Annotated in this window: 46 protein-coding genes (1 of these 46 running past the window's edge); 21 read left to right on the top strand and 25 right to left on the bottom strand. The window is 43.0% G+C overall.

Going from position 1 to position 57671, the window contains the following annotated elements; all coding sequences use genetic code 11:
• Nucleotides 1-153: 153 nt before the first annotated feature.
• From GQS54_RS02105 to gpmI, 4 genes are all read right to left on the bottom strand, one after another.
• On the bottom strand, nucleotides 154-1098 hold the full coding sequence (locus GQS54_RS02105; RefSeq protein ID WP_166422342.1) for a DUF808 domain-containing protein: 945 nt from the start codon (nucleotides 1096-1098) through the stop codon (nucleotides 154-156).
• Between the two features lie 36 nt (nucleotides 1099-1134).
• Entirely contained in the window at nucleotides 1135-1842 is a 708-nt protein-coding gene (locus GQS54_RS02100) for a divergent polysaccharide deacetylase family protein (protein WP_240919797.1), read from the bottom strand.
• A 76-nt stretch (nucleotides 1843-1918) separates the two neighbouring features.
• Nucleotides 1919-3010, bottom strand: coding sequence for a peptidoglycan DD-metalloendopeptidase family protein (locus GQS54_RS02095; protein WP_166422340.1), 1092 nt, complete (start codon nucleotides 3008-3010; stop codon nucleotides 1919-1921).
• A 62-nt stretch (nucleotides 3011-3072) separates the two neighbouring features.
• A complete protein-coding gene (gpmI, locus tag GQS54_RS02090; protein ID WP_166422339.1) occupies nucleotides 3073-4608 on the bottom strand; it encodes a 2,3-bisphosphoglycerate-independent phosphoglycerate mutase in 1536 nt (511 codons plus the stop codon).
• A 276-nt stretch (nucleotides 4609-4884) separates the two neighbouring features.
• Here gpmI and GQS54_RS02085 point away from each other — a divergent pair, with 276 nt between their 5' ends.
• Genes GQS54_RS02085 through gpsA form a run of 4 tightly spaced genes read left to right on the top strand, consistent with a single transcriptional unit; the run spans nucleotide 4885 to nucleotide 7129 of the window.
• Nucleotides 4885-5310 carry a rhodanese-like domain-containing protein gene (locus GQS54_RS02085; RefSeq protein WP_166422338.1) on the top strand — a complete coding sequence of 142 codons (426 nt, stop codon included), beginning with the start codon at nucleotides 4885-4887 and terminating at the stop codon, nucleotides 5308-5310.
• Nucleotides 5311-5329: 19 nt separating this feature from the next.
• Nucleotides 5330-5587, top strand: coding sequence for a glutaredoxin 3 (grxC, locus tag GQS54_RS02080; protein ID WP_166422337.1), 258 nt, complete (start codon nucleotides 5330-5332; stop codon nucleotides 5585-5587).
• A 22-nt stretch (nucleotides 5588-5609) separates the two neighbouring features.
• Nucleotides 5610-6119 carry a protein-export chaperone SecB gene (gene secB, locus GQS54_RS02075; protein WP_166422336.1) on the top strand — a complete coding sequence of 170 codons (510 nt, stop codon included), beginning with the start codon at nucleotides 5610-5612 and terminating at the stop codon, nucleotides 6117-6119.
• Nucleotides 6120-6130: 11 nt separating this feature from the next.
• Nucleotides 6131-7129 carry an NAD(P)H-dependent glycerol-3-phosphate dehydrogenase gene (gene gpsA, locus GQS54_RS02070; protein ID WP_166422335.1) on the top strand — a complete coding sequence of 333 codons (999 nt, stop codon included), beginning with the start codon at nucleotides 6131-6133 and terminating at the stop codon, nucleotides 7127-7129.
• Nucleotides 7130-7363: 234 nt separating this feature from the next.
• Here gpsA and GQS54_RS02065 read toward each other — a convergent pair whose 3' ends face one another.
• Both GQS54_RS02065 and GQS54_RS02060 read right to left on the bottom strand, forming a co-directional pair.
• Nucleotides 7364-7942: a hypothetical protein gene (locus GQS54_RS02065; RefSeq protein ID WP_166422334.1), complete on the bottom strand. Its 579-nt coding sequence runs from the start codon at nucleotides 7940-7942 to the stop codon at nucleotides 7364-7366.
• A gap of 306 nt (nucleotides 7943-8248) precedes the next feature.
• Nucleotides 8249-10828 carry a S8 family serine peptidase gene (locus GQS54_RS02060; protein WP_166422333.1) on the bottom strand — a complete coding sequence of 860 codons (2580 nt, stop codon included), beginning with the start codon at nucleotides 10826-10828 and terminating at the stop codon, nucleotides 8249-8251.
• 399 nt (nucleotides 10829-11227) lie between these two features.
• Here GQS54_RS02060 and GQS54_RS02055 point away from each other — a divergent pair, with 399 nt between their 5' ends.
• Nucleotides 11228-12436, top strand: a complete 1209-nt coding sequence (locus GQS54_RS02055) for an ammonium transporter (RefSeq protein ID WP_166422332.1) — start codon at nucleotides 11228-11230, stop codon at nucleotides 12434-12436.
• 53 nt (nucleotides 12437-12489) lie between these two features.
• Here the strand turns inward: GQS54_RS02055 and GQS54_RS02050 are convergent, their stop codons facing one another.
• A complete protein-coding gene (locus GQS54_RS02050; protein WP_166422331.1) occupies nucleotides 12490-13398 on the bottom strand; it encodes a LysR family transcriptional regulator in 909 nt (302 codons plus the stop codon).
• Nucleotides 13399-13528: 130 nt separating this feature from the next.
• Here GQS54_RS02050 and GQS54_RS02045 point away from each other — a divergent pair, with 130 nt between their 5' ends.
• From GQS54_RS02045 to GQS54_RS02005, 9 genes are all read left to right on the top strand, one after another.
• Nucleotides 13529-14749, top strand: a complete 1221-nt coding sequence (locus tag GQS54_RS02045) for an acyl-CoA dehydrogenase family protein (RefSeq protein WP_166422330.1) — start codon at nucleotides 13529-13531, stop codon at nucleotides 14747-14749.
• A 1-nt stretch (nucleotide 14750) separates the two neighbouring features.
• Nucleotides 14751-15848, top strand: a complete 1098-nt coding sequence (locus tag GQS54_RS02040) for a phosphotransferase family protein (protein ID WP_166422329.1) — start codon at nucleotides 14751-14753, stop codon at nucleotides 15846-15848.
• A gap of 1 nt (nucleotide 15849) precedes the next feature.
• Complete coding sequence (locus GQS54_RS02035) at nucleotides 15850-16554, top strand: histidine phosphatase family protein (protein WP_166422328.1); 705 nt, start codon at nucleotides 15850-15852, stop codon at nucleotides 16552-16554.
• A gap of 18 nt (nucleotides 16555-16572) precedes the next feature.
• Complete coding sequence (locus tag GQS54_RS02030; RefSeq protein ID WP_166422327.1) at nucleotides 16573-17322, top strand: SDR family oxidoreductase; 750 nt, start codon at nucleotides 16573-16575, stop codon at nucleotides 17320-17322.
• Between the two features lie 369 nt (nucleotides 17323-17691).
• Entirely contained in the window at nucleotides 17692-18546 is an 855-nt protein-coding gene (locus GQS54_RS02025) for a bile acid:sodium symporter family protein (RefSeq protein WP_166422326.1), read from the top strand.
• A gap of 236 nt (nucleotides 18547-18782) precedes the next feature.
• Nucleotides 18783-19967 (top strand): benzoate/H(+) symporter BenE family transporter, encoded by a 1185-nt coding sequence (locus GQS54_RS02020; protein ID WP_166422325.1) that lies wholly within the window; start codon nucleotides 18783-18785, stop codon nucleotides 19965-19967.
• A 22-nt stretch (nucleotides 19968-19989) separates the two neighbouring features.
• Nucleotides 19990-20631 carry a GntR family transcriptional regulator gene (locus GQS54_RS02015; protein WP_166422324.1) on the top strand — a complete coding sequence of 214 codons (642 nt, stop codon included), beginning with the start codon at nucleotides 19990-19992 and terminating at the stop codon, nucleotides 20629-20631.
• Between the two features lie 128 nt (nucleotides 20632-20759).
• Complete coding sequence (locus GQS54_RS02010; protein WP_166422323.1) at nucleotides 20760-22802, top strand: bifunctional diguanylate cyclase/phosphodiesterase; 2043 nt, start codon at nucleotides 20760-20762, stop codon at nucleotides 22800-22802.
• Nucleotides 22803-22902: 100 nt separating this feature from the next.
• Nucleotides 22903-23499, top strand: a complete 597-nt coding sequence (locus GQS54_RS02005; protein ID WP_166422322.1) for a thymidine kinase — start codon at nucleotides 22903-22905, stop codon at nucleotides 23497-23499.
• A 59-nt stretch (nucleotides 23500-23558) separates the two neighbouring features.
• Here GQS54_RS02005 and ilvN read toward each other — a convergent pair whose 3' ends face one another.
• From ilvN to GQS54_RS01955, 10 genes are all read right to left on the bottom strand, one after another.
• Nucleotides 23559-24056 (bottom strand): acetolactate synthase small subunit, encoded by a 498-nt coding sequence (ilvN, locus tag GQS54_RS02000; RefSeq protein WP_166422321.1) that lies wholly within the window; start codon nucleotides 24054-24056, stop codon nucleotides 23559-23561.
• Nucleotides 24056-25774, bottom strand: a complete 1719-nt coding sequence (locus GQS54_RS01995) for an acetolactate synthase 3 large subunit (RefSeq protein WP_166422320.1) — start codon at nucleotides 25772-25774, stop codon at nucleotides 24056-24058. The genes ilvN and GQS54_RS01995 overlap by 1 nt, the downstream gene beginning before the upstream one ends.
• A gap of 218 nt (nucleotides 25775-25992) precedes the next feature.
• Nucleotides 25993-26361, bottom strand: coding sequence for a DUF413 domain-containing protein (locus tag GQS54_RS01990; RefSeq protein ID WP_166422319.1), 369 nt, complete (start codon nucleotides 26359-26361; stop codon nucleotides 25993-25995).
• Nucleotides 26362-26565: 204 nt separating this feature from the next.
• Nucleotides 26566-27054 carry a DUF4442 domain-containing protein gene (locus GQS54_RS01985; RefSeq protein ID WP_166422318.1) on the bottom strand — a complete coding sequence of 163 codons (489 nt, stop codon included), beginning with the start codon at nucleotides 27052-27054 and terminating at the stop codon, nucleotides 26566-26568.
• Nucleotides 27055-27202: 148 nt separating this feature from the next.
• On the bottom strand, nucleotides 27203-27502 hold the full coding sequence (locus tag GQS54_RS01980) for a DUF1244 domain-containing protein (protein ID WP_166422317.1): 300 nt from the start codon (nucleotides 27500-27502) through the stop codon (nucleotides 27203-27205).
• 36 nt (nucleotides 27503-27538) lie between these two features.
• The gene (locus tag GQS54_RS01975; RefSeq protein ID WP_166422316.1) at nucleotides 27539-28126 is read right to left on the bottom strand and encodes a glutathione S-transferase; all 588 of its coding nucleotides are present in this window, start codon (nucleotides 28124-28126) and stop codon (nucleotides 27539-27541) included.
• Nucleotides 28127-28314: 188 nt separating this feature from the next.
• A complete protein-coding gene (locus GQS54_RS01970; protein ID WP_166422315.1) occupies nucleotides 28315-31449 on the bottom strand; it encodes an efflux RND transporter permease subunit in 3135 nt (1044 codons plus the stop codon).
• Entirely contained in the window at nucleotides 31449-32597 is a 1149-nt protein-coding gene (locus tag GQS54_RS01965; protein ID WP_166422314.1) for an efflux RND transporter periplasmic adaptor subunit, read from the bottom strand. The genes GQS54_RS01970 and GQS54_RS01965 overlap by 1 nt, the downstream gene beginning before the upstream one ends.
• A gap of 248 nt (nucleotides 32598-32845) precedes the next feature.
• Nucleotides 32846-34852 carry a RecQ family ATP-dependent DNA helicase gene (locus tag GQS54_RS01960; protein WP_166422313.1) on the bottom strand — a complete coding sequence of 669 codons (2007 nt, stop codon included), beginning with the start codon at nucleotides 34850-34852 and terminating at the stop codon, nucleotides 32846-32848.
• 192 nt (nucleotides 34853-35044) lie between these two features.
• Nucleotides 35045-36832, bottom strand: a complete 1788-nt coding sequence (locus GQS54_RS01955) for a PLP-dependent transferase (RefSeq protein ID WP_166422312.1) — start codon at nucleotides 36830-36832, stop codon at nucleotides 35045-35047.
• Between the two features lie 273 nt (nucleotides 36833-37105).
• Between GQS54_RS01955 and GQS54_RS01950 the strand changes: the two genes are divergently transcribed.
• Nucleotides 37106-38083, top strand: coding sequence for a GGDEF domain-containing protein (locus GQS54_RS01950; protein WP_166422311.1), 978 nt, complete (start codon nucleotides 37106-37108; stop codon nucleotides 38081-38083).
• Between the two features lie 110 nt (nucleotides 38084-38193).
• Complete coding sequence (locus tag GQS54_RS01945) at nucleotides 38194-38586, top strand: DUF2750 domain-containing protein (protein WP_166422310.1); 393 nt, start codon at nucleotides 38194-38196, stop codon at nucleotides 38584-38586.
• A gap of 23 nt (nucleotides 38587-38609) precedes the next feature.
• Here GQS54_RS01945 and GQS54_RS01940 read toward each other — a convergent pair whose 3' ends face one another.
• The gene (locus GQS54_RS01940; protein WP_166422309.1) at nucleotides 38610-39290 is read right to left on the bottom strand and encodes a UPF0149 family protein; all 681 of its coding nucleotides are present in this window, start codon (nucleotides 39288-39290) and stop codon (nucleotides 38610-38612) included.
• An 82-nt stretch (nucleotides 39291-39372) separates the two neighbouring features.
• Between GQS54_RS01940 and GQS54_RS01935 the strand changes: the two genes are divergently transcribed.
• On the top strand, nucleotides 39373-39999 hold the full coding sequence (locus tag GQS54_RS01935; protein WP_166422308.1) for a MarC family protein: 627 nt from the start codon (nucleotides 39373-39375) through the stop codon (nucleotides 39997-39999).
• Between the two features lie 209 nt (nucleotides 40000-40208).
• Here GQS54_RS01935 and GQS54_RS01930 read toward each other — a convergent pair whose 3' ends face one another.
• The 6 genes from GQS54_RS01930 to GQS54_RS01905 form a co-directional block, all read right to left on the bottom strand.
• Nucleotides 40209-41336, bottom strand: a complete 1128-nt coding sequence (locus GQS54_RS01930; protein WP_166422307.1) for a PatB family C-S lyase — start codon at nucleotides 41334-41336, stop codon at nucleotides 40209-40211.
• Nucleotides 41337-41356: 20 nt separating this feature from the next.
• Nucleotides 41357-41746: a response regulator gene (locus GQS54_RS01925; RefSeq protein WP_166422306.1), complete on the bottom strand. Its 390-nt coding sequence runs from the start codon at nucleotides 41744-41746 to the stop codon at nucleotides 41357-41359.
• A gap of 60 nt (nucleotides 41747-41806) precedes the next feature.
• A complete protein-coding gene (locus tag GQS54_RS01920; RefSeq protein WP_166422305.1) occupies nucleotides 41807-44167 on the bottom strand; it encodes a DNA polymerase II in 2361 nt (786 codons plus the stop codon).
• Between the two features lie 19 nt (nucleotides 44168-44186).
• Nucleotides 44187-46073 (bottom strand): tetratricopeptide repeat-containing diguanylate cyclase, encoded by a 1887-nt coding sequence (locus GQS54_RS01915; RefSeq protein WP_240919796.1) that lies wholly within the window; start codon nucleotides 46071-46073, stop codon nucleotides 44187-44189.
• Between the two features lie 190 nt (nucleotides 46074-46263).
• The gene (locus GQS54_RS01910; RefSeq protein ID WP_166422304.1) at nucleotides 46264-46734 is read right to left on the bottom strand and encodes a cupin domain-containing protein; all 471 of its coding nucleotides are present in this window, start codon (nucleotides 46732-46734) and stop codon (nucleotides 46264-46266) included.
• A 347-nt stretch (nucleotides 46735-47081) separates the two neighbouring features.
• Nucleotides 47082-47477 (bottom strand): DUF3718 domain-containing protein, encoded by a 396-nt coding sequence (locus tag GQS54_RS01905; RefSeq protein WP_166422303.1) that lies wholly within the window; start codon nucleotides 47475-47477, stop codon nucleotides 47082-47084.
• Between the two features lie 237 nt (nucleotides 47478-47714).
• Here GQS54_RS01905 and GQS54_RS23480 point away from each other — a divergent pair, with 237 nt between their 5' ends.
• A complete protein-coding gene (locus tag GQS54_RS23480; RefSeq protein ID WP_166422302.1) occupies nucleotides 47715-48689 on the top strand; it encodes a Gfo/Idh/MocA family oxidoreductase in 975 nt (324 codons plus the stop codon).
• Nucleotides 48690-48934: 245 nt separating this feature from the next.
• On the opposite strand, the gene ylqF is transcribed toward GQS54_RS23480, so the two are convergent.
• Nucleotides 48935-49939 (bottom strand): ribosome biogenesis GTPase YlqF, encoded by a 1005-nt coding sequence (gene ylqF, locus GQS54_RS01895; RefSeq protein WP_166422301.1) that lies wholly within the window; start codon nucleotides 49937-49939, stop codon nucleotides 48935-48937.
• Nucleotides 49940-50313: 374 nt separating this feature from the next.
• Between ylqF and GQS54_RS01890 the strand changes: the two genes are divergently transcribed.
• The 3 genes from GQS54_RS01890 to GQS54_RS01880 form a co-directional block, all read left to right on the top strand.
• A complete protein-coding gene (locus GQS54_RS01890) occupies nucleotides 50314-52572 on the top strand; it encodes a TonB-dependent receptor (RefSeq protein WP_166422300.1) in 2259 nt (752 codons plus the stop codon).
• 732 nt (nucleotides 52573-53304) lie between these two features.
• The gene (locus GQS54_RS01885; protein ID WP_166422299.1) at nucleotides 53305-56286 is read left to right on the top strand and encodes a TonB-dependent receptor; all 2982 of its coding nucleotides are present in this window, start codon (nucleotides 53305-53307) and stop codon (nucleotides 56284-56286) included.
• A 332-nt stretch (nucleotides 56287-56618) separates the two neighbouring features.
• Nucleotides 56619-57671 carry the 5' portion of a polysaccharide lyase family 7 protein gene (locus GQS54_RS01880; protein ID WP_166422298.1) on the top strand. Its footprint extends 45 nt past the window's final position, so only the first 1053 of its 1098 coding nucleotides appear in the window; the start codon lies at nucleotides 56619-56621; its stop codon lies beyond the right edge, outside the window.

Here is a 57671-nt window from a genome sequence, read left to right as displayed (position 1 = left end):
AGTTCGAGTGAGGTATTTAGGTGAGACGATGAAAATAGTGGTTAGTAAAAGTACTGCGCATCGCTCTGAATGAGCAAAACGCTAGAGGCATAATTGGATTGGGATATTTAAGGGGACGGAAGAATCCCCTTAAATTAGTCAACTAATGTCACTCTATTTACCACGAAGGGCGTTGAGTATTTTACTTGCCAGAGAAATAACTAATAATACCAGTCCTCCAGCGATAATTCCTACAACGCCGTCTGCCACGATAGGTAAAACAGAGTTAACGATGCTCCCTAAACCAGCCAATGATGTTAAGGCGTTAGCAACGAAATGATGAATAATAGGCACGCTATGCACGATGATACCGCCACCCACTAAAAACATTGCTATCGTGCCTATAATGGCAAGACTTTTCATAAGCAAGGGGGCAATGATAAGCAGACTGCGACCAATGAATCGCTGAATGGCGTTAAAGGAGCCAGAGACAGATTTGCGTAGCATATACAAACCCGCATCATCAAGTTTTACTATCCCAGCCACCAAGCCATAGACCCCTATCGTAATGGCGATGGCCAATAGCGATACCACCACAATCTGTGTGCTTAAGGGCTCAGCCTGTACCGTGCCTAGAACGATCACCACGATTTCTGCCGATAGAATAAAATCGGTTCTAATCGCACCTTTTATTTTGTTTTTTTCCAATGCCACTAAATCAATTTTAGGGTCAGCCAATGCACTTAACTTAGCTTGGTGCTCCGCCTCAAGTTCATCCTTGTTATGCAACCATTTGTGAGCGACCTTTTCGAAGCCTTCGAAACACAAATAAAGACCACCAATAACCAATAAAACGGTAATTAACCAAGGCAAAAACGCACTAATCAGCAATGCCGAAGGTACCAAAATAAGCTTATTCAAGAATGAGCCTTTGGCGACTGCCCACACCACGGGTAGTTCACGCTCAGCTTTTACGCCTGACACCTGTTCCGCATTTAAGGCGAGATCATCTCCCAAGACACCGGCGGTTTTCTTGGCCGCAACTTTCGATAATATAGCCACATCGTCCAGAATAGTGGCAATGTCATCAATTAGAGCAAGTAAATTAGCAGCAGCCATTGGCAAGTTCCTAAAAATTGATTAATACAAAATGAATTATTCGGTTATCACGCTTTTCTGTGCGTTATCACCTTGGAGTAACAACATAGCACTGAGGGAGATAAGCTGTACATTGTCGTCTGCTAATTTCGGCAGTCGTTGCTGCAAATATGCAATGGTCTGACGATGAGGATGCCCAATCGCCAACGAACGCCCATATTTACGTGCTTTTCTCAGTAAAAGATTAAATTGACGATCAATTTTTTCAACCGCTAAATCATTATCTAAAAACACGTGCCGACGCATGGTGGGCACGTGACGCTGCTTGGCAATAGTTTCGGCTTGTGTAAGAACAGTTGTACGACTGTCAATAAACACTAAACCGTGTTGATACAGGTAGTTCATGGTAGTACGCATAGGATGTTCAAGTTGCGTTAACCGGCTGCCCATATGATTGTTCATACCTAAGGCATTAGGCACGCTGGCAAAGGCCGCATTAAGGGTTTGTACTATGGTCTTGTCGTTCATACTGGCCAACAATACATTTGGCTCTTGTCTTAGCCCAGCCATGGATTCCATCGGCATATGCAGTAAAAATTCTCGCTGTTGCTCTTGGGCTAAAGCGGCATATTTTTGGCTCATACTTTTATGCGGCAAAATTGACACAGCAACATTTTTAGGTAGCGCGAAGGCGGCGGCATCTCGAAGACGATTATTGCCTACATCATCGATTATAATGGCGATTTGAGCACTCTTTACGGGCATTGCAGGCCCCCATGATAGCGCCACCGCAAGGCTAAAAATACTGAAAGAAAAACGCAGCATCAATTGTGATAAACCATTATAATTTTAGCCACTGTGTAGGATTGATCGGATCACCTTTATAGCGAATTTCGAAATACAAATTCGGCGATGATTGGCCACCACTTTGCCCCACTAGTGCAATGGGCTCTCCGGCGGACACAATATCGCCTGTTTGGTGCAATAAGGCTTGGTTATGACCGTAAAGGCTCATATAGCCCTCTCCGTGGTCGACAACGATGACTAAGCCAAACCCTCGCAACCAATCTGCGTACAAGATCTTACCGTGGTGAATCGCCACCACATTATTACCGGCGTTAGCGTCAACTATTATCCCTTTCCAACGCACCTGCCCTTGGCGCTTAGTACCGAACAATTTGCGTACTTGCCCTTGGGCAGGCTTGAGTAATTTACCTTTTAATTTAGCCAGCCCATCGAAGGTAGTCGGCTTTTGAGCGGCTAAACGCTCGGCTTCGGTAATGGCTTTACGTAAATTTTGTTCGTTTGCTTGCAGCTCTTCTATTTTAGCTGCATCGCTTTCGATAGCGAATTGCAGCTTACTCAAAGTTTGCTCTCGACTGCGCAGACCCTGAGTTAGCGTCGCTTGCTGAGCTTGCTGGCGGTCGAGTAAATTTTGCAGGCTATCCTGTTTTTCAACTAAGGTTAAATTAACCTGAACTAACTCGTCACCTAATTGGCGAAATTCATCGATAATCTCACGTCTGGCTTTATTGAGATATTCGTAATAGGTAATAGTGCGTTCAAATTTAGCGGCGTTTTCTTGATTAAGCAGCATTTTGGCATAATCGTAGTTGCCGGTCATAAACGCACTACGAATCTGTTTGGCTAAGGTTTCTTGTTGCTGGGCCAACTTGCGCTGAATTTCACCCTGACGTTTTTTGAGCGTTTTCTGATCTTGTTGGTTGGCTTTTAAAGCTTGCTCAGTTTTATTGAGTGCTTTTGCCGCTGAAGCGATTTTAAGCTCGCTTTGCTTTAATTCGGTTTGTAGTGTCTTGGCTTTAGCTAACTGTTTGGCAACCTGCTGCTGTTTTTGCTTAATCTGTTTTTGCAGAGCCTGTAACTCGTCTTTTGATTGACCATAGGCTTGAAACGGCAAAAAACAGGCAAACAAAAAGCACCATATCAATGGTGCTTTTTTGTTCTTAAACCACAAAAACAATGGCTGCAAAAGAGCTACTTAACCAAAGTTACAATAGGTGTTCCAGTCATTTCTGGTGGTTGCTCCATACCCATCAAGTGCAGCATAGTTGGCGCCACATCACTTAATGTACCACCTGAACGCGCAGTGGTTTTTTGGCCAACATGCCAAAATGGCACGAGTTCACTGGTATGTGCCGTGTGGGCCTGACCAGTACTTTCATCAGCCATTTTTTCTGCGTTACCATGGTCCGCTGTAATCAAACAATCGCCACCGACGTTTTTGATTGCTTCAACGACACGACCAATACAAGTATCAACGGCTTCACATGCTTTGACTGCTGCATCAAAATTGCCTGTGTGACCTACCATATCGCCATTTGGGTAGTTACAGATAATCGCATCAAATTTACCCGATTCAATTGCCGCGACTAATTTGTCAGTCAATTCCGTCGAATTCATTTCAGGCTGCAGATCATAAGTTGCGACTTTTGGTGAAGGGATCAAAATACGTTCTTCGCCTTCGTACAAATCTTCTTTACCACCGCTATAGAAAAACGTCACATGAGCAAACTTCTCAGTTTCTGAGATACGCAACTGCGTTTTACCGTGACTAGCCAGCCATTCGCCCATAACGTTGACCAAGGGTACCGGCGGATATGCCGCGGGGGCATCAATACTTTCGGCGTATCGAGTCAGCATAACAAACGCGCCTAAATCAATATGTTGGCCTTTGTCGAAATCACTAAAATCGGCTTCCACGAAAGGACGACTGATTTCACGAGCGCGATCCGCTCTAAAATTCATAAAAAACAAGATATCGCCAGCTTCAATTGGCACAGCCTCACCAATCACGGTAGGTTGCATAAATTCGTCGTTTTCTTCACGAGCATAAGAATTCTTAAGCCCTTCAACCGCACTAGCTACATTAAATGCGCCTTCACCTTTAGCAATCACCTTGTATGCTTTTTCAACGCGGTCCCAACGAGAGTCACGATCCATGGCGTAGTAACGGCCAATCATTGTGGCAGTTTTCCCCACACCCAGCTCGGCAAACACCTGGTCTGCGGCTTCTAATGAGGCTTCTGCGCTGCGAGGTGGCGTGTCCCGGCCATCTAAAAATGCGTGTAAGTAAACCTTTTTTGCACCGCGCTTAACGGCTAATTTTATCATAGCGAAAATATGATCTTGGTGGCTATGCACGCCACCTGGTGACAATAAGCCCATAATATGAACGGCTTTGCCTTCTTCAACAGCCTTATCAACATTATTAACCAATACTTCATTCTCAAAGAAGTCACCGTCTTCGATGGCTTTGGTCACGCGAGTAAAGTCTTGATATACCACTCGCCCAGCACCTAAATTTACATGGCCCACTTCCGAGTTACCCATTTGCCCACCTGGAAGACCTACGTCCATACCAGATGCAGAAATCAGCGTATTGGTGGTTTCTTTAGTCAAGCGGTCAAGTACAGGTGTGTTTGCGTGGGCAATGGCGTTATTAGCGGTATCTTCTCGATGTCCCCACCCATCCATAATAATTAGGGCTAACGTTTTTTTGCCTTGGCTCATGATTGTCTGTCTCCGCTGGAAATTAGTTTAAAAAAGTAACGTGGGGTTAAAACGGTTGAATACAAAGTAAACATAAACAGTTTACCATCACATCAGCCATATTATCCTGTGTATCTTTGCTCGTCACGGGCATTTGGAGGAAAAAACCCTCCGTTTACAAAAGCTTATTTTATTAGTTAGGGCAAGACACAGCTATGCCACTGGTTTTAGGCCATAATTTCTATATACTTTGCACTCATTTTTTTACCTTGAATGTTTTACAGAGGCGCAATATTTATGGATCAAGTGATTGAATTTGCTACAAATCACTACATTTTAGCGGGTTTATTCGTCGCTTTATTACTATCACTACTATACACCACGGTGGCGAGTTCGTTTTCGAAGCTAAAAGAACTTAGTACCCACGAAGCAACACTTTTAATGAATAAAAATGATGCCATGGTGTTAGATATTCGTCCAGTGGCCGAATTTAAAAAGGGTCATATTTTAGGCGCTAAACAGATAAAGCCTGAATACGTGACTAAGGGCGATTTTTCTAGCCTTGAAAATCAAAAAGACAAACCCATTATTGTTGTGTGTGCAATGGGTATGACATGTAAACGTACCGCGAACCAAATGCTTAAGGAAGGTTTTGAGCAGGTAACCGTTCTTAAAGGTGGGATGAACGCTTGGCAAGGCGCCAGTCTTCCTATTAGCAAATAAACAAAAAGGTATATTTATTATGAGTAAAGTCGAGATTTACACCAAAGGGCATTGTCCATACTGTCACCGCGCCAAAGCATTATTGGAGCAAAAAGGTGTGCAATACACAGAATTTAAAGTAGATGTTCAACCCGAATTACGTGCCGAAATGATAAAGCGCGCAAATGGCGGATCAACCGTGCCACAAATATTTATCGCTGACCAACATGTTGGCGGCTGTGATGATATGTTCGCGTTAGAATCACAAAATAAACTAGATACATTACTTTCTGCATAAGCAGAAAACTTAAGGAAGAATAATGGCTGAAGAAAACCAAACAAATCCAGCTGACGCAGCGCAAGCAGCTCAGGGACCTCAATTCGCAATTCAACGTATTTACACCAAAGATATTTCATTTGAAACACCTAATTCACCGGCTGTTTTTCAAAAAGAATGGAAACCTGAAGTTCAATTAGATTTGGACACACGCAGTACGCTGATTGAAGAAAATGTCTACGAGATCGTATTAGCAGTGACCGTGACGGCTATGTTAGGTGATGAAACAGCATTTTTATGTGAAGTTCAGCAAGCAGGTATTTTTGCCATTGGCGAAATGCCTGAGCAAAATAAAGCACATATGTTGGGTTCTTTTTGTCCGAACACGCTTTTCCCTTATGCTCGTGAAACAATTTCTAACTTGGTTAATCGTGGTACTTTCCCACCGCTTAACCTTGCGCCTGTTAACTTTGATGCTATCTTTGCGGCTTACATGCAAAAACGTGCAGCTCAACAGGCTCAAGAACAAGCACCTACGCAGCTAGACGCTTAAGTACTTACGTAATGAAACAAACAGTTTCAGTCTTAGGGGCGGGGTCATATGGCACCGCCCTTGCTTTTTGTCTCGCCAGAAATGGAGTTGCCACAACGCTGTGGGGCCGAGATCCGAAGCAAATGCATGATATGGCCGCCGCGAGAAGTAATCAAAAATATTTGCCCGGGGCTATCTTCCCTGAGTCGTTAAGTATTGAAGCCGACTTGCCCACCGCTGTTGGTCTCAATAATGATTTGCTTATTGTGACCCCCAGTCATGGTTTTTCAGCTTTGTTACGCCAAATAAAACCTATGCTTACAGCAAAGCATAGAATTATTTGGGCCACCAAAGGACTTGATCCCGAAAACGGCAGATTATTGCAAGATGTGGCGCGCGAAATACTCGGTGATACTATTCCTCTTGCAGTGGTATCGGGCCCGACCTTCGCCAAAGAAATGGTAGCAGGGTTACCCACCGCGATTTCTGTTTCATCAACGGACGACCAATTAGCCACTGATTTCGCCAATATGCTGCACTGCTCTCGTTCATTTCGCGTCTACAAGAATAATGATTTTGTTGGTGTGCAATTAGGTGGCGCGGTAAAGAACGTTATCGCTATAGGCGCAGGCTTAGCTGACGGCCTAGGTTTTGGTTCAAACGCCAGAATAGCTTTGATAACCCGTGGCCTAGCTGAATTAACTCGCTTGGGAATAACCTTAGGCGCACAGCCTGAAACCTTTATGGGGATGGCAGGCCTAGGTGACTTAGTATTAACTTGCACTGACAATCAATCCCGTAATCGTCGCTTCGGTTTAGCCCTAGGTGCAGGTAAAAGCATTGACGACGCGATTGTAGAAATCGGCCAAGTGGTTGAAGGCTATCGTAATACCAAAGAAGTACATCAATTGGCTGCTCGTCACAATGTAGAAATGCCGATCTGCGAGCAAATATACAAAGTATTATATGAAGCCAAACCAGCAAAAGAAGCAGCGTTGGCCTTGCTAGGTAGAGAGCAAACATCAGAATAATATTCTAAGCGGTGGGGGCATTTAGCAAGTGCTGAAAACCTTATGTTTGCTCAATGCTCTCCTATTTAGAGGGCATTTTTGTTAGTGGTATAGCCGTCCAAATAAAGAAAAAAACACTTATTACTGTGGTAGATAATCGTTTTCTCTACAGTTGTTATCGATTGACAAAAAAATGATACCCCCCCCTATTGGCTCAATATCTGAAGCAAACTAAGCGTCGCTGGTTCTGGTTTTTTACAAATGATAAACGTTAATGGGTGACGTTATATTCCACTGGGCTTTTCCTGTTGCGAACGTTACTGATACAACCAAACCGTTATTTTTATTATCAAAATGACGGTAAGTCTTAGTCGCTTTTGAGCGTGAGCGCTTATAAATATATGAAAATGCTACCAATTCCAACGAGTGGACTAACGTTAGGTAATTGGGTAAAAGCCAAGCGAATGCATCCATAAGCCAGCTGTCTTGATTCAGTTTTTTCAATAATCCTTGTGGGTATTGGCCATCAAGTTGGCATTTATCGTTGGTATACCTCAAAGTAAACGTAGGCGTCTCGCGACCAATCGTATTTACGCTCATTGCTTCGAGCACCATTTCACAATGGGTCTCAATTCGCGCTAGCAAATGTTCGGTTTCTTGGCGCATATAGTGGTCCAGCCCGGTAATAGGCTGATATTGTGCTCGAGATTCATTTACACATAGTTTAGGCAGCAATTGGTGCAATATATCAGCCGCACCTATTGTTGGTTTAACCTTGTACGTAATGCCTTGACGGTGGGTGTTAGTAATTTGAATATGGGTAGAGCCGATCATATGAGTACCTGGTACTGCTTCTGGTGAGCAGCTAATGCTTAACTAAGATATTTAATCTTCAGCAGAGATTGTGCCAAGGTGGGTATTACTATTTTAATCAATAACTTATAAAGTAAATTCAACACCGATACAACGATATAAATTGAAGTGTCATTTTTCTGACTGGCGCATTAAATTTTTTGAAGCAAAGGTCAGATTTTCATTGTGCCGAGGAGTCACAAAACAAAAAAATCGAGTTGGAAATACTCCAACTCGATTTATAGGGTTATTCCTTCTTTATTGACTACATCTGGGGTATTTTTCGAATTAGGGACGTTCAATTACCAGCCTGAAATACACCAGATCATCTAAATCGTTATCACCGGACCAAATCCATTGGGCGCCGTTAGAACCATTCAGTCCACTCACTCGTGAGCGCCACGGTTGTGCCCCATAAGAGGCGTAAGCTGATGCATTAGCCCAATTACTATCATCAAAACTTTGGGTATTCCAATTATCAAATGCTTGAGTAGAAACTTTCCAATTAGCGTCGCTGACAATCACACCCAGTTCAGTTTCTACCTTAGCAATAAGCGCAGCAATACCGTCTACGTCTTGCGCCTTAATCGCTAACACGTTTCGACCAGAGACCAGTTCCACTAAATAACTCTTAGCGTACATCCAATTGGTTGATGAGCCTAAGAATACGCCATTAAAGAAAGTGTCTTCAAAATTATCAACCGAAATGGTGATTGTTGCCATTTCTGATGTCACTGGCGCGCTAATGATAGACAGCGTAAAGGTTTGCTGGTCTTGCGTGCCCGCAGTATCACTTACTGTGACAGTGAAAGTAAAATCGCCTGCTTCATTAGGCGTTCCAGCCAACTCGCCAGTCAGAGCATCAAGACTAATCCCATTGGGCAAAGTACCGCTGCTTAAAGACCACACAAAAGACTCACTTCCACCACTGGCAGCCAACTTAATTGAATAGGCTTCACTCACCTGCCCGTCAGCCAAAGCGAGTGTCTCAAGAACCACTGGAGCAAGGGTAGGCTCACTGCTTGCCGTTATGTGATAACGAAAGTACACGGTATCATCGTCATAACGTTCATTTGACCAAAGCCACTGAGCTTCACTTGTACTAGGCCACCATTTTACTTTTTTGTACCAAGGCCATACGCCATAATAGCCATAGGTGGTTGCTGCCTGCCATTGGCTATCATCAAAATCAGTTTGCTGCCAACCTTCGTTGTATTCAGTAGATACTTTCCAGTTTTCATCACTGTATAAGGGCTGACCTGCTAAATCTAATTGAGCGAGCAATGCCGCTAAGCCATCGACGTCCATGGCTTTAACCGCCAGTACGTTATTTACTTGTGTAACGTTAACGTTATACAGCTTACTGTTTTTCCAGTTATCCGATTCACCTAATAACACACCGTTAAAATAGATCGTTTCTGAGTTATCTACGGTTAAGCGGATACTCAGTTGTTGATTGATTACGGGCTCAGGCATTAGATTTTGGGCAGCATCCCCCAACGCTATGCGACCAAATGTTAACGCGCCTGAGTCAACGGCTTTAGCCGTATTTAATAACGCCCCAAGCATTTGCTGTTTATCTGGTTTGCTTTCCAAAGACGCTAATGCAGCAAACGCCCCTGCAACATGGGGAGCTGCCATAGATGTGCCTTGCAAGGTAGAATATTTTGCACCCGGCACAGAAGAATTGATGCTCGTACCTGGTGCCAGTAGTGTTAAATAACTCGCTCGATTACTAAATGACGCCACGCTATCACTATCTGTGGTCGCCCCAACACTGATAGCGTTAGTAACACAACCCGGTGCGCTTACCTTGTTGCTGTAACCATTGTTACCTGCGGCAATCACCACCGCGATACCTGCGTCGTTTAGTTTAGTGACCGCTGTAGCATAACTACGGTTATCTGAATCACACGCATTTTGAGTCAGATAGCCCCCCGCCCCTAAACTAATGTTTACAGAAGGAATTGAGTAGGTGTTTCGCAAGGTATATACCCGCTCTAACCCTTGAATAACGTCAGAATCATAAGCACCTAAACAAGGCGGACTCCCGTCACAATAGCTACTATCAAGGATCTTTGAGAATACCTGAATAGCGATGATGTCAGCATTTTTAGCCACTCCATGCAAGGTGTCGCCGTTACCTGCAACAATCCCCGCTACATGGGTACCGTGGTAGCAACCACTGAAATTACATGCTTGCGCAGCGCCATCAGCAATTTCATCATTATTACCACTGGGACAAATCGATTCTGAAAATCCACTACTACGATTAGTCGAAAAACACGCTTCAGATATCACTTTGCCATTTAAGAATGGATGACTTGACTCAATACCAGAGTCGAGTATTGCTACCGCTTGACCTGCGCCATCTGCGCCGAGCTCATAGGCAGCTTCGCTACCTATTATATTGTTACTCTGGGCCAAGGTGGGTTGACGAATTTGATCGACTTGAATACTTTTAACCAGCTTGCTCTGCTCAAGAAGTAACAATGCACGCATATCTATTTCATACACGGCCATGGGTAGATGTGTAAAACTATGGGTCAGTTGCGCGCCTGATTGATCAAGCGTTGCTTGCAAACTAGCTTGCGCACTAATGATTTTTTGAACGTTAGCATCATTTTGCTCAGTATCAGAGTGCGTTGTAGATACGGCAACATTTGATTCAATATCAAGTTCAATAATGACACGCACCAAGTCACTTTGCTGGAGCTTTTCAAGCAACAATTCTCGTTGCTTGGTATCGAGTACGTTATTTGTTCGTTCTACTGCAATTAGCTCAACCGCAGTGCTATTAACACCAATGAGCAAATATAAACTACTTAATGTATAGAGTGCGAATTTATAGAAAACGCTATTTTTCATGGTATTTCTCATTCAGTGGTAGCCATTTATATTAATCTAATAGGCCAGGATGTAATGTATCAAAAATCAGACCTTTAAATGACATCCTATAAACAATCAGGCTATCCTTAGCGGGTTTTATGCATACGTTCAGTAATACACAGTACTGAAAATTAACAACTAGCCTTTAGTTTAAAAAATAATGTTAAATTTGAATGGGCTATGTTTTTTAGTTCTATATGTGAAGCCCACACGTTTGTTAACGCAATGTATGATTCTGCCATAACAAGGCGCAAAGCAATAGAAGTGACTATTTTCAGTCGATAAAAACAACACCATAAGCTCTATGAAAATAGAAAACTGAAATAACTGAATTTACCTTGTTGTCACAATTAACCTGTCACACAGAGATATATCAACATGCAAGATGTCACTAGCGCCACCGAATTATTGGTGCAAAGTTCTAATACCTATTTTTTACTGATTGGTGCGATCATGGTTTTTGCCATGCATGCAGGTTTCGCATTTTTGGAAGTCGGCACCGTTCGCCATAAAAACCAAGTCAATGCCTTAGTCAAGATCATCACCGATTTTGGGGTTTCTTGTGTCGCTTATTTCTTTATCGGTTACTGGATTGCCTACGACACCTCATTTTATAGTAGCGCCCGGGAACTAACTGCCAACAACGGCTATGACCTAGTGAAGTTTTTCTTCTTGATGACGTTCGCGGCGGCTATTCCTGCCATTATTTCGGGCGGTATAGCAGAGCGTGCTAAATTCAATCCATTTTTGCTGGCTTCTGCGGTTATCGTTGCGCTGATTTATCCCTTTTTTGAAGGCGTAGTATGGAACGGGAATTATGGCGTGCAGGACTGGATTACACGAACAACAGGCTCACCCTTTCACGATTTTGCGGGCTCGGTTGTAGTACATGCAGTCGGCGGTTGGTTAGCATTAGTGGCGGTGTTTTTCTTAGGATTACGTAACGGACGAGTGAAAGACAAAAAGCTGATTGCTTTCGCGCCTTCAAATATTCCCTTTCTAGCCTTGGGCACTTGGATACTATGTATAGGTTGGTTCGGGTTTAACGTCATGTCAGCACAAACATTAGACGGTATTAGTGGTTTAGTCGCGATGAACTCACTGATGGCAATGGCGGGTGGCATTATTGCGGCCTGGTTATTTGGTAAAAATGACCCAGGCTTCGTCCATAATGGTCCCTTGGCGGGTTTAGTCGCTATATGTGCTGGCTCAGATATCGTACACCCTATTGGCGCATTGCTTATCGGGGTGGTCGCCGGGTGGTTGTTTGTGACCCTATTTACCTTTATTCAACGCAGTAAAAAGCTTGATGATGTATTGGGTGTATGGCCATTACATGGTTTATGTGGTGCTTGGGGCGGTATAGCAGCAGGTATTTTTGGCAGTGAGGGGCTAGGCGGTTTAGGCGGTGTCAGCATAGCAGCCCAAGTCATCGGTACAGCCGGCGGAATTCTAGTCGCGTTAATTGGCGGTGTGGTAGTTTACGGCTTAATCCATATGACAGTAGGCCTACGCTTAACGGATGAAGAAGAATACATAGGTGCTGATTTAACGATTCACCGTATCGGTTCAACCAACCACGATTGACCCTATCTCATAAAACGGGCTCGCTATTTCACGATGGCGAGCCACATATCCACTTAGTCTTCAAAAATCCCTTTAAACAACGACCTGAGCCAATCGAGCGCTGAGTCTTGTTCAGTATTTTTATGCCAATAAAGATGAGTTGAAATTGGCGCGATCCTTATGGGTAAATCAATTAGTTCAACATCGTCTTGTCTAAGGTGTTCAGCCAAGCGGCGAGGTATGGTGAGTAAGTTGTCTGAATTTGCGACCATACTTTTAGCGGAATAATAATTCTGACATCGGATCGCAACTTTGCGTGACTTTCCCTGCTGCTGAAACAATAAATCCTCTACGGATGCACCGCTTGAGCGATTTGACACACCGATATGCTTGGCGTCGAAATACGTTTCAACGTTCATCGATTCGGTTAAAGGATGCTGTTTACGAATCAAGACACAGAATTCATCATCAATCAGCTTTTTGTGCTGTACCGGTGATTTAATCGGCAAGGCTACATCTAAGGCTAAATCCATATGCCCTGCACTCAAGTCTCGGGTTAATGTCACTCGGTCAACTTTCACGCTCGAAAACGTGACATTGGGGGCCAAGAGCGCCAATCGAGTAGTTAAGGCAGGTAAAATACTCGGCTCCAACGCGTAATGCATACCGATTCTAAAGTGATGCTCGCTGGTAAGTGGTTGAAATTCTCCCCAGTGCTGCATAATTTGACGTAATCGCGTGAGGTTATCAATGATCAACGGCGCCATTCTTTGGCATGCTGGTGTAGGTAGCATACGGTTGTTGCTGCGCTGAAATAACGGATCGCCGAGACATTCTCGCAAACGCTTAATCGAGTGACTGACCGCAGATGGCGTGATATGCAATACGTCAGCAGTACGTGTCATATTCTGCTCTACGTATAAGCTTTCAAAAACCTTAAGTAAATTTAAGTCGAGCTTTTTAAGGGCATGCATATCTGCCATCGCTACCTCACCATATAATGAATGTTATTCATAGTATACGCGTACTATTTTTCATTTCATTCAATTTAGCAATACCGCTATGCTAGTCATATATTCAACAACCGTTATTAACCAACGTAAAGGAAAGATCATGGATTTTGCTCATAGCCAAAAAACTCAAGACTACATTGCACGCGTCAAAGCCTTTATGGATGAACACGTTTACCCAGTAGAAGAACAAATTTATCGCGAGACGGAGGAACTCAATCCTACCGGTGATTGGACTAAATGGCAGATGCACCCTTTTATTGAACCGTTGAAACACAAAGCGCAAGAAGCGGGATTATGGAATTTGTTTTTACCTGACGATAAGTTAGGAAAAGGCTTAACAACATTAGAGTACGCACCATTAGCCGAAGAAATGGGTCGCGTGTTATTCGCATCTGAAATATTTAACTGTAATGCTCCTGATACGGGCAATATGGAAGTGCTTTATCATTTCGGCAACGAGTACCAACAAGACAAATGGCTTAAACCTTTATTAGACGGCGAAATTCGCTCGGTGTTTGGTATGACCGAGCCTGATGTGGCCTCATCGGATGCCACTAATATGGAAGCGACTGTAGAAGTAGATGGTGACGAGCTGGTATTAAATGGTAAAAAATGGTGGTCAACTGGTCTAGGCCATCCTAATGCAAAAATCACGATTTTCATGGCGTTATCAAATCCTGAAAATGATAAGCATAGCCAGCACAGTATGGTTGTTGTGCCTCTTGATACTCCGGGCGTTGAAATAAAACGTATGCTGAGCGCCTATGGTGACTTCGATGCGCCATCTGGTCACGGTGAAATGCACTTTAACAATGTGCGTGTTCCAAAAGAGAATTTGCTAGTAGGTTTGGGGAAAGGCTTTGCCATTGCACAAGGGCGCTTAGGGCCAGGTCGAATTCACCATTGTATGCGTTCCATCGGAGCTGCTGAAAAAGCCTTAGAATTAGCCATGAAACGCAGCTTAAGTCGGACTGCTTTTGGCAAACCATTAATTAAACTAGGTGGCAATGGTGAACGTATTGCGCAAGCACGTATTGCGATTCATCAAGCGCGTCTAATGACTCTGCACGCGGCGTGGAAAATAGACAAAGTTGGGGTGAAAAATGCCATGACTGAAATATCTGCGATCAAGGTAGCAGTGCCTAAGATGTTGCAAGATGTGGTTGATATGTCAGTGCAACTGCATGGTGGTGCCGGAATGTGCAGTGATTTCCCACTGGCTCGCTTCGCCGCTGGCGCCCGCGCCCTTCGATTAGCTGATGGCCCAGATGAAGTGCATATGGGTATGGTTACCCGATTAGAATTGAAGAAATACCAATAATATGGAGAAACAGGTAAATAAACAGGCTGACATCGATCAAGCTGGCAACGTTCGTCAGGGAGAAGAGCTCAATCTTGAGTCGCTTCTCCCTTGGCTATCGACTCATATACCGCATCTAAACGGTATACCTACCGTAACGCAATATGCAGGCGGTGCTTCTAACTGGACCTATTGTCTTGCTTTTAAAAACCCTACTGGCAAAAGTAGCGACGTTATTTTGCGTCGAGGTCCCGCTGGTACAAAAGCGAAAGGCGCCCACGATATGGGCCGAGAATACCGCTTACAAGACGCGCTGAAGCCTGTTTACCCGTACGTGCCTGAGATGTTGGCACACTGCGAAGATGAAGCAGTTATAGGTGCTGAATTTTACGTGATGGAAAAATTCAACGGCATCATTCCGCGCAAAAATATGCCTAAAAATTTAATAATATCGCCTCATCAAACTCGAACACTATGTGAAAACGCGCTGGACGGCCTGATAGAATTACATAAAGTTGATTATCAAGCTGCAAACCTGAGTCATATAGCGAAAGGTAGTGGTTATACTCAGCGGCAGATTGACGGCTGGATTAACCGCTATCAAAAAGCACGCACATGGAATGTTCCCAAAGCAAATTACATTTGCGATTGGCTTAAAGACAACATTCCTGATAACGAACACATTTGCTTAACCCATAACGATTTTCGTTTTGACAACCTCGTTTTGAACGCGCAAGAGCCAACGCAAATTATTGGCGTACTCGACTGGGAACTTGCGACCCTAGGTGACCCATTGATGGATTTGGGCAATAGCTTAGCCTATTGGGTGCAGGCAAATGACGATCGACTGGCAAAATCTACTCGTCGTCAACCTACGCATTTACCCGGTATGTATTCGCGCCATGAAGTAATCGATTACTATCTAGATAAAACGGGCTTTAAAGTAGACAACTTTGCATTTTATGAAGTCTATGGGCTATTTAGATTAGCCGCCATTGCTCAGCAAATTTACTATCGATATCACCATAAACAAACGAATAATCCTGCATTTAAAAATATTTGGTTATTCGTTCATTACCTAATGTGGCAATGCCGACAGGCTATTAAAGGAAAGCGTTAATATGGCTAGTATTTATTTGATCAGGCATGGACAAGCGTCATTTGGCAAAGATGATTACGATTGCCTTTCAAATATTGGCGAGCAACAGGCTGCTCATTTAGGCGCTGATTTATTGAGACGAGGCATACAGTTTGACAAGGTCATTAGCGGTGGCATGCTGCGCCATCAACAGACTGCTGATGCTTGCTTGCGAAACATGCAAGCTAATGATCGCGTTGTCAGTCAAATGACAATAAACTCGGATTGGAACGAGTATAACCATCAAGATATTTTAACTCAGTATAATGCGGATTTTGCTAGCGCGAACGGGGTGAAAGATTACTTAAAACAACAACCAAACCCTAACGTCGCATTACAAGGCTTACTCGATAGCGCTTTTTCGCGCTGGATAAGCAATGATCATGTCGAGGATTACAGTGAATCTTGGCTTGCTTATCAAACTCGTATTCAACAAGCCTTACAAACAACAGCTGAACAAGCTGGTGATGTAAAAAACATCGCCGTTTTTAGTTCGGGAGGTCCGATAGCGCTATTGAGCCAGAAGCTATTAAACGTTCCGGCTGAAAACTTAATGGATGTAAACTGGACCTTGGTGAATTGCGGGATCAGTAAAATAGTTATCAGTAATGAAAGACAAATATTGTCGACTCTAAATGAACACACAGCCTTTGAGGGGCATCATCGCCACCTTATAACTTACAAATAAAGCAGAGATATCGCCATCATGACAAGAAAAAATATAGTAATCACTGGCGCCAGCTCAGGATTAGGCAAAGGGATGGCAATTGAATTTGCTAAAATGGGACGTAACTTAGGTCTGTGTGCCAGACGCTTAGAACGACTAGCAGAACTAAAAGCTGAATTACTGACTATTAATCCAAACATTCAGGTATTTATTCGCTCATTAGATGTGGATGACCATCCGCAAGTGTTCGAAGTGATTAAAGGTTTCGCCCAAGATATGGGGGGATTAGATAGAGTCATAGTCAATGCAGGCATGGGAAAAGGCGCTTCAATTGGTACAGGGTATTTCCATGCAAATAAACAGACCGCTATCACCAACTTTGTGTCCGCCCTTGCGCAATGCGAAGCCAGTATGGAAGTTTTCCGTGAGCAAAATGCCGGTCACTTGGTCACCATATCTTCCGTGAGTGCCGTGCGTGGTGCTCGTCGAGCAATGACAGTGTATGCTGCAACCAAAGCTGCTTTGACCTCTATGTCAGAAGGTATTCGTATCGATGTTATGCACACCCCAATAAAGGTGACGACTATCCACCCTGGCTTTATTCAAAGTGAAATCAACGAAAAAGTAAAAGCAGTGCCATTTATTGTTGATACCGAAACAGGTTGCAAAGCCATGGTACGAGCGATTGAAAAAGAAGTCGATAGCAGCTTTGTACCCACTTGGCCATGGGCATTGTTTCGATATATTGCCCGTATCGCACCGCTTAGTCTGTTAGCTAAAATGAGTTAAGCTCCTAGATATCGCTTACTCACAAAGCAAAGACTGGCGTTGGTATAGTTGACTACGTGGGACCAATTTTATTTGGAACAGCACTAGTAACCGAAATAACCTGCCGGCAAATATAACGCGTGATCTGTTCACGCTGTATCTGTCAGATGTCGATCAGCATGACATAATTACTCAGTTGACCGAATTTCTGTTTACTCAACCAGCCTCGTAAGCCAAACCGTGGTGCTTGTATCGTTGACTTATTCTCAGAAATTAATGGTGTTGCCGATACATATCGCCTTTGACGCCTTCTTAAAATAGCGATTTAGTTTCAAGCTTATTAACCCTTATGGCATAGCACGCCAACCAATAAAGTGAATTTAATACATAATGACCGAATCTTTGTTAACCCAATATATTGCGCCACTCGTACTGGCCTTAATCATGTTTGGTATGGGCCTAAGCTTAACTAAATATGATTTTCAACAACTATGGCGAGCACCATTACCCATAGTGCTGGGCTTATTTGGCCAGCTTATGTTACTGCCCGTTCTAGCATACCTGCTTGCTTTATGGTTTGATTTAGCGCCCCATTTAGCCATAGGCATTATGATACTCGCAGCCTGTCCAGGCGGAACTAGCTCAAATATTATCAGCCAGTTAGCGCGAGCCAATCTAGCACTTTCGGTTAGTCTCACGGCGATCAGCTCGTTAATATGCGTCATCACCACCCCACTCATTATTCAATTTGCGATCAGCCAGTTTGGTCAGCAGGAAGAGCAATCATTTTCCTTGGTTACGACCACAATTGGTTTAATTTTTATTACCTTAGTCCCTGTATTGATTGGCATCGTTTTACGTCACTATTTTGCCCAAAAAGCGTTACGTTGTGAGCCATTTTTTCGGCATTTAGCCAGTGCATTTTTGGTGCTTATGATCGTGGCAATTGTGATCCAAGAGAGAGCTGTCTTAGCTTCGTCATTCACAGCGGTGTTCAGCAGTGCACTGGCTCTGAACATTCTTGCCATTAGTAGCGGGCTCATATTGGGACTTCTTTTTAAGCTAGGTGCAAAAGACTGCATAACATTGGGCATAGAAGTCGGTGTACAAAACTCAGCCATGGCTATTTTGATTGCAGTTACATTTTTGCAACGCGCTGACTACGCTGTGGCGCCTGGTGTATACGGTGTAACCATGTATATCGGTGCGTTCTTGTTAGTTTTTTTAGCCAAAAAGTATCGCTAACCTTTATCTTCTAATTCACAGCAGACAATGCTCAATGCCATAACTGTTAACCTTCTTGCGATGACAGACTAATTTAATTCTGTCATCGCAAAGCCTACCAATGGCGATTTGCGAATCGCGGCTTGCCAATCGCAGCTTGCCAATCGCAGCTTAAGAGTGATGTTAAACACAAAAAGATTTCACTTCATTTCAGCCTCGTTTTATTTTTGTATACAAATTATTTATGGTATACAAAAATGAAAGCGCTGTTAAATGACCTTAACTTCTCTGCGATAAGTGCTGGGTTTATCGCTGTGCTTGTTGGTTTCGCTAGTGCCATCGCGATTGTGTTTCAAGCCGCCCAAGCAGCTGGCGCAACCCATGAAATGATCGTAAGTTGGGTTTGGGCCTTAGGAATTGGCATGGGAGTAGGTTGTTTTGGATTGTCTTGGTACTACAAGCGACCCATTATCATTGTGTGGTCGACCCCAGGAGCAGCTTTACTTGCCACTAGTCTAATTGGCGTCAGTATCGAGCAAGCGATTGGAATTTTCCTTTTTGTTGCTGTTTTAACATTAATTACCGGCCTATCAGGCTGGTTTGACAAACTAACACAGCGTATTCCTCTACCATTAGCCAATGCAATGCTTGGCGGCATATTGCTGCAATTTGGTTTGTCTGTTTTTAGTTCATTTGCTGCACAGCCCATGCTCGTAGGTATCATGCTACTAAGTTACTTCGTTGCTAAAAGACTGGCGCCACGATTTAGCATTCTTGTGGTATTAATAACAGGAACTCTGTATGCGCTATATGCAGAAATGTTCAATACCAGCGTATTAGATATCGCAATAGCAAAACCTATTTGGATCACGCCAGCTTTTGATTTTTCACTGATGCTAGGTGTAGGGATACCGCTCTTTATCGTTACTATGACCTCACAAAATCTGCCTGGTATGGCGGTGCTTAAATCCAGTGGTTATGGTCAACAGCCAATTTCACCTATTATCACCACTAGTGGCACATTAAATTTTATTTTAGCCCCATTTGGAGGTTTTAGCTTCAACCTAGCAGCCATTACGGCAGCTATTTGTACCAGTGAAGAATCACACCCCGATCCCACCAAGCGATATATAGCCGGCTTATCTGCTGGCATATTTAATATTATTGCCGGACTGGGGGCGACAGCTGTCGTAAGTTTATTTGCAGCTTTTCCAGCCGCGCTAATTGCCACATTAGCAGGGCTGGCATTATTAGGCACAATTGGTGCTAGTTTATATGGCTCGGTATATGACCAGCAATACAGAGATGCCGCCGTGTTGACCTTTCTTATCACTGCATCAGGCGTGTCGGTATTTGATATTTCGTCGGCTTTTTGGGGCTTGGTAATCGGTATGCTTACACTGCTGTTCAATGCAAGATCCAAGCAAATACCTAAAACATAAAAAACAGATTATTAAGGATAAGATGCAGCTAAAAAAAATCGACAACCTGTATATCCAGCTTAAGCGAGATATTGTTCATGGTGCACTACCGCAAGGCCAAGCACTTAAACAAACTCAGCTAGCGATGCGCTATGGTGTTAGTCGAATTCCTATACGAGATACTCTGCAACGTCTCAAAAACGAAGGCTGGTTAGTGAATCACGGAAAGTCCGGTGTGATGATCCGCCCGTTGAACGCCAATGACGCAGAAGACTTGTATCTTATGCGACTGCATATAGAGCCCATGTTGCTTGCCCATGCGATACCCAATATCAACTTTGAAACACTCGGTAAAGCGAAGGATATATTACAGCAACTTCAAACCAACGAACAACGTGACATATTGCAGCAAGGCGAATTGAATTGGCAATTCCATCGCTGTTTATATTTGCCAGCTCAGCGCCCTGCGTTGTTTGAAACAGTGGCGCAATTACATCGCTTGTGTGGGCGTTATATCGGCTTTCAGGAAATGAAACTTGATTATTTACCCCATAGTCAGGACGAACATAAAGCGCTGTTGATTGCGATTTCAACGCAGGATAGCCAAGAAGCCAATAGAGTGCTAAACGAGCACATTCGCATAGCGGGCGAACAATTAGTCAACTATCTTCGTCATTCAGTGTAAAGCCGATTTACTATTTTCAGCAATTTGCGGTAGATTGTGCGTTCAATAGTAGAAGTTACGTTAATTTTGTTTAGCGGATACCCTCAACAAAATACAAAACTAAAACCGCCAACATACTTAGGATAATAGTGAGCAATACATCAGCTGAATTACGTGTGCTAAATAGCCAAGATGCTGCCAAATTACTTTACAGCAATACTACGGCTGCCTGCTTAATTACACTCGCTTCAAGCAGCGCTCTGGCATTCGGTTTTAGTGATTCGCTCGTCAGCTCAACTAAACTTATCTGGTGGGGTTGTATGCTGCTCACATTAATTCCTCGTCAGCTTGACGGTTATTTTTGGCAACGAAAAATACAACCACGTAGGGATTTTGACGGAGATGCTGCTCAGCGTCGCTTCGGAATTGGCTGTTTAACCACAGCGATAGTCTGGGCGAGCCTGCCGCTACTCACATTCGATAGACTTAATATGATCGAATTTTCGACCACGGTTATTGTGTTGTCTTCAATGGCTGCAGGGGGGCAATCTATTCTAGCGGCTAATGCGCGTATAGCGATTTCATATGCCCTTATATTGCTTATACCCATTTCTATTCTGGGTATTACCTCGCAGGATGATTTCCGCATACTGTTAGGCGGATTAGGCCTAGTGTTCGGTATCGCTTTAGTTTTTACCTACAGCAAAGCCGTTAAATTCACGCTCGAGTCAATCAATACGCGCAATATGTATCTCGCCATGGGTGAGCAGTTGCGTGAAGATAAGCAGCAATTAGGGAAGGTAAACAAAGAATTAAGTCAAGCATACGACAAGCTAAATGTCGTTAATAGCACCCTTGAAGAAGAGGTTAATAAGCGTACCGAGAAAATAGCTAAGTTGTCTTATCTAGACCCTTTAACTAAATTAATGAACCGCAAGGCGTTTACCCATACCTTAAGTAAATTAACCACCAGAGCAGCGCAAAGTAATAGCGATTTAGCCCTGTTGTTTATCGATTTAGATGGTTTCAAAAAAATTAACGACACTATGGGCCATCAAATAGGTGACAGCGTACTGCAAGAAGTCACGCGACGTATCAGCGCGTTCGCTGACACGAATAAAATCGGGCGCTGGAACGGCGATGAATTTTTAGTCGCTCTACCTTACAGCGACAGTCAAACAGCTCAAGCGATTGCCAGCGCGATGATCAGTAGTATCTCTCAAGCTATAGTGGTCAATAATAGCAGCATGCACGTAGGGGCAACCGTTAGTATTGCCATGTGCCCAGAGCACAGCACGCAAGCCGCTGAGCTAATTCAATTTGCAGATTTAGTAATGTGCGAGCAAAAAGCAACCTCAAATCGTCTTCCAACGGTATTTAGTAATGAGTTGCAGCAAAGAATAGTTGCATCACAAAGTATACTTGAAGGGTTGCAACATGCTATCGAACGTCAGCAATTCTATTTGTGTTACCAACCTATTATTTGTGCCAAAGACAACACATTTGGCTCGTTCGAAGCCTTGTTACGCTGGGATTTCGCTGACCGCTTTATTGGACCTGACCAATTTATTCCATTAGCCGAAAAATCGGGTTTAATTATAAGTATCGGCGCTTGGGTGCTTAATCGTGCATGTATGGACGCCAGCCATTGGCAGCATGCGCATAACGCTGCTGTATCAGTGAATGTATCCGTTATTCAGTTGATGGACGACAGCTTTATTCGCGCCCTAGATAATGCGTTACGTAGCAGTGGCCTGCCACCAGATCGTTTACATTTGGAAATAACTGAATCGATTTTTGTTGATAATAAATCAAAAATAAAACAGCAACTTAAAGAGATACAGACGCGTAATATTCAAGTATCAATCGACGATTTTGGCACCGGTTACTCCTCTTTATCCCAGTTGCAGACCTTATCGGTCAATCAAGTAAAAATCGATAAATCTTTTATTGATAATATGAATAACAACGGCGAGGCGATTATCCGCGCGACACTTTTTATCACCAGTGAACTAAACTGTAAAACTGTGGCTGAAGGTGTCGAGACTATCGAACAAGTAGAAGCTTTAACAGCGATGGGCGTCGATTTTTTACAGGGCTTTTATTTCGCCAAACCTATGCGTAATGAACAATTAATTGAGTGGTTAAACCCAATCAACGATATTACCAGCGTCGCATCCGCCACAAAATAACGCCACATTAGCGGATTTTATCTAACAGATCCGCTACCATAGCACGCAAAATAATAATGCAAACCAAACGCTCTTGGTACACCTCAGGATCTCGTGTTATATGGCCCAACTCTACTTTTATTATTCTGCAATGAATGCAGGTAAATCAACGTCATTACTGCAATCTGCATATAACTATAAAGAGCGCGGTATGCGTGCTGAGATTTTCACCGCCGCTCTGGACGATCGTTTTGGTGTGGGAAAGGTTGCTTCTCGTATTGGCCTTGAAGCCAGCGCCCATCTTTTTAACGGTACGAGTGACTTGTATCAACAGTTAGCAGATATGAACCGTGAGCGAAAACTCGATTGTGTGTTTATTGATGAAGCGCAGTTTCTAAATAAGCAACAGGTCCAGCAACTTGTGTCTGCGGTTGACGATTTGGATATTCCAGTCTTAGCCTATGGCTTGCGCACTGACTTTGTTGGTGAAACGTTTGAGGGTAGTCGCTACCTAATGGCTTGGGCCGATAAATTGGTCGAGCTTAAAACCATCTGCCACTGTGGTCGCAAAGCTACGTTTGTAGTCCGTCTTGATCAGCAAGGAAATGCGGCCAGAGAAGGGGCACAAGTAGAAGTCGGTGGGAATGATAGATACGAGTCAATGTGCCGCAGACACTTTAAAGAATTGGTCTGGGACACGCCCGCACCTCAGAGCTAGCACCCCACAAAAAAAGGCTCAAAAATGAGCCTTTTTGGTATATTTATGTTTTTAACATTTTAAGGCCGTAGTGCTTTGTCACCACGAGCAAGACCGCATATACCGGTGCGTGACGCTTCGATAATTTCAGTGCTTTGGGATAATACGTTAGCAAAAGCATCTAACTTATCGCTGGTACCCGTGACCTGAATAGTATAATTATTCAAATCGACATCAATGATTTGTGCGCGGAAAATATCCACATTACGATTCACCTCAGCACGTACTAATTCACTGCGCGTGGCCACTTTGATTAACATCAATTCACGTTCAACATGATTACCGTCTGTCAGATCAGTTACCTTAAGCACATCAATTAGCTTATTAACTTGCTTAGTGATTTGCTCAATAACTTTGTCGTCTGCTTGGGTAGTGATGGTCAGTCTTGACAGGCTCTTATCGTCTGTTGCTGCCACACATAAAGAGTCAACGTTATAACCGCGCTGAGAGAACACACCAACGATACGTGATAGAGCACCAGGGGCGTTTTCCATTAAAACTGAAATAATACGTTTCATTATGTGCGCTCCGTTTTGCTTAATCTCATATCATCCATCGCCCCAAATTTAATTTGCATGGGGTAAACATGTTCATTTTGATCTATTTGAATATCCATAAACACCAAGCGCTCTTTCTCAGCGAAACAACGTTCCATAGCAGCATCTAACTCATCAGGATGGTCAACACGAATACCAATATGGCCATAAGCTTCTGCAAGCTTAACGAAATCAGGCATGGAATCCATATAAGAGCTAGAGTAACGACTCTTATAGTTCATGTCCTGCCACTGGCGTACCATGCCCAAAGCGCGGTTATTCAAGGAGATGATCTTGATCGGCAATTTGTATTGCAAACAGGTTGATAACTCTTGAATATTCATTTGAATACTACCGTCACCCGTAATTACAACTGAGGTGGCTTCCGGATGCGCCATTTGTACACCCATTGCAGCGGGTAAACCAAATCCCATGGTGCCAAGACCACCAGAGTTGATCCAGCGACGCGGCTTAGCAAAAGGATAATACAAGGCTGCGAACATTTGATGCTGACCTACGTCAGAGCTAACATAAGCATCGCCTTGGGTGTGCTTATAAACTGACTGTATAACCTCTTGAGGCTTAATAACGTTGTCGGCTTTCTTGTAGTTCAAACAATCACGACCGCGCCATTGTTTAATCTGATCCCACCAATCAAGCAATTTAGCTTTCTGTTTTTCGCTGTCAATTTTTCCTATTTGATCAAGTAACTGCTTAGTCACTTGCTCAACACTACCAACCACTGGAACATGCACCGCAATCGTCTTAGAAATAGACGCGGGGTCGATGTCGACGTGAATAATCGTCGCGTGTGGGCAAAACTTCTCAACGTTGTTTGTTACTCGGTCATCAAAACGAGCACCTAAGGCCAAAATACAATCTGCATTGTGCATGGCTTTGTTTGATTCGAGTGTACCGTGCATGCCTAGCATGCCTAAACTTTGTGCATGCACACCAGAGAATGCGCCTAAGCCCATAAGTGTTGACGTAACGGGTAAATTTAATCTTTCAGCAAGTTCTGTGACCAATTCACTGGCTTCTGCTGCGATGGCACCACCACCAACGTATAAAATAGGACGCTTGGCTTCAAGCAGCACTTTAGCTGCTTTCTTAATTTGTTTGCTGTGACCTTTGAGCGTCGGATTATACGAACGCATAGTAACATCTTCAGGAAACTGGTAAGGGTGCTCTTCTAGTACATTGACGATATCTTTTGGTAAATCAACTACCACAGGACCAGGACGTCCAGTGTTAGCAATATAATAGGCTTTAGCAATAGCTTCGGGAATATCTACTGCGCGCTTGACCAGAAAACTGTGTTTAACCACAGGGCGCGAGCAACCGACCATATCGGTTTCTTGAAAAGCATCTTCGCCTATGTGCATTGAAGGTACTTGACCAGACAAAACGACCATAGGAATCGAATCCATATAAGCAGTGGCAATACCAGTAAGGGTATTGGTCGCTCCTGGCCCAGATGTAACGAGAACAGTACCTGTTGTACCTGTTGAACGAGCGTAACCATCAGCCATATGCGCTGCGCCTTGCTCGTGGCGCACTAAAATATGCTCAACATCTTCTTGCGCGTATAATGCGTCATAAATATCTAAAACGGCTCCACCGGGATAACCGAATACGTGCTTAACCCCAAGATCTTTTAGAGTTCGCACAACCATCGCGGCGCCTGACATCATTTCCACCGGTACTCTCCTAAAAAGTTGTTAAAAAAAGGTTTCGGCACAAAATTGCTACCAAACGAACGAAAACTATACTTGACCAAGGAGTAAGATTAAACAGGAATTTACATAAAAGTGAGATATATATCCCAATATAGCAATATATTAGGATATACCTTTCGATTTGGCGTATTTAAAGCCAACTTATAGGATGGAATTAAGGCTTTTCGGATTAATTAAGGTTAATCATCCAGCTCAATTACTACTTCACTATCTTCAGATATGTCATCATCGTCACCCTGAGGTACCGGCCTACTGCCATAAATATTACCAAGTTTAGGTCGATGTATACGTTTGTCGTACTTATACCATGCTTTTTCAGCAACCGTACTCGGGTTTTTCTCACCCTTAGCGGAAGCTAATAATGAGTTATCTTCATCACATTCGGGTTCAATTTGACCATCAACTAAGGCAGCAATAAGGCAACCATATTGACTCAGTGCCCTGCTTTCAGAAATTGAAAAGTCACCTGAACGTGAAAAACCATAAGGATAGTTTTTAGGATCACTAAAAACACGTTGAAACAATGATTCTCTTGAAAGTTTTGCCATGCTGGCATCCCCGATTTAAATTAATTTAAAAACAACATGATTTGGCGTTTGCCAACCTGCTTTATAATTTAAATCTGAAATCTGTCAATATTTTTTCAACCATTTTATATACGATTTTTGATCGATAAATAGCGTTTATAACATTAATGTTTCTATATGATTTTTATGACCGTCTGTACACCGTTCATATCAGAACATTTTAACTCAGCGCTTTGGTACCCACGCCCAAATCATTTCACACTCAACTGGCTCAATTCCGTTGGCATCAGTCACCTTAATTTGCACTTTGACTTCACCTCTATCTTGTTGATTAAGCAACGCGACTTGCTCGTTTGTTAGAGTGGCAATCGCTGTCATATCACCTGTCGCTCGTTTTACGTAATTCAGATTCATACATTTGATAAGAGGGAGTTTGTCGCCTGGTAAATTAATACCGACGATAAAGCCCGTGGCAGACTCAGCCAATAACGCCATGGCCGCCGCGTGGACACTGCCGATATGATTCTGTACTTTCTTACGATTTTTCATGCGAAATACAACTTTGAGACCATCAGTAGCCAGCACCTCAATACTTGTGGTACCAGCCAACTTAACTTTGTGACGAAATACTTTTGTCATTAGAAAAGCGCTGATCTGCGTAGGATATTGATTTATTTTATCAACAAATTTTCGTAATGGATTAGATACGGACACGTTGCCACCTTCATCTGGTTAGACCAGAAGGTAGTTTGCCCTCAAGATGCGTGAGTTACAAATATAAAATTGCCTGAAATTTATACCGTCATGGTGGATAACATGAGGGATTAGGCCGCGTAGTAAGTTTGGCGACCCAAATATATCGTTAACCGCAGGGATTTTGGCGTTTATCAAATGCAGCCAGTTGTTCTGGTGTCGCTGGTTTTTGATATTTAGCTTTCCAGTCTGCGAATGGCATACCGTATATGGCCTCGCGCGCTTGGTCATAATCTATATCCACGCCCTGCTCTTTGGCACCTGCCATATACCATTTGGACAAACAGTTACGGCAAAAATCCGCCAAAATCATTAAATCGATATTTTGTACGTCTTTATTTTCATCTAAATGCTTGATGAGTTGGCGAAAGGCAGCAGCTTGAGCTTCAGTTTCTTGAGCGTGAGTCATTAATTTTACCTGTAATTTAGAAACAATGATTTTGCACTACATTCTGGGGTCAGTTGCCGTAACTTCAATACGTGGTGCATTTTCTTGATGAAAATCGAGCAACGCAGATAACCCTTTGAGATTATGCAAGCTTCTAAACTCTATCCAGTCAATCAAGCTAAATAAACAAATAGCGGGGTAATTCCAACTGTTGAATTTACCTCTTTCAACGTGTTCGTTTAACTCTGCTAGCACATTATTAACGCGTTCTTTTTGCAGCTTGAAAAACAGCTTCTCAGTATCGGCTATCACGTCAGACTTGGACAGCAAAAACATTTGCACCAAGCTATCATTTACTGAATCTATCAACGTAAGTTGGTTCTCTTGTTCCCAGCTGAGCGACGCGTAATTTAATTGTTCAACTAAATACCGATAGATGACGCGCGAATCATAAATAAGTGTGCTTTTATCCCCTTCAATATGCTCCAAGGCCGGCACTTTTAGGGCTGGATTTTTAGTGATCAAAATCGTCCGGTCTTCGGATTCAAAGATTTGCATATTAATAAATTCATGTTGGGTGTTAGCCAACCAGATACGTAAACGTCTTACGTAAGGTGATGTGGTGGAACCATATAATTTATACATATGTAGTCCTTACTGATACAAGGTGATGATGTAACCGATAGCCGGTGAGAAAAGCAGTTACCTGTAAATATTAATAATTACCCAATGTGAATGCATGCGCAAAATTAGCCCAACAGGGAACAGAAACGTTCCTAATCGAACATCTGAGCATTTATTTTACTTAACCTCAGATGCTTTGCTTAACGTTGTTAATGCTGTTCCGATGATGCCATAGACGCAGCCATCGTGCGAGACGCTTTACGCTGTTCACTGTGCGCTTTTAAAGCCAGTAAGCTAGGTGTTAGCACTAATGTTAACAACGTCGCAAATGCTAAGCCACCAGCTACCGCAGTAGCTAATTGCGACCACCACTGCGTAGAGGGTCCACCCACATCCACATTACGACCGATGAAATCGATATTGATTTCAGCCACCATTGGCAGCAAACCAAGTATGGTTGTTACAGTGGTCATCATTACCGGACGCAAACGTTGCGCCCCGGTTCGCAAGATAGCGTCTGTTGCGCTATAGCCCTCTTTACGCAAAATATTATAAGTATCAATCAGCACGATGTTGTTATTCACTACTATACCCGCCAGCGCTATTACACCAATACCTGACATCACTATGCCAAACGGTTTTTGGAAAATAGCTAAACCTAAGAACACACCTACAGTTGAGAACAACACAGCACTTAGGATCAAGAAGGCTTGATAGAAACTATTAAACTGGGTGACCAAGATAATCGCCATCACAAACAAGGCTATTAAAAAAGCATTCACCAGAAACGTTTCAGATTCTGCTTGCTGTTCATTTTGTCCTTTGACGATTAATGACACTCTGGGGTCAAGCTCTAAATCAGGCAATTGAGCCTGCAGTTTAGGTAACTCGATACTAAGTAACTCACCTGGCGCCATATTAGCCTCGACGGTTATCACCCGCTCACTGTCAATGTGGCGAATAAGATCTGTTTTTGGTTGAGCCTGACGCTGCACAAAATTACTGATGGGCACCATGCCAGTAGATGTTTTCATACGTAGCTCATCTAGCTTGCCAATAAAGCGCGACTCAATCGGGTAACGTACTCGAATATCCAACTCATCATCTACATCATCGGGACGATACTCGCCAATTTTCAAACCGTTTGTCACAAATTGTACTGTACTACCCACTAAAGTCGCGTCTGCACCAAAGCGTGCAGCATCACTTCGATTAACTTTTAGTTGCCACTCAATACCCGGCTGAGATGCCGTATCGCTAATAGACGTAAATTTATCATTATCATCCAGTGCATGACGCACTTTTAAAGCGGCTTCATTTAATAATTCAGGATAACGGGACGACAATTGAATTTGCAGATCTTTACCTGATTGTGGACCATTCTGGTCGAGGGTAATTTCAATCTCTAGCCCAGCAATATTAGACAGACGTTCTTGAGTTTCTTTCAGTACTTCGTCTGAATGCGGTCGTAGGTGCCAGTCGACTAAGTTTAGGCGTAAATAACCGATTTGGTCTCGTCCTCCTGTGCGTGCATATAAGGTTTCAATTGCGTCCATATCAATCAGCCGATCCTCTACTTCTTGCACTATGATGTCTTTTTCATAAATAGACATATCTCCAGAAGAGCGCACGGTGACATTGATACCACTGCTGTCCACTTTTGGGAAAAACTCTAAGCCCAAGCCGGATGCAAAATAAGCAAAAAATGATAATCCGGCGACAAAAAATGCAATCATCAACACTTTCCACGGATGGCTAATCGCTTTAGATAACAAACGTACATAGCGTCCAGTAAAGCCTGTGAGCTGGGTTAAATCACCACTTTCGGCAAGTAACATTTGCTGCTTAGCGTGAGCTGAGATCGTTTGTGGCTTCCCAAATACCGAGCCTAAGGTAGGCACAAATACGAGTGCCATCAGCAAAGAGGCAGATAGCACTGCGATAAGCGTAAACGGTAGATACTTCATAAACTCGCCCATCATGCCAGGCCAAAACATCAGCGGTGCAAAAGCAGCAAGTGTGGTCGCTGTTGACGCAATAATAGGCCACGCCATACGTTGAGCAGCTTTCAGATAAGCTTGCTGTTTATTCATCCCCTCGCCCATACACCTATCGGCGTATTCGGTGACCACAATCGCACCGTCCACCAGCATGCCTACCGCCATAATCAGCGAAAATAGCACCACGGTATTTAAGGTGTAACCAAACATGGCGATGATTAAAATGCCGGTCAAAAACGATCCGGGGATCGATACACCGACTAAAATAGCGGTGCGTAGCCCTAAGATAGCGACGATGACAATCGCCACTAATATGACCGCACTAGACACGTTATTTTGCAGATCCCCAAGCATCATGTTCACGTCAACACTTTGGTCGCCCGTGTAGCTCACATAGACACTACTTGGCCAGATAGCCGTTTGCTGGGCGCCTTCTATAAGTTCTTTAACATGCGCAACGGTCTCAAGCATGTTCTCACCCGGGCGCTTCTTAACCTCTAGGGATACCGAATTGTCACCGTTTAAACGAGCAAAGCTGGTAGGGTCTTTATATGAACGCCTGACTTGCGCTACATCTTGAAAGGTTATAACTCGCTCGCCAACCACCTTAACCGGTTGCTCCATCACATCTTTTACAGACTCAAACACCGAGGGTACTTTTACCGCAAAGCTGCCTTTACCATTATCCATGGTCCCGGCTGGTACTAAACGGTTATTACGCGACAGTAGATTGAAAATGTCATTTTGATCTAGCCCGTAAGATTCCATCAGTAACGGGTCAACGACGATTTCAACGATATCTTCTCGGTCGCCACCTATGTCTACTTCAAGCACCTCACTTAGGCTTTCTAAGCGATTTTGTAGCTCTCTAGCCACCGTAACTAATGCGCGTTCTGCCACCGGTCCCGACAATACCACTGTGATGGCTGCTTGCTGGCCGGCCATTGTCACTTCATGAATGGTAGGTTCTTCAGTTTCTGAGGGTAATTTAGCCCGAGCCACGGTCACCTTGTCTCGCACATCGGCCAAGGCATCTTTTGAATCTAAGCCTGCAATAAACTCAAGAGTGATATTAGCGAAGCCTTCCCCTGCGGTGGCCTTCATCTCTTTTACCCCGTCGATAGAACGTAATTCTCGCTCCATGGGCTTGACCAACATACGCTCGGCATCTTCAGGTGAAATACCATCGTGCACGATTGACACATAAATAAAGGGGATAGGTACGTCTGGATTTGCTTCCTTAGGTATATTGGTGTACGTGGCCGCACCAGCCACAATTAACAGCACAAACATCATCAACACGGTACGGCTATGGGTCAGCGCCGCTGCAATTAGGTTATTCATTACTGAGACTGCTCGGTTTTCGACTGAACATTATCTTTTGGCTGCGGATTAGGGCTGTTGTTATCCACGTAAACCACATTAACCTTATCACCGTCACGCACAAATCCATGTCCTAGGGTTATAACATCTGTGATTTCGCCCATACCGGCAAGCCATACCCCCTGACTATCACTTTTTACAATATCAATAGGAATAAACTTAACATGTTCGTCGACCACGGTTTTCACGCCAATATTTCCTGCTTCATCAAGCGCCATAACAGAAGGCGTAATGCGCACCGCCATTGTGGTTTTTAAGGGTACTGATAATTCGGTGCTCATACCTGCAAGATATCGATTGTTAGGATTCGCGACTGCAACCTCTACTTTAAACGTATTGGTACCCATATCTGACACGCTAGATACATAGCGAATTTTGCCATAAAGCGTTTGACCTGAAATCATGCGACCTGTTGCTTCTTGACCTAACGTGAGCGCTTGCACGTCAGTCTCGGTGACATCCGCAGCAATAATAAGCGGATTTAAATCCACCAACATAGCCACTTTATCACCGTCTTTGAGCAAATCACCCAGTTCAACATTACGCTCGTTTACGATCCCGTCAAATGGCGCACTCAACGTCGATTTTGATAAGGCCAGCTCTAATGTGCTGACTTGCGATAGTGCGAGTTCTAGATTAGCTTGGGCCTGCGCTAAATTAGATTTTGATTGGTAACCCTTTTGCCCCAATGATTTTGCCCCTTCAAGTTCAATCTTTCGCTGAGCTAGTGTAGATTTTGCTGATGTGAGGCGATTAACTAAATCACTTGTTTCAATATCAATTAGTGGCTCGCCTTGTTTGACACTTTGCCCTTCTGTCACATAGATTTTTTCAACTAAGCCGCTAACTTCACTGCGTAGCGTGACCGACCGGTTTGGCTCGGTGCGCCCGTACAAACTAATCTCTCGGGTAATGGGCTGAGCGTTAACACGCTCGACCCTAACACTGACCAAACCTGCCTCACGGTGCTTAGCATCTTTACGTGCCTGTGCGTCACTGTCTGGTTCTGCAAATAACATTCCTGATGCCACCCATAACGTTAATATGACTAAAATGACCAATGCAATCCAATATGGCTTTAAACGAAGGGTGTGCATCAACTTTGACATGGAATTTCCTATACGACGAACGCTTGATATGGGTGATTAACTAAAAGCATACTCTAGGGTAGCATTAGCCGTGAAGAGTAAATGTTAGCGACATGTAAGTAGATTGTTTTTATTGTAAATTCAGTAACAAGTTATGTACTTTGTGATGTTTTTACTCACATTTATGGGCTTTATACAAATACTTAATTGAGTGATATTCCCCTAACCCGATACTGTTGCCTTCAAAAATAGCCTGTCGAAAGGTATGACTAAACCTGTTCCAATATTTGCGATACCGCCTCTTTTACCATTGCATATCTGCTTTTTTCACACAGGGCGAACCCTGCTAATTGACGGATTTTAAGTCGCGTAAAGAGCGGCATGCTCATCCCCGTTAAAAATCGGCAGTAAGTATCAACATTAAGAACATAGTTAACCTTCCCTGCGATATGCTTAGCCAGTTCTTGCATGGCCTCTGCCACCGCTAATGGATCAATTTCAGGTACAACGTTCGTCACTTGAAAGTGGGCTACTTGTCCGCGGCAGACACTACAATGTCCACATTTTTGTGGCGCATTTTGATCATCAAAGTAACGTGATAAATTATGACTCAGGCATTTATCTAATTGAAAAAAACGTACCAACATCGCGATCCGTTGCAGCTCTTTTTGTTCTTTATCAACAAAGTACGCATGCAGTTTTGCAGCTAGTTGAGGCTGATCAAGTTTATCAACATCAACCTGAAATACTTCGGTCATTTGTTTGGTTTGTAATTCAATTAATTGGTTTTGTTGCAGATACTCTAACGCGGCAACGACCCTAGCACGTTCATTGCCAGTTTCTTGAAATAAAGTATCAAATTTAAGACTTCCCCAGATTTTCTTAAAATCTGTATGCTGGAAGACGCTTTCTAAAAATATTTGGCGAGGGCTATCAAATCGCGCTAATACTTCCGCCTTGTCCCTGAGAAACTTGTAGCGTACATCGGCAAAATAAGCATATTGAGGACGCACCACACCAAGTAACTCTAACTGCACCAGCAAGGTCTTTAACGGTAATTGACGAATATTGCTCTGAGTAGATAAGCCATTAATCTGCAGTTCCCATTGGCTCCCTTGGCTAAACTCGGTTGTATTGTTGCTTTGAACTAATTGTGTGCCCTTGCGGATATCGTCCAGCACATATTGTATTCCTTGCAACTCAGGCGTATCGCCATAAACAAAGTTTTCCACCGTGTTTAGACCATCCAGATTACCCAAGGTAATACAATGTGAAAGTTGACCATCGCGACCTGCTCGACCAATTTCCTGACTATAGTTTTCAATAGATTTAGGTAAATCGTAATGCACCACAAAACGAATATCTGATTTATCAATCCCCATACCAAATGCAATAGTGGCAACCACAACTTGGGTCTTTCCCGCCATAAAATCTTGCTGCACCTGCTGACGTATATCATCCCCAAGTCCGGCATGATAAGCCTTAGCAGAGAGACCATTTGCCGCCAGTCTCTGAGCTACTTGTTCCGCACTATGTTGCAGGGTGACATACACAATACCGCAACCTTGTTGGCGACTCACAATTTGCAAAAGTACCTGATCTTTTTGTCGCTCGGGCGTTGCTAATATCTGTAAATCTAGATTTTCACGATAGAAACCCGTTTGCACTATATGTTCAGGTAAAATAGCAAAGCGTTTAGCCATATCTATTTTAACTTTTTTAGTGGCCGTAGCAGTAAGTAGTAATACCAATGGAATATTCAGTTGTTGGCGATAATCAGGCAACTTAAGATAGTCAGGCCGAAAGTTATGACCCCACTCTGAAATACAGTGGGCTTCATCAATCACTAACATAGAGACAGCGACACTGTCGATAAACTGGCGAAAACGTTCGTTCTTGAAACGTTCTACAGACACCATCAGTATTTTGATTTCGCCGCTGCGCACCCGTTCCATCGTTGTGCGCAGCTCATCAGCACTGAGAGTTGAATCAATACTGCCTGAAGCAATACCTTTGGACTGTAAAAATGCGAGTTGATCTTTCATTAACGCCAGTAAGGGCGAAACGACTAACGTTAAATGAGGTAAATGCAGCGCACAAAACTGGTAACAAAGAGATTTTCCAGAGCCTGTGGGGAAAATAGCCAACGAAGACGCACCAGTCAGCAATTGATTAACCACTTGCTGTTGTCCACCGCGAAATGCACTGAAGCCAAAGGTAGTCAAAAGACTCGCGTGCTGAGCTTGTGGATTATTGGCGATATCATTGTATTGCATGGCGTGTTCCTTTGGCCTTCGAGCACTTTCGTCCATGAGGCATTAAATATTAACGCCGGCCAAACCATGAAAAGAAAACGAGCGACAATATTTATGTATTTATATCAAGAGTCGCTCAGTATAGATAAAGCCAACAGGGATTTCAGCCCTATTTACCTGCCCAGCATGCACAAGTACTGCTATATTTCCTAGCTATCCAATCCATTCTTGCATCTTTCCCAACGATGCTTGTTGTTGGTGCATAACCCGAGTGGCAACGTCAGTGTATAAATTATCAACTTGTTCCGCGGACATAAAACGTTCACTGAAGCCAGTGTAAATTGGGTCTAGGTGTAACCGCGCCGTGTTTATTAAATGGCCTATTAACGCTTTCACATTATCGGTACCCATCGCCACGCGCATAGTGGTGAGGTAAATACCACTTTTTTGCTGATTTTCGGCATCTAATTCAGAATGTGATGTTAGCGCAGGGCATAAAATAATGGTGTTACTTTGTCCAATACTTACCTGATGGCTAAACGCGGGCTCTAAAGCATCAAAAAAACGTACAAAGGTATCTCGGTCGATATCGGCCTCTTGCATATCCATGGTAAATAATGGACAAGGCCAACCATGACGCATTTGACTGGAACGCAGCTCGCTATTCGGGTGGCCTTTAATCGCGTGGCAGTTTACGTTCAACGCTGGGTGCGATGCCATAAAGTGACTAAACACTTGCGTGTTGATGACCTTTTGCAACATACGCATTTCCAGAGTTTTCATACCGTTAAGTACATCAAAGGCTTTTTCTGAATCTAAGAACGCGCCTTTAATGTAATACACATCCCAGAACATCGTTTTTGACCAGTCGTAACCATTAACACAATCGCCCTTGGCCTGAAACATCCGATACCCTTGGCCAATCACAACACCAGCGGTAGTTGCACCGCTGCCACATATGTCTTTGGTATAACTGTGTACCACATAGTCCGGACGCTCTTCTTCGTCTATTCGTCGCAGCGGTTGGTGCAATATAGGCGTTGCTAAGGTCGAATCGAGCATCACCAAATGCCCAGACTTGTGGCTAACTTTACAGATGCCCGCAATATCCAGCACATAACCATGTGGATTGCATGGGGATTCAAGGTAAACATGCAGGGCTTTATCTTTCAGGCGATCACTATGTTTACCTTTTGTTGTGTTTAAAAACGCATTAAAGGCTTGGGTGGAATAACCGTCAAACCATTCTAACTGAATATCAAGACGATTCTCTCGGGCAAAATAATCGTGAAGTAATTGATATACCCCACCATAAACATTGCGGGACACAATCAGCACATCGCCATGGCTTAGCACGTTTGACAACAACGCATCTATGGCGGCCATACCTGAATTAAAATTCCACGCTAAGTAATCTTGTGCATAAGACCCAGCTTCTAAATCGACAATGGCATTGGCCAAAGAAATATTAGTTGGATTTAATAAACGTGAATAAATCTGATGAGTGGACTCTTTACCCTGAAATGCATCGTCTACCCATTCAGTGCATGCATAAACATAGGTTGCTGTGCGCACCACCACTGGGGTCGCAGAAAATAGAGCAGTGACATTGTCGAATAATGGGTAGTGATGCTTTGACAACCCCGATCCACCTTGGTTGGTCATACTTTGATAGGTCGCTCTGAAAGGATTTTGCAACGTGTCTAACACTTTAGCAATTTGAAAAGATAAGAATTTTTTAGCATTGAAATAAGCGACCTTATCCGGATGGGCAAGTTGGCTAAGTGTCTCGTTAGTGACCTTCCATAATTGATTTACATCAGCCTGAGCATGGTACAAATGGCTAGCTGCTTGGAATAAAGCTTGCCCATATTCGCTGTTGCTATCGATACCAAAATGCTGCAGTTGCTCATGCGTGAGCGCATTTATACTGTTTGCCTTTGAGGTATTACGTTTTGGTGAAAGTAATTTAGCATGCTCAATATACTCGTCGCTGTGCATAAGTTTGATTATTCCTTTTACAAATAAGTGAAATAACCATAAACCAAATTAAAATAGTTATTAATCACGCAAGTCCAAATTTAATTTTGAAAATTAGCTAATAATGGAATGAAAACGTTACTTAATTGTTAATTTAGTTAGATTTCCGTATTTCTGGAATGTAGATAATAACTCGTATAACGAAGGTTAAGCTGGCAATAAAGATGAAGCCCATTAGTATGTGGTTATAGCTTCTAGCCACTTATTTCGTTTTAGAAGGATGTGTAGGGCGCGATGAAATACCAAAAACGCTCCTCTGAAGAACAGATTGTTTTGTCAATTAGTGCGGCCGCATCTCTGTGCATCCTGCCCTTTTTAGTTATTCGAATTTATAACGAAGATTGGTCTATCGCATTATTAGATTTTGTAGCTGTGGCAACCACCGCAGGTTTATTTGGGTACGTTTATTTCACTAAACGCACCCTGTTCGCACGTTGGGTACTATCGATAATCTGCATCGCCATTGCCTCAGGCACTATTTGGCTAAAGGGGCCTGATCAGATTGTCTGGATTTACCCGGCCATCATTTGCCTATTCTTTATTCTTCCGCCTAGTTTGGCCGCATTGCTTTGCGCTATAAATATTGTGCTCATTGGTTATTTACTGCCAGCTGAGATGAGCGTGATTGAAAACGCACGCTTTTACTTTTCAACGTTAGTTACCTTTATTTTTAGCTATGCTTTTGCAGATCGTATGCTTTATCAACAAGCCCAACTGCAGATATTGTCATTTAAAGACCCCTTAACTAACGCCGGTAACCGCAGGGCTATGGAAGAGAAGTTAATCGACTTGCTTAAAGAGCAACGTCAACAGCCGCCGGAGAAAAAAGCCTGCTTGTTATTGATTGATTTAGATGAATTTAAGAAAATAAATGACAAACAAGGACATGCTTGTGGCGATGATGTACTGAAACAAACCGCTGCGCTTATCGAACATATACTGACCCCGGAACAATGCTTATTTCGCTTTGGGGGCGAAGAATTCGTGGTGCTGGCCAGCAACAATATTGAACAGTCTATTACTCTTGCCGAAAATATTCGACAAACAATAAATGACTTCCCTTTTGAGCAAAATGTACGCTTAACCGTGTCCATTGGCTTGGCCGAATACCAATACGACGAAACAGGTTTAGAATGGCTAGCCCGTGCCGACATAGCCATGTACCAAGCGAAATCTGCTGGGCGAGATTTATGCTGCCTGGCCGCCTCGTAGCTTGCATACTATATTTGTAGTCTGGTTTGGCCTTTCCAAGCGCGAAAGCCATTGGTATCGGCTTACCCATCAGTTAAGATCACACTTTATGTCAATAATAGGTACTTTGTATGACCCAGGTTCTCGATCAAGACAGCATCGCCAAAATTGAACGCTACACCCCAGAAGAACGTCTGCGCTATTTAATAAAAGAAGTGGTCAGTCAAAAGCAAATCTGGATACTGACCGATCAAGACGGCTGCGTCATGTTAAATACCGAAGATGAAGACTGTGCGCCAGTTTGGCCCAATAAAGAATTTGCGCAATCATGGGCCACAGGCGAGTGGCAAGATTGCGAGCCAAAAGCAATTAGCTTAGACAAGTGGTACGCCAGCTGGACATCAGGCTTAGAAGAAGACGATGTATTTATTGCGGTATTTCCTAACCAAGACGAAGAAGGCTTGATTATTTCCCCACAAGAACTTGATTACGAGTTAAAGCAGAAAGCTAAAAAAACAAACTAAAAAATATCTAGTGGCTATTTTTCTCAATCTTTAACGTTACTGGTGGGCTGACTAAAGGTTTCAAACTGATTGGGTAAGTACTCAACTAATTGTCCTGAAAGACCCACATAGGTTTTTAAAGCCGGCTCTAAAGATAAAAAAACCGTGGGCAGCAAGTTAACAAATTGCTCTTCATTACTGCGTTGTTGCGCTTGCTGATAAGCCAAAGGTAAATCAGCAAAGGTACTGAACATAGTCAAACAATGCGTTAAGTTTTTGCTCGCCAATGTCATGTTTTGTGGGCTGCGTTTCTGCATTTTTTGCCATGCATTATTCCATATACCTTCGAGCTGGCTATGACCAGTTAGTACTCCGCTGCACCATCTGGATAAGGGCAACTCGCTGCTCTTATGAAGGTCTACATGTTGGGGCGCACAATAGGTTTTATCTAACACAACCAAATTATCACGCATCAAGCGTAACTGGTGCTGCAACATGGCCATCAACAAATCGGTTAACTTGTCGGCGGTAGCAGTGTCAGGCAATTGACCGTGCTGGCGGAAAATCCATGGTAACCACGTTTCAGGCATAGGAATTTCAGGGGCGCTCGCAACGGCAAAAACTAAACCTTTTAAGTAGTCCACGTTAAACAACACATGGGTTAGCGTTTCACTTTGGCAAAGATTGTTGAGTTCTTTTTCTCGAGAAAATTCGTTTGATGTCATCAGGCAGTTAATCTCATTCTATTGGTAAATCATTATCTGTAATATAATTGCTAGGCACAATACAACAATATATAAGGTTAAGATGAATCCATTACTTGAGCATGCTTTATTGGTTTTTATGGCGTTTTTTGCCATTATGAATCCTGTTGCTAACACGGCTGTCTTTTTTGGCTTGGCGGGTGATAGAAGTAAGATTGAACAGCGGAAAATTGCCACAAAGTCACTGCTTATTACCTTTTTTATTATCTTGCTATTTGCGGTTTTAGGAAAATCTATTTTTCACTTGTTTGGCATAACACTACCTGCATTAAGGATCACCGGGGGGATTTTGGTCTTTATTATCGGGTATCACATGCTTCAAGGCTCAAACTCGAAATTACATACTGCGCAAGAGAATTCCGATACTGATATAACCGTGTCGCCTCTTGCCGTTCCTTTGCTGGCCGGTCCAGGAACCATAGCAACCGCCATGAACTATTCGGCAGCCGGAGGCTGGATGGAAATTGCCACCACACTCGTTACGTTTTCAGTTCTGTGTTTTATTACCTTCTTTTGTTTTATTTATAGTTCGAAAATACTTAACGTCGTCGGCGAAAGCGGTGTTGGCATAGTCACCCGCTTGATGGGGCTCATTCTGGCGGTAATAGGCGTTCAAATGTTAGTAGATGGCCTAAATGCTGCGATTATTATTTCGTCCAAAGTGAGTTGAGAAATTGATCTGAGATGCGAACCTAATCTCCCATTGAAGCCTATCAGCTTGTATTTTTATCAGGTTTGTTAGTAACAGAGGGAGAGTTTCAATTTATACAGGTTATAAGAATAAAGTCTCGGGTAATAAAAAGGCGCTGCCCTTCATTATGGGATGAAGGAGTTAGCGCCTTTTTAATATTTATCGCTAAACGGCTGGATAAAGCCGTTTTACTTTTTAAGACACGCTATGGCTTGTTCTAATTGAGAGCGCGGGCAACCAAAGTTAATACGTACAAATTGTTTGTCGCCAAAATCAATACCTGCCGAAGGGCCAATGCCCTTCTCTTCAAAGTAGGCTTGCGGGTCAGCTACGCCTAGACCACTGGCATCTATCCACGCTAAAAACGTAGCTTGCGGGGCAAGAACGCGCAGCCCTTCAATTTGATTAATTTGCTCTACCAAGTAATCCCGGTTGCCGCGTAAATACTCTAATTGCGCTGATAACCAGTCATCACATTGTGTAAAAGCAGCTTGCGTTGCAGCTAATCCCATTACATTAACCCATGGGACTAATCCTTGTGCAGCCTGATTAAAACGCTGACGCACCTTGGCATCAGGAATAATCGCAAATGATGTCCCAAGGCCTGCCACATTAAACGTTTTACTGGCCGCCATTAAGGTCACAGAGTTATCTTTTGCTGCCGTTAATTTACCTGCAGGGATATGCTTAGCCTGAGTATCTAGAATCAAATCACAATGAATTTCATCAGAACACAACATAACGTTATTCTGAGCACAAATAGCTGCGATACGCGTTAACTGTGCTTCGTCTAGCATGCTGCCAACAGGGTTCATAGGGTTGCATAAAATGAATAACGTGCACTTAGGATCTTTTGCGTGTTTTTCAAGCACATCAAAATCGAGCATCCAACGGCCATCTACTTCAACGGTTGGCACATCCGCCCGCGTTAGCCCATGTAATTTAGGTGCTGCAAGCATTGGCGGATAATTAGGCGTTTGCACGATGACTTTGTCACCGGGCTGACAATATGCTTTACAAGCCACGTTGAAAGCTGGCACCACGCCTGGGGTCCACACTAACCAATCTGGTTCAATCTGCCAATCGTATTGCTTCTTCATCCAATCAATAACGGCCTGATTTGCACCTTCAGCGTGTGCGGGCAAGGTGTAGCCAAGTAAACCATGCTCAGCACGAGACTTAAGCGCATCGATAATCGGTTCGGCACAGCGAAATTCAGTATCGGCTATCCACATAGGCAGAATATCTCGACCTTTGTAGCGTTCCCATTTATAGGCATTTGAGGGGGTTCTATCAATAATGTTGTCAAACTGCATAATTAAAAAAATCTCTTTGTTTAAGCTTGGCTAATTTTATCTAGTAGCACAGAAAGTTTCTGGGTCAGGTCATCTGAACTGAAGGGCTTAGCAATAAAGTCGGTCACGCCCAAACGCTTAGCGCTAATCACTAAGTCTTTTGTTGGGACCGCGGTAATCATTAGGAAAGGACAATTTAGTGATTTGGAGCGCAATGTTTCTAATATTTTGATACCGCTGACACTGGGCATTTGCCAGTCACAAATGACTAGGTCTATGCGCTGGGCATCCTCAGTTAATAAAAAGGCATTGGCTTTTATACTACTTGAAAAAACTAATATTTCACCGCTTACAAGCTCATCGACTATATGCTCGAGCAACGTAAGCGTAATATCGTCATCATCAATTATCAATACATTTACGGCGTGCACGCTTACTCCCTTATTTCCTAAAGCGCTGAAAATACTCACTATTACCAACGGTGATCTAGCTTACTCAAATAATCCGAGTTGAGCACTGGTTATGTCACTAAATGATAGCCCGATAAAGGGTAAAATACTCTCAGCAATAGGTCTTATTTGCTTATCGATATAGTGTTCATAGTCTAACGCACTGCTTTGATATTCAATAGGTTGTGCGCCATTTAAGGTAATAACATACGCTATTTGCCCTTTATGCTGGTAGCGAAGTGGTTTATTGCGTTGTGCATTATGTTCATCAGCCAACCGCGCAGCCTTAACATGAGGTGGAATATTTTTGACATACTGCGATAGAGGGCGTCTTATTCGTTTGTGATACACCAATTGCTCATCAAGCTCCCCATTGCGTGTTTGCGCAACCACCTCCCTAATGTAGGATTTCACATTTTTATCGGCAAACACCCTTTGATACAGCGCTAATTGAAACGCCTTGGCCATATCGGTCCAGTCAGATCGTACCGACTCTAAACCTTTAAAGATAAGCTCGTCTTCATTGCTCTTATTTAGTTTGAGCCCCGCATAGCGTTTTTTGCTACCCAGTTCAGAGCCTCGAATTGTCGGCATTAAAAAACGACTAAATTGGGTTTCAAACTCAATTTCAAGATAACTTTCTAGCTGATGCTGTTCAGTGATATTTTGCGTCCAGCGCCGATTTATTTCGCGCTGTAATTCTGTGCCCACGGTATGCCCTTGCGCGGCTTGCATGTCGTCACCTAACCACACGAATATGGAATCGGTATCGCCATAGATAACACGATAGCCGAGATCTTCAACCCAACGAGCTGTGGTTTGCATAATTTCATGACCGCGCAGTGTTATAGAGCTAGCCAATCGAGTATCGTAAAACGGGCAACCACCTGAACCTAGCACACCATAAAATGAATTCATTAGAATTTTAATAGCTTGGGAACGCGCCCCATCCTGATCCCGCTTTGCAGTATCACGTTGTTGCCACAAAGATGTAATAATATCGGGTAAAAAGTGCTGTTCGCGGCTAAAAAGCGCGTCTTTGAAGCCTTGAATTGCCTTTTCTGGCTGGCGTAATCCTTCCACTAACCCTAACGGGTCAATCTTAAAAGTACGGATAATTGATGGGTACAAGCTTTTAAAGTCCAGTACCAGTACATTGCGATACAAGCCAGGCTGCGAGGTCATTACATAGCCACCTGGACTTGCTAAACCTCCGTCGACAGGACGATTAGGTGATATATATCCAGCGCGATGTAATTTGGGTAAGTACAAGTTTACAAACGCAGCGACCGACCCTCCGACTCGATTTAATTCTAAACCCGTCAATTGGCTGCGCAGGGTAAGAAAGTCCAATACTTTGGTTTCAGCAAAAATATCTAAAACCAACTGACAGTCTTGTAAGTTGTATTCCGCCAATTTTACTTTGTCGTGTAAAAAGTCATATTTAATTTGCGCTAAACGGTCATCTACATCTTCGCTCAATTTACCTTTACCCAGCAAGGCTTGAGCAACAAACTCCAAGCTAAAGCTGCTAAATTGATAGGTGGCGGTTTTGAGCGCATCAATACCATCAATTACCACTCGACCTGGCATACTGATGTACCCTTGATTCACTTCATTAGGGGCATCACGCCAATAAACCGCTTCATTTCCGCGTCCTAACGTTAGCTTTAAACCGCAACGCTGGGCACGCTCGATAAGCAAACGAAAGTCAAAATTGACCACGTTCCAACCAATTAAAATATCTGGGTCTAGATGCTGTACCTCATGAATAAATTGTTGAATAAGCGTTTTTTCGTCATCTAACCATTCAATCCAAGCAGGCCCTTCTTGAGCTTCACCGATCATCAGTACTTTTTGGTAATCAGCGCTGGCTAATCCAATGGAGTACAGTTCCCCGCGCTCGCTACATTCGATATCGATCGACAATAAAGAAAAAGTAGGTGTGTACTGAGCAGGTTTTAATTGGCTGTTGGTATAGCTAGGGTAAACACCTGTATCTTGCTTATGCCCAATAATATCCGCACTGCCGTATATAAAGCGCTCCATAAGGTAGCGATCAGCTAAGCGAATATCGGCTTCATAGCATTTTACACCTTGAACTCGTAAGCGCTCTTTTGCCGCATAGGCTTGCTGTGTCCGTGAGAAATATACGGCGCAAACACTTTGTTGGTCGAAGCGCTTTAGCGGTAATGCTTTAAATGAGCTCGGTATATCGCTTTGCGCTAAAATATTTTGCACTTGAGCAGTATCTTGCTGACTAATAAAAAACAGCGCTTGTTGAGCCCCAGTAATGACTTTAATTGGCCCATCAGCGCTAACCAACCAAAATTCAAGGCGGCTTTTACCAGCCATATCCCGTTGATCCGAGGTAAGAATAAATCCTCGATTTGTATTTCCCATAATATGCTGGCAAACCTGATTAAGAACTGATTGATGAGTCCGTTGGATGTACAACGACTTGGTCTCGACCTTGACTCTTAGCAAGATATAAAGCGGTGTCCGCATTTGCCATTAGTTGCATGCTATCAAGGTCTTTCGCATTAATGGTTAAACCAATTGAAGCACTGACGGTGAATTCTTTGATACCGACGATTTGACTTACTTTAACCATTTTTCTACGTAAGCCATCCAGTGTGCTATACCCATCCTGTAGGGACGTATGGGGTAACACGACTAAAAATTCTTCCCCCCCAATGCGCCCAATTAAATCTGTATTTCGCAAGTTGTCGCTGCATACTTGGCTAAACGCAACCAATACACTGTCTCCCACTGCATGGCCGTAGCTATCGTTTATTTTCTTAAAAAAATCTAAATCAATAATTGCCACGCACAAATCATAGTGGTAACGCTGAGCTGCGCTGACCTGCCGGTCCAATTGCTCGATAATATGACGACGATTATATAGGCCCGTCAAATGGTCAGTGATCGCCAACGTTGATAGCGCGCGACTTTGGGCTTTAACCCGATAAACCATCACACCTAATAAACAGCAAACTAACAGTGCAATACCACTGAAGGACCATAAATACATATTACGCTGTTCTTGTGCTTCTAAGGCAAGACGTTGGATCCGATTTTGATGCTCAAGCAATCGATTAGCTTGCTCAGATTCCCGTACATTGAAAATCTCCCGTACCCGGTGAATGTCCTCTTTATTGCGACTTTCGTAATAAAGTTTACTTAATTCAATTCCCCGAGAAACATGGCCATAAGCTTGTGGGAAATCGCCTAGAGCGGCCGCTAAACGTCCTTCCAATGTAGCGAACTCTATTGTGTCAACTGGCATGGTTTGCTGATCCAAATAAGCTTTTGCACTGTCTCGATAGGTCTGCGCTTTTGCATAATCAGCCGTAGCCAATGCAACAATGAACAAGCTACGGGCCACCTGAAAATCCATCGGTATATTTTCGGTGCGCGCAAATATAGCCGCCGCTTTACCTAAACGCTGCTCAGCAAGCTTATAATCTTGTTGCTCAATACTGATTTGCCCCATTTGCTGAAGCGCATAACCCACTCCCTGCTCGTCACCTAACGCATCTGCAATATCCGCTGACTCAGAAAGTTGGGCCTGTGCAATCGCTAAATTCCCTGCATGAAAATTAGCAGATCCTAAGCCAAACAGAGCAATACTTAAATTCAGTGGTTCATTATTTTTTCGCGCATGAGCTGCCGCTTCTGCGTAATACTGAATAGCCAACAAATAGTCTCCGCGTTTTTCATACATTACACCTAACATACCGGCAATGTTGGCTTTGGATATTTTGCCAGATTCATGTGTTGTTCGAGCATAAGCTTTAAGGAAACTCTCTGCTGAAGCACTATATTCATTTAACGTAATAAAAAGCGAGCCACGTGCGTACAGCCCAAGTAAATAAGTATCTTCGTCGCCATTAGTCTTTGCCCACTGAATCGCATCATTAACAATTTTAAGCCCTTCAATAGGCTTACCCGCCATCTCCAATGCTGTAGCTTCAATCAACCTAAGATTGTGGTACAACCAAGGTTCACTGTCCTTTTTTATATACGACAGGCCTTTCCGAGCACTATCTATGGCATCTTTCGGATGAGTCAAAGCATAGTGGGTGTCACTCAAAATGGCATAATATTCTGCTTTGGCAGTATTACCCGTTCCCTCTGATGGGGGGTTGTTAAGTAAATCGGAAAGGACGTTTTTAGGCTCTAACGTCAGCTTCAATGTAAGTGATTGGTATTGATCTGAAAATTTTGAAACAACGGCTTCGGCAGCAATTACGCTATGAATTGTTCCAATAATCAATAAAAAGCAAAACCATACGATCTTGGCCAATAGTTATCCCTTACTACCTGATTATTAACAATATTGAATGATCCAAAATACCATACCTCGAACATTTGACTAGCGTAATATTAACGGTCGAACTTTGGATTGAGCCCTTAACTAGAATATGGCGAATATTGACGAATATAAAGCAAATAAAGCAACCGTTTTATGCGTCAATTAGCGCATTCATAGTATATTACTCACCAAGGGGTTGTTGGCTTTTCCAACGACTAACCACAAAAACTAAAGGAATTTTACCACTATTAAAAATGCCGTGAGAATCATTCGGTGCCACATAGATCATATCGCCTGTATTAGCAGGAAACGTTTTTCCGTTAACACTCCACTGCCCATTACCTGACACCACCGTCAAATACTCTTCATCAATATGTTCATGGGGCGGATGAATTTCGTAGCCTGGTTCAATAACGGCCATACCCGCTATAGCGCCAGTGCTTCCAGCGGTGTCACCCATAAAATAATTATAAAAAACAGCGCCATCATAATGACTAACCTGCGCTTGTTGACGTGTGACAACCTGAGTTTGTAAAACATCTTCTTTTTTCTTTAATACCTGCGACTCATTTTCTGCTAATACCTGCGTGGATATACCACTTAGCAAGCACGTTAACCCAGTCAATAGGAATGATAATATCTTTTTTTTCATAGCGTCTGGCCTCTATTCGAAGGGTTGATGTCATGGAATTAATATTTGAATTCCAATAAATAGCGTACATTTTTGCAATATTTTTAGCTACGAGAGAGCTGAAACGCCAGCTTATTGTATTTATTACTATAAACAAAGATGCATGTGGTTTGAATTAGTAAGTGCTGCTGAGCTAACAAAGTACATTAATGAATATAGAAAATGAAAGAATTAGATTACGTGGCAGGTAGGCAAAAAAATAGCCCCTAATGGGGCTACTTTTAAAGGAGCAGGTAGCGCTACCTGCTTACCATGTTGAAACTATTATCGTTGTTACGCTGTAAGGCTTAATAGCCAATACTGCTTAATTAGATTCTGTCGTTCAGTGCGTTCATTATCGCAGAGCTATTTAAACCATTTTCTGAAGCCCAGGCGGTAACCGTTTTGCCGTCTTTCTCAGGTGTAGATAAATCACTCTTTGGCATTTTTTTCACTAACAGTGTTCCGGCTTCCACAGCATCGCTAAGCATAGCCGTGCGGATTAAGCTGTTGCCACCGCAAGAAATACCTGCATAATAATCTTGTAGTTTCAGGCGATAGTCAGACTGAACACGCTTCATTTTTTTGCGTAATTCACCTTTATCATCTGCTTTTACTATCGTACAAATATTTTGTAGTGCTTCCGCTACGTCTGCTTGTGCAGCGCCTGTCATCATCAGTGATGTGGCAATGATAGCGATAGAAGTTTTAACTATTTTCAACATGGTCAATTCCTCGGGTTCTTATAAATGATTATCTCGTTTCGTTGAGGTAATTAAACGCTATCCACGCGCAAAGAAAAATCTGTAAGGCGATACTTAGGTATTTTCTTGCATACCCGTTAGCTTTGCTGAATCGGATAACTAACCTGAAACAATCATTCCGTTTGAAAAAAACGCAAATGCCAAGTCTCATATCAAAAGGTACCATCAAGGATAAATCTACATTTGGAGAGCTAAAAGGTGATAAGTCATAAAAAAGTGCGTTGGGGCGTGTTAGGCGCAGGGCGTATTGCTCATACGTTTTGCCAAGATATTAGCCATGCCGAATACGCTGAACTAATAGCGGTTGCTGCACGAAATATAGATTCAGCAAAGTCTTTCGCACTTTCCTATGACATTCCTATCGCTTTAGAGGGGTATCAGGCCTTATATAACCATCCAGACGTCGACGCAATCTACGTAGCTACGCCACATACGCTTCATTTTGAACAAACTAAAGCTGCGTTATCCGCAGGAAAACACGTATTGTGCGAGAAGCCAATTACGGTTAATCCTGAACAATGTCAGCAGTTAATGGATATCGCAGCGCAAAATAATTGTTTTTTAATGGAAGGCATGTGGACCTATTTTCTTCCTACCATCATACGAGCTAAAGAGTGGGTAGATAGCGGCAAAATTGGTAGAATTGTTCATGTAAAAGCTGATTTCGGCTACCCGGTAAAATGGGTAGAAGGCGACCGGATGTATAACCCAGAACTCGCCGGTGGGTGCTTATTAGATATGGGAATATATACTTTAGCTATCGCCCAGCATTTTATTGGCCAACAACCTGTACATAGCCAGTATCGTCATCGCCGAGCAAAAACAGGAGTAGAAGATGACCTGACTATTTTGGCAGAATATTGCGATGCAACAGCTACTTTGGCGTGTTCTTTTAGAGCTAAGTTACAGAACTCCGCTTATATCATCGGTGAGAAAGGGTACATCGATATAGCGAACTTTTGGCGAGCGGATCGCTGCTCACTTTACCTGATTGATCAAAAAGCCGATGAATTTAACGAACAACGCAGTGGCTCAGGATTCGAGTTTCAAATCGAGGCTGCGAGTAAAAGCATTCTCAGTGGGCAACGGGAAGCGGCATTGATGCCTTTGTCCACCAGCTTAATATTACAGCAGCAAATGCAAGATATACTGCAAGCCATTGCCCACTCCTAAGCAGATATAGCGCCAAGAAACTGCTTAAATTTTTTCATTAACGCCGTTACACTTATCGATATTTTTGATATTACAAGGGAGAGTTTGCGGCTTTTCGACCTTAGCTTTTACTCGACCTTTTTGCACTGTCATTGTTTGACAACTGCAACAAATACTAATGGCACAAAACAACAACAGTTTTCTGATATACATAACACTATTCGCCTTGCCCAATTAAACGTGAACCATTCCTCACTTTAGCGGTGTTACTTATTGCGAGCCTGTTTTTCTTTACTACGCCGTTGCACGCGCTCTATTCGATGCTCTTTTTGGGCTTTTTTATCCCGGGTCAATGAACCCGTTTTAAAGCGCTCTTTACGTAATGCTTTTTCTGCGGATTTTTTCAATTCAGCGGCAGCCATATCAGCTTCTTCTTTCTCCACCATATCAGGTGTTTCAAGGCTAATACGCCCAAGTTTTCCTGAACGAAACTCGTTGACCAATACTTCGCAAATTTTGTGTAAATTGACTCTACCACCTGCACGTAATGCACCTCGTTTGGCTGCAGCCAGTTCTAAAAACTCAATTTCAGTATCAGGGATATTTTCAAGCTTGAAGCGCTCTTTAAGCAATTCCGGATAGGCTTTTATTAAGTAATCTGCTGCGAAAAAACCCACATCATCGTATTCCATCGCAGTATCTTTTATGGCGCCAGTCGTGGCTAGGCGGTAACTGCTTTGTGGGTTTTCAACTTTAGGCCAAAGAATACCCGGGGTGTCGAAAAGTATAATCCCACTGCCCAAATTAATGCGCTGCTGGGCTTTCGTCACAGCGGGTTCGTTACCCGTTTTAGCGACTATTCGATCTGCCAAAATATTAATCAGTGTTGACTTACCGACATTAGGAATACCACAAATCATGGTATTAATCGTTTTAATGCTAGCATCTTTTTCTGGTAACATTTTTCGGCATAAATCGATGATTTGTTTCATCTTCTGCGGCTGTTCGGTTGTAGTGGTGAATGTTTTCACCCCGCGCTCCTGCTCGAGATACTCCTGCCACATGGCCGTCACGTCGGGATCGGCTAGATCTGATTTACTCAACACTTTAATACACGGCTTATCGCCCCGAAGTGTCGCAATAGCCGGATTTTCACTGGAATAAGGAATTCGCGCATCAAGCACTTCTATCAGTAAATCAACTTGTGGCAATAACTCTTTAATCTCTTTCTGGGCTTTGTGCATGTGCCCAGGATACCAATGAATTGACATATAACCCTGCTCTAACTTGTTCAAATGCCGCTATTGTACGTTACCCGAGCCTGCAAAGGTAATACAAAGCACATGACAAAAATTAACGTCACAAGAATGCAGTATTTTCAGTGTATTACGTAAATTACTAGTGAATTAAACTGGCCGAAATAAGGGTTAATAAAGTGTAATGATTTGTAAATGTAAAACATAATTTGGTTTATACTAATTGGCTGAGAGATCCTTCTCGACAAACTTCTTATCCGCATTATTTGTGTTTTTTTTATGCAAAGCTGCGGTTATGAAAATCATAATTATAATGACGTAGCTATCTATGCAAGCTAATTAAATTAGCTGCAACTAATGCTGCGCGTCAAACGACTTGGAGAGCACACTTGCACCCGACATCGAAAACCCACACATTTACGTTGAAAAAATTAACGTTACTGACTGCCGCTGTATCAATCGCCCTATCGGCTAACGTACATGCACAAAGCACCGAAAATAATGAGCAAGCGAATAGTGATGACTTTGAGAACATCACTGTTACTGCCCGTAAACGTACCGAAAGTTTATTTGAGTCACCTACGGCTATTACATCATTAAGTGCTAGTTTTATGGAAGATGCCAACATCAGTAACCTAGATGATGTGGGTAAATATGTGCCAAATCTAAACATCAGTCGTTACGGTGCAGGTAACTCAGCCCATGCCTCTATATTCATCCGCGGCATAGGCTTACAAGACCATATTATTACCACCGATCCAGGCGTAGGAGTCTATGTGGATGGTGTATATTTGGGTCGCCAAATGGGCTCAAACCTAAGTCTTCCAAACATTGCGAGTGTTGAAGTTTTACGTGGACCACAAGGTACTTTATATGGCCGAAATACCTTAGGCGGTGCAGTGAATATCATTACCAAAAAACCGGGGGATGAATCTGTAGCCAGCGTAGCAGTCAAAGTAGGTACATTAGGCCGTGTGGCAACTGACTTATACCTTAATGGTGACATCAACGATGACGTCAGTATTGCAGCAAGTGGTTCGTTTAAAAAACGCGACGGTGTAGGCAAAGCAATTAATTTGCCTAATCCTGAAAAGGAGATAGGTGAAGAACAAGAATTCAGCGGCCGCTTAGCCGCAAATTGGAAAGTCAGCAACAACTTCTCTTTATTGTTCGCCGTCGATGGTTACGATAACGAAGGTGGGCAATCTCCGTATACTATCGAGTTCACTGAGCCGAGTCCTGATCCTACTGATATTTTTAACGGCGATTTTCCATTGCTAACAGCGGATTTACTACCTTCTGATCCAGATGATCTTGGCACCACAGTACCAGGCCTTGAATCAACAGCAGTGTCCGGTTGGGGCGCATCTATTACTGCAAACTGGGATATTAACCAGAATTATTCAAGCAAACTGATTACCAGTTTCCGAGGCTCAGATTATGAAGGAGGCTTAGATGACGACGCTTCCCCACTCAACTTATCTGAATTCCCCGAAACGGGCGAAGCTGATCAGTATTCAGTTGAATTACAAATTAACGGTACGTTCGATAACTACGATTTTGTGTCAGGCATTTACTTCTTTAATGAAGATGGCTCAACCGAGTCAGGCCCGTTCGTGTTTAGTCCATTTAACACACCTGATAGCCTCAATACCGATGGTTCACCATCATTCGGAGGTTACGGCTTCTTCGATTTGCATCAAGAAACTGATTCATTCGCAGTTTACGCTAATGCTTCTTACGATGTTTCAGATAAGTTAACCGTTGGTGGTGGCTTACGTTATTCAAAAGATAAAAAAGACGCCGATGCCTTATTCCCCTCTTTTGGTGGTGAAAGGGCCTTTAGAACAGCAGAATTTAGCGAAGTCAGTTGGGATGTTAACGCCGCTTATCAGCTCGATAATGGCTTGAATGTATACGCCCAAGTGCAAAAGGGTTATCAAACAGGTGGATTTCCTCCTCGTCCATTTGGCGGACCTGCCCAATTCGTTCAATTTGATGAGACGACTTCTATCAACTACGAAACAGGCCTTAAAGGTAAAGTTGCTGAAAACGTCTCTTTGTTAGCTGCATTATTTTTTACTAAATACGACGACTTAGCACTACCCTTTTCTGACCCAACTGCAGGCGGCGGCTTTGTCACCATTACAGAAAATGCCGGTACATCTGAAGCAAAAGGTGTAGAACTTGAAGCGACGATAGACGTCAACGATAACTTCGCTCTGCGTGCTGCAGTGGGTTACCTAGATGCTGAAATTACTCAGGTAGACGAAAACGTCACTGGCGTTGGCGTAGGTGACTCACCCGCATTAACCCCAAAATGGACCTTGATGTTCGCCCCGTCTTACTATGTAGACTTAGACAGTGGTGCAACATTGGCGTTTAAGGCGGATTATTCATTCCGCGATAAAATGCAGGGTCAATCAGTCTTTAATCCTAACGAAACCATTGATTCACGCAGTATTGTTGGCTTTGATGTGAAGTACACATCAACTAACGGTGATTGGTCATTGAGTCTCTACGGTGAAAACGTAACAGATGAAGTATATGACCAAGGCCGACTTCAACAAAATGGCTTTGTCGGTATCGTTCGCAGTAACGACAGACGGGAATTTGGTTTACGTTTCAAAAAAGATTTTGAAATGTAATCTGGTAAAAAACTTTAACGACAATTAGAAAGGGGCTGTACAGCCCCTTTCTAATTGTGGGGAAGAAGTTGATAACACTCACGATACTTAGTTAAAAATTATTCAGGAAGTTAGACAACAAGTAATTTCAATAGCTTAGCCACTTCAAGGACCGTACTGGATTCTCAGCCACAGCCACAAATAAAAATGTAAGGCCAATTCAAAATTAAGATATTACCAATAAATTACGAAATCCCGTAAAGTAATGGTATTTATGATTTACTCCACTGCCAATCAAAGTTGTTACCAATAATAGATATTAACTTATTATATTGTTCATCGATAATCAGTGATTAACGTTATATATAATATCCATCAGCGATAACAATAAACTCTAAAAACACCTACAAAATAGCTAAAAAAACATTTAAAAAACAAGGCCTCACCCCTTTAACCTCTTAATTTTAATATTCTATTTTCGCAGTTGTTATAACTAAATAAACGTCCTCGCACTTACCAATCCTGTTCAAAAAAACCTCTATATAACAAGACTATCACTTCATTAGAACTCGCGTTAAAAGTAACAACAACCTTACATTGGCCTTACAAAATTTAGACTAATTGGTAATTGAGGTATTGTAAATGAAGTGTTGCGAGAGTATAAAGTGTCACGACATTGTGATGATTAGACAACCTTTACATAACGATATTGCAACAATATTGGTCATACCAATATGAATGAGGACACACGTAATGCGGGACACAACCATGAAACTTAACAAAGTAAGTGCGATATTTAACGCGACGAGAGCTAAGGCCAACAACTTAGCTATGTTCGGCGCTACACTAACAGCAATCTTGGCCGCACCTGCGGCATTGGCGCAAACTGCAGCTGAGGCAGCTGCAGAATCGCAGGACGTAGAAGTGATCAGAGTTCAAGGTATTGCTGGCGGTCTAGCAGAATCAGCTCGTCAAAAGCGCTTTGATTCGCGCATTGTTGACGCCATTGTTGCCGAAGATATAGGTAAGTTACCTGATAATAACATTGCTGAGGCATTGCAGCGTATTACAGGTGTTTCTATTAGTACTGACTTCGGTGTAGGTGAATCCGTTACGATTCGTGGTATTTCTCAAAACCGTGTTGAATTAAATGGTCGCTCTACCTCAGGTAGTGGCCGTGGTGGTATTAGCTTGGACGACTTTCCATCCAGCTTCTTAAAAACGGTTGAAGTTATTAAGTCACCCACACCTGAAATGATTGAAGGTGCGCTCGGCGGCACAATCAATATGACTACCGTTCGTCCGTTAGAGCTAGAAGAACCGCTCGTTGCAATCACGTTAGATGGCGAATATGCAGATAAGACTGAAAATTGGGCCCCCATGGTCAATGCAGCTGCTGGTACAAACTGGGACTTAGGTGATGCCGGTACCTTTGGCGCCTCAGTCGTCGTCTCTTACCAAGATCGTGAGTTACGTCGTGATGAATTTATCAACCTTGTTACCCCGACTGAACTGGACTTAGATGGCGACGGTACAAGCGATCAAGCAAACACTCCAAGTGGCAACTACCTTGTTCGCAGTCAAAATACCGTCGAACAAAAAACCGAGAAGCGTGAACGTACTGCATTCGGTTTGTCATTGCAGTGGGCACCTAAAGATACTGATGGGTTTATCTATTTAGACGTTAATACCACTGAACTTGATGGTGGCCAAGAAGCATACTCGGTACTAAATGACAGCAAAGACTATAGCGATTTAGTGCTTGATAACGCTTATGGTGATGGTCAAGGCCAACTGCATAATTTCGGTTCAGGAAGCGTGTTTGTTCAACCTAAAACATGGTCTGACTTCACGACTAATGAGTCAACTTCTAACGCGCTTGGTGGTGAATTCCAGTTAACGGACCAGTTGAAAGTATCTGGCGAGATTTCATACGCTAAATCAGAAGCAAAGCGTAAAAATTCTGAATTTAATCTACGTCCAATCTCCCGTGCACAATATGATGAAGATGGTACGATTACTGAGCATTTATTCACGATTACCATGACCCAAGATGGCGACAAAGTCCCGGGCCTTGCATTCTCTGATCAAGACGCCCTTCTCGACCCAGACAATCTAGCCATTCGTCAATTTACTCATCAAAGATACAATGAAGATAACGAAGAAACAGCCATTCGTTTTGACGTGGAATACGTTGAACCATTTTCTGGTTTAGATTTTATTCGTTCAATTAAAGCCGGTGTTCGTACGACTGATAGCGAATATGAGTTAGACAGATATGACCTTAGAAACAACGGAAGTGAGCTTAAAGACTTACAAACTAGCGTTTCCTACGATGGTGTAGTTACACCAACGTGGATAGGTGATTTTAATGACCAGTTTGGTGGTTTTAAGCAAATTAACCACTCGAACTCGTTTGACCAAAGCGGCATTTCAGGCAATAACGCATTAACAAATTATTTTGTTTACGACGGTGCAGCACTCGCTTATGACATCAATGGGACTTACGATAGAGTTAAGCAAATGCTTGCTGGTAGTAGCCATGAGTTAACCGGCACACTTGATGAGAATATGGTTCGTAATAACGGTTCGTACGCGAAAATCGAAGAAGAAACAAAGGCGATATATACCCAGTTTAACTTGGATTTTGACCGATTGACGGCAATTATCGGGGCACGTTATGTGACGACCGACTTAACCTCCAGTACGTTCAATGAAGCAGCTGATCATGATTACGCTGACTTCTTACCTAGCTTAAATGCGACCTATAATCTTACGGATTCAACAATTTTACGCTTTGCCGCGGCAAAAGTGATGCGCCGTGCAGAATTCGGTGAATTAAGCCCAGCATTAAACGTAGATAACTCTCTGGTAACAGGTTCACAAGGCTCTTACCAATTAGACCCTTATCGCGTAACACAATACGACTTGTCAGCGGAGCATTACTTTGGCCAAGGCGGATTGCTATCTGCAGCCTTGTTCTACAAAGACGTCCAGTCATTTACAGTAAGCAGTAGTTCTTGTGCCGCAAATGCGAACACAGTTGATGGTCAAAACGTTACAGAATACGTAAATGTTTGTCTGCTTGATTCTGCTGGTGTTAGCCAAGTTAACGTTAACTACGCTTCTGGCGACCAAGACCTTGCATACGTTGAAGCACAAAGGGATGCAGGCCTAACAGGCATTGTAATTAATACTGATGTTAATGGTGGCAGCGGTAAAATTGTTGGTATTGAATTAGCGTATCAACAACAGTTTAGCTCTTTACCTGGCGCATGGTCTGGTCTGGGTGTTAGCACAAACTATACCTATGCTGACAGTGAACAACCCGACGGCAACCCTTTGCTAGACATCTCGAACAACACGTTCAACGGTCAAGTTTATTGGGAATACGAAGGTTGGCAGGTTCGCCTAGCATACAACTGGCGTGACAAGTACTTAGATACCCAAGACGAAAAACGTGTACGCCCTGTTGGCGCATTAGCAACCGGTATTTATAATCGTACCGACCCAACTGCAGAATATTTTGACCCAACTTTAGGTAATAACTACCGTGATGCCCGTGGGCAATTTGACTTCTCTGCAAGCTACGACGTTAACGAAAACCTTACCCTTGTGGCGAACGCGGTGAACTTAACTGGCGAGCCAATTCGTCAAATAACAGAGCTGGGTAGCATCTGGCAATATAGTGAAGCTGACCGTCGAATGACAGTTGGTGTGCGCGCTAAGTTTTGAATCTTAGGTTAGTAAGCTTGATTACTAACCTCGCTAAAAAGAGCCTATTAATTCAATAGGCTCTTCTTTTTCACACTAGCATTATCAATCACAAGAATAGTCACCGTCTTAAAAGCGAATAGTAAAGTGGAGACTTTTGATGAAAATATGCCGATGAAAAAAAAGTGCTCGTCGTTGCTGAAAATGATCACAACGTCAATTCGACTTGTTGCTTTCCTATGCTAACTAAAGAAATACAAAAACGATGGCTATGTGCACTTATCTCCTAGCAATTTAGGCAAGCCACACAGTGCCATCAAAAGTTTAATCATTAACATAATACGGGATGAAATATGACCTATATAAACACTAAAATGTCAGCTTCACTTATATGCCTCTTTTTAGCTGGCTGTGGTAGTGAAACCGCTTCTATCCCGGCTCAAAAAGATAATTCAAATGCTGCAGAGCGACTGCCAGCAAGCAAGTTTGATCTAAGCCATTGGTATCTAACCGTTCCATTAGATGCAAACCGTGATCAGGTGTCAGACATATATGATGTGCCTGATATAAAAACGTTCTCGGATCCCAACTTTTTCTATCTCGATGAAGATGACCATATGGTGTTTGCTAGCCCAAATCGAGCAGCAACGGAGCGCACGTCTACCAATACCCGTAGCGAATTACGCTATATGATCCGTGGTAATGACCTATCTATTCCCGAAGGCGCGCCAGGCAACAACTTTGCATTAGCGTCTAACAAAACTGCTGAGCAGTACGCTGCGGTAGGGGGGAAATTAGAAGCCTCTTTACACGTTGATCACGTAGCGCGAAACGCTGGGTATCCAAATAAGCCACCCGCGTATTCTGTTGTAGTCGGTCAAGTTCACTCTTTTCAACTTGATGACGCTCTGCAAGTTCCTGGACTGGGATGGGGTAATGAACCGTTAAAAATATCTTATAAAAAATGGCCAAACCATGAAAAAGGTTCTGTTTTTTGGACCTATGAGAGAAACCTCGCCACAGACGATCCAGATAGAATCGATATCGCCTATAAAGTGTGGGGCAGCAATTGGGATGATGCAACTGATCCTGGTGACGGTGGGATTGCACTTGGGGAAGAGTTTAGCTACACGGTGAATATATACCAAAATGTTATGCATCTGGTCTTTACCAGTGCGAAACATGGCACGGTTCATCATCAGATCAACCTAGCCGACAATACCGATGCCAATGGTGAGGTAGATAAAGCTGATTACCCTTATGCATACAAAGACGAGACACTGTACTTCAAAGCAGGTGCTTACAACCAATGCAGCACCAAGGCTAATGACCCAAGCTTTCGCTACCCTGCTTGCCCTGGCTCTGGCGACTGGGAAACAGATGTAGAAAATGGCGACTACACAAAA

It is taken from the genome of Paraglaciecola sp. 20A4 (genome assembly GCF_011378905.1).
Taxonomy (GTDB): domain Bacteria; phylum Pseudomonadota; class Gammaproteobacteria; order Enterobacterales; family Alteromonadaceae; genus Paraglaciecola.
This window is presented reverse-complemented; position numbering and strand designations above follow the sequence as displayed.

Coding starts and splice junctions, on each gene's coding strand:
- GQS54_RS02105 (WP_166422342.1), bottom strand. CDS start 1,098: ATGGCTGCTGCTAATTTACTTGCTCTAATTGATGACATTGCCACTATT.
- GQS54_RS02100 (WP_240919797.1), bottom strand. CDS start 1,842: ATGCCCGTAAAGAGTGCTCAAATCGCCATTATAATCGATGATGTAGGC.
- gpmI (WP_166422339.1), bottom strand. CDS start 4,608: ATGAGCCAAGGCAAAAAAACGTTAGCCCTAATTATTATGGATGGGTGG.
- GQS54_RS02085 (WP_166422338.1), top strand. CDS start 4,885: ATGGATCAAGTGATTGAATTTGCTACAAATCACTACATTTTAGCGGGT.
- grxC (WP_166422337.1), top strand. CDS start 5,330: ATGAGTAAAGTCGAGATTTACACCAAAGGGCATTGTCCATACTGTCAC.
- secB (WP_166422336.1), top strand. CDS start 5,610: ATGGCTGAAGAAAACCAAACAAATCCAGCTGACGCAGCGCAAGCAGCT.
- gpsA (WP_166422335.1), top strand. CDS start 6,131: ATGAAACAAACAGTTTCAGTCTTAGGGGCGGGGTCATATGGCACCGCC.
- GQS54_RS02065 (WP_166422334.1), bottom strand. CDS start 7,942: ATGATCGGCTCTACCCATATTCAAATTACTAACACCCACCGTCAAGGC.
- GQS54_RS02060 (WP_166422333.1), bottom strand. CDS start 10,828: ATGAAAAATAGCGTTTTCTATAAATTCGCACTCTATACATTAAGTAGT.
- GQS54_RS02055 (WP_166422332.1), top strand. CDS start 11,228: ATGCAAGATGTCACTAGCGCCACCGAATTATTGGTGCAAAGTTCTAAT.
- GQS54_RS02050 (WP_166422331.1), bottom strand. CDS start 13,398: ATGGCAGATATGCATGCCCTTAAAAAGCTCGACTTAAATTTACTTAAG.
- GQS54_RS02045 (WP_166422330.1), top strand. CDS start 13,529: ATGGATTTTGCTCATAGCCAAAAAACTCAAGACTACATTGCACGCGTC.
- GQS54_RS02040 (WP_166422329.1), top strand. CDS start 14,751: ATGGAGAAACAGGTAAATAAACAGGCTGACATCGATCAAGCTGGCAAC.
- GQS54_RS02035 (WP_166422328.1), top strand. CDS start 15,850: ATGGCTAGTATTTATTTGATCAGGCATGGACAAGCGTCATTTGGCAAA.
- GQS54_RS02030 (WP_166422327.1), top strand. CDS start 16,573: ATGACAAGAAAAAATATAGTAATCACTGGCGCCAGCTCAGGATTAGGC.
- GQS54_RS02025 (WP_166422326.1), top strand. CDS start 17,692: ATGACCGAATCTTTGTTAACCCAATATATTGCGCCACTCGTACTGGCC.
- GQS54_RS02020 (WP_166422325.1), top strand. CDS start 18,783: ATGAAAGCGCTGTTAAATGACCTTAACTTCTCTGCGATAAGTGCTGGG.
- GQS54_RS02015 (WP_166422324.1), top strand. CDS start 19,990: ATGCAGCTAAAAAAAATCGACAACCTGTATATCCAGCTTAAGCGAGAT.
- GQS54_RS02005 (WP_166422322.1), top strand. CDS start 22,903: ATGGCCCAACTCTACTTTTATTATTCTGCAATGAATGCAGGTAAATCA.
- ilvN (WP_166422321.1), bottom strand. CDS start 24,056: ATGAAACGTATTATTTCAGTTTTAATGGAAAACGCCCCTGGTGCTCTA.
- GQS54_RS01990 (WP_166422319.1), bottom strand. CDS start 26,361: ATGGCAAAACTTTCAAGAGAATCATTGTTTCAACGTGTTTTTAGTGAT.
- GQS54_RS01980 (WP_166422317.1), bottom strand. CDS start 27,502: ATGACTCACGCTCAAGAAACTGAAGCTCAAGCTGCTGCCTTTCGCCAA.
- GQS54_RS01975 (WP_166422316.1), bottom strand. CDS start 28,126: ATGTATAAATTATATGGTTCCACCACATCACCTTACGTAAGACGTTTA.
- GQS54_RS01970 (WP_166422315.1), bottom strand. CDS start 31,449: ATGAATAACCTAATTGCAGCGGCGCTGACCCATAGCCGTACCGTGTTG.
- GQS54_RS01965 (WP_166422314.1), bottom strand. CDS start 32,597: ATGTCAAAGTTGATGCACACCCTTCGTTTAAAGCCATATTGGATTGCA.
- GQS54_RS01960 (WP_166422313.1), bottom strand. CDS start 34,852: ATGCAATACAATGATATCGCCAATAATCCACAAGCTCAGCACGCGAGT.
- GQS54_RS01955 (WP_166422312.1), bottom strand. CDS start 36,832: ATGCACAGCGACGAGTATATTGAGCATGCTAAATTACTTTCACCAAAA.
- GQS54_RS01950 (WP_166422311.1), top strand. CDS start 37,106: ATGAAATACCAAAAACGCTCCTCTGAAGAACAGATTGTTTTGTCAATT.
- GQS54_RS01945 (WP_166422310.1), top strand. CDS start 38,194: ATGACCCAGGTTCTCGATCAAGACAGCATCGCCAAAATTGAACGCTAC.
- GQS54_RS01940 (WP_166422309.1), bottom strand. CDS start 39,290: ATGACATCAAACGAATTTTCTCGAGAAAAAGAACTCAACAATCTTTGC.
- GQS54_RS01935 (WP_166422308.1), top strand. CDS start 39,373: ATGAATCCATTACTTGAGCATGCTTTATTGGTTTTTATGGCGTTTTTT.
- GQS54_RS01930 (WP_166422307.1), bottom strand. CDS start 41,336: ATGCAGTTTGACAACATTATTGATAGAACCCCCTCAAATGCCTATAAA.
- GQS54_RS01920 (WP_166422305.1), bottom strand. CDS start 44,167: ATGGGAAATACAAATCGAGGATTTATTCTTACCTCGGATCAACGGGAT.
- GQS54_RS01910 (WP_166422304.1), bottom strand. CDS start 46,734: ATGAAAAAAAAGATATTATCATTCCTATTGACTGGGTTAACGTGCTTG.
- GQS54_RS01905 (WP_166422303.1), bottom strand. CDS start 47,477: ATGTTGAAAATAGTTAAAACTTCTATCGCTATCATTGCCACATCACTG.
- ylqF (WP_166422301.1), bottom strand. CDS start 49,939: ATGTCAATTCATTGGTATCCTGGGCACATGCACAAAGCCCAGAAAGAG.
- GQS54_RS01885 (WP_166422299.1), top strand. CDS start 53,305: ATGCGGGACACAACCATGAAACTTAACAAAGTAAGTGCGATATTTAAC.